At 70.4% G+C, this 54,695-nt stretch carries 54 protein-coding genes and 1 pseudogene (1 of these 55 running past the window's edge); 37 read left to right on the top strand and 18 right to left on the bottom strand.

Annotated elements, in window-relative coordinates; genetic code table 11:
* Positions 1 to 219, top strand: the end of a protein-coding gene (locus tag IE247_RS29740) for an LmeA family phospholipid-binding protein (protein WP_190126420.1). It extends 531 nt beyond the left edge of the window; only the last 219 of its 750 coding nucleotides appear in the window; its start codon lies beyond the left edge, outside the window; the stop codon is at positions 217 to 219.
* Between the two features lie 32 nt (positions 220 to 251).
* Here the strand turns inward: IE247_RS29740 and IE247_RS29735 are convergent, their stop codons facing one another.
* Positions 252 to 866 (bottom strand): TetR/AcrR family transcriptional regulator, encoded by a 615-nt coding sequence (locus IE247_RS29735; protein ID WP_190126419.1) that lies wholly within the window; start codon positions 864 to 866, stop codon positions 252 to 254.
* Positions 867 to 1,124: 258 nt separating this feature from the next.
* Here IE247_RS29735 and IE247_RS35100 point away from each other — a divergent pair, with 258 nt between their 5' ends.
* The 4 genes from IE247_RS35100 to IE247_RS29720 all read left to right on the top strand — a co-directional run bounded on the left by IE247_RS35100 (position 1,125) and on the right by IE247_RS29720 (position 2,989).
* The gene (locus IE247_RS35100; RefSeq protein WP_360651805.1) at positions 1,125 to 1,208 is read left to right on the top strand and encodes a putative leader peptide; all 84 of its coding nucleotides are present in this window, start codon (positions 1,125 to 1,127) and stop codon (positions 1,206 to 1,208) included.
* Positions 1,209 to 1,353: 145 nt separating this feature from the next.
* Positions 1,354 to 2,193 (top strand): sulfurtransferase, encoded by an 840-nt coding sequence (locus IE247_RS29730; RefSeq protein ID WP_190126418.1) that lies wholly within the window; start codon positions 1,354 to 1,356, stop codon positions 2,191 to 2,193.
* Positions 2,194 to 2,226: 33 nt separating this feature from the next.
* Complete coding sequence (locus tag IE247_RS29725; protein ID WP_127832476.1) at positions 2,227 to 2,514, top strand: DUF1416 domain-containing protein; 288 nt, start codon at positions 2,227 to 2,229, stop codon at positions 2,512 to 2,514.
* A gap of 196 nt (positions 2,515 to 2,710) precedes the next feature.
* Positions 2,711 to 2,989, top strand: a complete 279-nt coding sequence (locus IE247_RS29720; protein ID WP_190126417.1) for a DUF3099 domain-containing protein — start codon at positions 2,711 to 2,713, stop codon at positions 2,987 to 2,989.
* 30 nt (positions 2,990 to 3,019) lie between these two features.
* Here the strand turns inward: IE247_RS29720 and IE247_RS29715 are convergent, their stop codons facing one another.
* Complete coding sequence (locus tag IE247_RS29715; RefSeq protein ID WP_190126416.1) at positions 3,020 to 3,382, bottom strand: DsrE family protein; 363 nt, start codon at positions 3,380 to 3,382, stop codon at positions 3,020 to 3,022.
* A gap of 357 nt (positions 3,383 to 3,739) precedes the next feature.
* On the opposite strand from IE247_RS29715, the gene IE247_RS29710 reads away from it, so the two are divergent.
* The 3 genes from IE247_RS29710 (at position 3,740) to ygfZ (ending at position 5,821) form a co-directional block, all read left to right on the top strand.
* Positions 3,740 to 4,312 (top strand): heme-binding beta-barrel domain-containing protein, encoded by a 573-nt coding sequence (locus IE247_RS29710; RefSeq protein ID WP_190126415.1) that lies wholly within the window; start codon positions 3,740 to 3,742, stop codon positions 4,310 to 4,312.
* An 87-nt stretch (positions 4,313 to 4,399) separates the two neighbouring features.
* Positions 4,400 to 4,837, top strand: a complete 438-nt coding sequence (locus tag IE247_RS29705; RefSeq protein WP_190126414.1) for a Fur family transcriptional regulator — start codon at positions 4,400 to 4,402, stop codon at positions 4,835 to 4,837.
* Positions 4,838 to 4,855: 18 nt separating this feature from the next.
* Positions 4,856 to 5,821: a CAF17-like 4Fe-4S cluster assembly/insertion protein YgfZ gene (gene ygfZ / locus IE247_RS29700; protein WP_190126461.1), complete on the top strand. Its 966-nt coding sequence runs from the start codon at positions 4,856 to 4,858 to the stop codon at positions 5,819 to 5,821.
* A 19-nt stretch (positions 5,822 to 5,840) separates the two neighbouring features.
* Here ygfZ and dtd read toward each other — a convergent pair whose 3' ends face one another.
* A complete protein-coding gene (gene dtd, locus IE247_RS29695; RefSeq protein WP_190126413.1) occupies positions 5,841 to 6,278 on the bottom strand; it encodes a D-aminoacyl-tRNA deacylase in 438 nt (145 codons plus the stop codon).
* Between the two features lie 116 nt (positions 6,279 to 6,394).
* Here dtd and IE247_RS29690 point away from each other — a divergent pair, with 116 nt between their 5' ends.
* Both IE247_RS29690 and IE247_RS29685 read left to right on the top strand, forming a co-directional pair.
* Complete coding sequence (locus IE247_RS29690) at positions 6,395 to 7,063, top strand: RsiG family protein (RefSeq protein ID WP_190126412.1); 669 nt, start codon at positions 6,395 to 6,397, stop codon at positions 7,061 to 7,063.
* 46 nt (positions 7,064 to 7,109) lie between these two features.
* Complete coding sequence (locus IE247_RS29685) at positions 7,110 to 8,069, top strand: asparaginase (protein ID WP_190126411.1); 960 nt, start codon at positions 7,110 to 7,112, stop codon at positions 8,067 to 8,069.
* Between the two features lie 132 nt (positions 8,070 to 8,201).
* Here IE247_RS29685 and IE247_RS29680 read toward each other — a convergent pair whose 3' ends face one another.
* Both IE247_RS29680 and IE247_RS29675 read right to left on the bottom strand, forming a co-directional pair.
* Positions 8,202 to 8,981: an ABC transporter permease gene (locus tag IE247_RS29680; RefSeq protein ID WP_190126410.1), complete on the bottom strand. Its 780-nt coding sequence runs from the start codon at positions 8,979 to 8,981 to the stop codon at positions 8,202 to 8,204.
* A complete protein-coding gene (locus IE247_RS29675; RefSeq protein ID WP_190126409.1) occupies positions 8,974 to 10,113 on the bottom strand; it encodes an ATP-binding cassette domain-containing protein in 1,140 nt (379 codons plus the stop codon). The genes IE247_RS29680 and IE247_RS29675 overlap by 8 nt, the downstream gene beginning before the upstream one ends.
* A 101-nt stretch (positions 10,114 to 10,214) precedes the next feature.
* Here IE247_RS29675 and IE247_RS29670 point away from each other — a divergent pair, with 101 nt between their 5' ends.
* From IE247_RS29670 to IE247_RS29660, 3 genes are read left to right on the top strand one after another with little or no spacing between them, the layout of a single operon-like run.
* Positions 10,215 to 11,000, top strand: coding sequence for a TetR/AcrR family transcriptional regulator (locus IE247_RS29670; RefSeq protein ID WP_229869437.1), 786 nt, complete (start codon positions 10,215 to 10,217; stop codon positions 10,998 to 11,000).
* Between the two features lie 57 nt (positions 11,001 to 11,057).
* Entirely contained in the window at positions 11,058 to 11,684 is a 627-nt protein-coding gene (locus tag IE247_RS29665) for a TetR/AcrR family transcriptional regulator (protein ID WP_190126407.1), read from the top strand.
* 42 nt (positions 11,685 to 11,726) lie between these two features.
* Entirely contained in the window at positions 11,727 to 13,868 is a 2,142-nt protein-coding gene (locus tag IE247_RS29660; protein WP_190126406.1) for a HelD family protein, read from the top strand.
* Here IE247_RS29660 and IE247_RS29655 read toward each other — a convergent pair whose 3' ends face one another.
* Positions 13,869 to 14,987 (bottom strand): selina-4(15),7(11)-diene synthase, encoded by a 1,119-nt coding sequence (locus IE247_RS29655; RefSeq protein WP_229869436.1) that lies wholly within the window; start codon positions 14,985 to 14,987, stop codon positions 13,869 to 13,871.
* A gap of 945 nt (positions 14,988 to 15,932) precedes the next feature.
* On the opposite strand from IE247_RS29655, the gene IE247_RS29650 reads away from it, so the two are divergent.
* The gene (locus tag IE247_RS29650) at positions 15,933 to 16,748 is read left to right on the top strand and encodes a calcium-binding protein (RefSeq protein WP_308433269.1); all 816 of its coding nucleotides are present in this window, start codon (positions 15,933 to 15,935) and stop codon (positions 16,746 to 16,748) included.
* A gap of 177 nt (positions 16,749 to 16,925) precedes the next feature.
* Here the strand turns inward: IE247_RS29650 and IE247_RS29645 are convergent, their stop codons facing one another.
* Positions 16,926 to 17,201 carry a hypothetical protein gene (locus IE247_RS29645; RefSeq protein ID WP_190126404.1) on the bottom strand — a complete coding sequence of 92 codons (276 nt, stop codon included), beginning with the start codon at positions 17,199 to 17,201 and terminating at the stop codon, positions 16,926 to 16,928.
* A gap of 452 nt (positions 17,202 to 17,653) precedes the next feature.
* Complete coding sequence (locus tag IE247_RS29640; protein WP_190126403.1) at positions 17,654 to 18,346, bottom strand: DinB family protein; 693 nt, start codon at positions 18,344 to 18,346, stop codon at positions 17,654 to 17,656.
* A gap of 139 nt (positions 18,347 to 18,485) precedes the next feature.
* On the opposite strand from IE247_RS29640, the gene IE247_RS29635 reads away from it, so the two are divergent.
* From IE247_RS29635 to IE247_RS29610, 7 genes are all read left to right on the top strand, one after another.
* Positions 18,486 to 19,013, top strand: a complete 528-nt coding sequence (locus tag IE247_RS29635; protein WP_190126402.1) for an HAD domain-containing protein — start codon at positions 18,486 to 18,488, stop codon at positions 19,011 to 19,013.
* 81 nt (positions 19,014 to 19,094) lie between these two features.
* Entirely contained in the window at positions 19,095 to 19,964 is an 870-nt protein-coding gene (locus IE247_RS29630; protein WP_190126401.1) for a MerR family transcriptional regulator, read from the top strand.
* Positions 19,965 to 20,366: 402 nt separating this feature from the next.
* Positions 20,367 to 21,023 carry a TnsA-like heteromeric transposase endonuclease subunit gene (locus IE247_RS29625; protein ID WP_229869435.1) on the top strand — a complete coding sequence of 219 codons (657 nt, stop codon included), beginning with the start codon at positions 20,367 to 20,369 and terminating at the stop codon, positions 21,021 to 21,023.
* Positions 21,023 to 23,281 carry a transposase gene (locus IE247_RS29620; protein WP_190126400.1) on the top strand — a complete coding sequence of 753 codons (2,259 nt, stop codon included), beginning with the start codon at positions 21,023 to 21,025 and terminating at the stop codon, positions 23,279 to 23,281. Before IE247_RS29625 ends, IE247_RS29620 begins: the two co-directional genes overlap by 1 nt.
* Positions 23,262 to 23,831, top strand: coding sequence for a hypothetical protein (locus IE247_RS34610; RefSeq protein ID WP_229869434.1), 570 nt, complete (start codon positions 23,262 to 23,264; stop codon positions 23,829 to 23,831). Before IE247_RS29620 ends, IE247_RS34610 begins: the two co-directional genes overlap by 20 nt.
* A gap of 31 nt (positions 23,832 to 23,862) precedes the next feature.
* Positions 23,863 to 24,528, top strand: a complete 666-nt coding sequence (locus IE247_RS34605) for a hypothetical protein (RefSeq protein ID WP_229869433.1) — start codon at positions 23,863 to 23,865, stop codon at positions 24,526 to 24,528.
* Between the two features lie 2 nt (positions 24,529 to 24,530).
* Positions 24,531 to 25,757, top strand: coding sequence for a TniQ family protein (locus IE247_RS29610; protein WP_190126399.1), 1,227 nt, complete (start codon positions 24,531 to 24,533; stop codon positions 25,755 to 25,757).
* A gap of 242 nt (positions 25,758 to 25,999) precedes the next feature.
* Here the strand turns inward: IE247_RS29610 and IE247_RS29605 are convergent, their stop codons facing one another.
* Entirely contained in the window at positions 26,000 to 28,753 is a 2,754-nt protein-coding gene (locus IE247_RS29605) for a serine/threonine-protein kinase (protein WP_190126398.1), read from the bottom strand.
* A gap of 564 nt (positions 28,754 to 29,317) precedes the next feature.
* Here IE247_RS29605 and IE247_RS29600 point away from each other — a divergent pair.
* Positions 29,318 to 30,526: a hypothetical protein gene (locus IE247_RS29600; protein WP_229869432.1), complete on the top strand. Its 1,209-nt coding sequence runs from the start codon at positions 29,318 to 29,320 to the stop codon at positions 30,524 to 30,526.
* Between the two features lie 421 nt (positions 30,527 to 30,947).
* Here IE247_RS29600 and IE247_RS29595 read toward each other — a convergent pair whose 3' ends face one another.
* Positions 30,948 to 32,432, bottom strand: coding sequence for an ATP-dependent nuclease (locus IE247_RS29595; protein ID WP_190126397.1), 1,485 nt, complete (start codon positions 32,430 to 32,432; stop codon positions 30,948 to 30,950).
* Positions 32,433 to 33,001: 569 nt separating this feature from the next.
* Between IE247_RS29595 and IE247_RS29590 the strand changes: the two genes are divergently transcribed.
* The 3 genes from IE247_RS29590 to IE247_RS29580 all read left to right on the top strand — a co-directional run bounded on the left by IE247_RS29590 (position 33,002) and on the right by IE247_RS29580 (position 34,600).
* The gene (locus tag IE247_RS29590) at positions 33,002 to 33,487 is read left to right on the top strand and encodes a helix-turn-helix domain-containing protein (RefSeq protein WP_190126396.1); all 486 of its coding nucleotides are present in this window, start codon (positions 33,002 to 33,004) and stop codon (positions 33,485 to 33,487) included.
* A 53-nt stretch (positions 33,488 to 33,540) separates the two neighbouring features.
* Entirely contained in the window at positions 33,541 to 34,149 is a 609-nt protein-coding gene (locus tag IE247_RS29585; protein ID WP_190126395.1) for a hypothetical protein, read from the top strand.
* A 109-nt stretch (positions 34,150 to 34,258) separates the two neighbouring features.
* Positions 34,259 to 34,600: a DUF2516 family protein gene (locus tag IE247_RS29580; protein WP_190126394.1), complete on the top strand. Its 342-nt coding sequence runs from the start codon at positions 34,259 to 34,261 to the stop codon at positions 34,598 to 34,600.
* Between the two features lie 36 nt (positions 34,601 to 34,636).
* Here the strand turns inward: IE247_RS29580 and IE247_RS29575 are convergent, their stop codons facing one another.
* The 3 genes from IE247_RS29575 to IE247_RS29565 form a co-directional block, all read right to left on the bottom strand.
* Positions 34,637 to 35,857, bottom strand: a complete 1,221-nt coding sequence (locus IE247_RS29575; protein ID WP_190126393.1) for a PP2C family protein-serine/threonine phosphatase — start codon at positions 35,855 to 35,857, stop codon at positions 34,637 to 34,639.
* A 266-nt stretch (positions 35,858 to 36,123) separates the two neighbouring features.
* Positions 36,124 to 37,329, bottom strand: coding sequence for a C40 family peptidase (locus tag IE247_RS29570; protein WP_229869431.1), 1,206 nt, complete (start codon positions 37,327 to 37,329; stop codon positions 36,124 to 36,126).
* 174 nt (positions 37,330 to 37,503) lie between these two features.
* A complete protein-coding gene (locus IE247_RS29565) occupies positions 37,504 to 38,289 on the bottom strand; it encodes a class I SAM-dependent methyltransferase (protein ID WP_190126391.1) in 786 nt (261 codons plus the stop codon).
* Positions 38,290 to 38,507: 218 nt separating this feature from the next.
* Here IE247_RS29565 and mshA point away from each other — a divergent pair, with 218 nt between their 5' ends.
* The 4 genes from mshA to IE247_RS29545 all read left to right on the top strand — a co-directional run bounded on the left by mshA (position 38,508) and on the right by IE247_RS29545 (position 43,331).
* Positions 38,508 to 39,848: a D-inositol-3-phosphate glycosyltransferase gene (gene mshA / locus IE247_RS29560; protein ID WP_190126390.1), complete on the top strand. Its 1,341-nt coding sequence runs from the start codon at positions 38,508 to 38,510 to the stop codon at positions 39,846 to 39,848.
* The gene (locus IE247_RS29555; RefSeq protein WP_190126389.1) at positions 39,841 to 40,353 is read left to right on the top strand and encodes a type III secretion system chaperone family protein; all 513 of its coding nucleotides are present in this window, start codon (positions 39,841 to 39,843) and stop codon (positions 40,351 to 40,353) included. Before mshA ends, IE247_RS29555 begins: the two co-directional genes overlap by 8 nt.
* Before the next feature lie 102 nt (positions 40,354 to 40,455).
* On the top strand, positions 40,456 to 42,075 hold the full coding sequence (locus tag IE247_RS29550; RefSeq protein ID WP_190126388.1) for an MFS transporter: 1,620 nt from the start codon (positions 40,456 to 40,458) through the stop codon (positions 42,073 to 42,075).
* Between the two features lie 242 nt (positions 42,076 to 42,317).
* Positions 42,318 to 43,331 carry a trypsin-like serine peptidase gene (locus tag IE247_RS29545; RefSeq protein WP_190126387.1) on the top strand — a complete coding sequence of 338 codons (1,014 nt, stop codon included), beginning with the start codon at positions 42,318 to 42,320 and terminating at the stop codon, positions 43,329 to 43,331.
* Positions 43,332 to 43,362: 31 nt separating this feature from the next.
* On the opposite strand, the gene IE247_RS29540 is transcribed toward IE247_RS29545, so the two are convergent.
* Positions 43,363 to 44,706 carry an MDR family MFS transporter gene (locus IE247_RS29540; protein ID WP_190126386.1) on the bottom strand — a complete coding sequence of 448 codons (1,344 nt, stop codon included), beginning with the start codon at positions 44,704 to 44,706 and terminating at the stop codon, positions 43,363 to 43,365.
* A gap of 208 nt (positions 44,707 to 44,914) precedes the next feature.
* Between IE247_RS29540 and IE247_RS29535 the strand changes: the two genes are divergently transcribed.
* On the top strand, positions 44,915 to 45,673 hold the full coding sequence (locus IE247_RS29535; protein ID WP_190126385.1) for a phosphoglyceromutase: 759 nt from the start codon (positions 44,915 to 44,917) through the stop codon (positions 45,671 to 45,673).
* Positions 45,674 to 45,761: 88 nt separating this feature from the next.
* Here the strand turns inward: IE247_RS29535 and IE247_RS29530 are convergent, their stop codons facing one another.
* The 3 genes from IE247_RS29530 to phoU form a co-directional block, all read right to left on the bottom strand.
* Entirely contained in the window at positions 45,762 to 46,586 is an 825-nt protein-coding gene (locus IE247_RS29530; protein ID WP_190126384.1) for a LamG domain-containing protein, read from the bottom strand.
* Between the two features lie 149 nt (positions 46,587 to 46,735).
* Positions 46,736 to 46,885, bottom strand: coding sequence for a hypothetical protein (locus tag IE247_RS29525; RefSeq protein WP_190126383.1), 150 nt, complete (start codon positions 46,883 to 46,885; stop codon positions 46,736 to 46,738).
* Between the two features lie 221 nt (positions 46,886 to 47,106).
* Positions 47,107 to 47,784, bottom strand: a complete 678-nt coding sequence (gene phoU / locus IE247_RS29520; RefSeq protein WP_190126382.1) for a phosphate signaling complex protein PhoU — start codon at positions 47,782 to 47,784, stop codon at positions 47,107 to 47,109.
* A gap of 203 nt (positions 47,785 to 47,987) precedes the next feature.
* Here phoU and IE247_RS29515 point away from each other — a divergent pair, with 203 nt between their 5' ends.
* Together IE247_RS29515 and phoP are read left to right on the top strand one after the other, a co-directional pair.
* Positions 47,988 to 49,493, top strand: coding sequence for a sensor histidine kinase (locus IE247_RS29515; protein ID WP_190126381.1), 1,506 nt, complete (start codon positions 47,988 to 47,990; stop codon positions 49,491 to 49,493).
* Positions 49,494 to 49,498: 5 nt separating this feature from the next.
* Complete coding sequence (gene phoP, locus IE247_RS29510; RefSeq protein WP_020610279.1) at positions 49,499 to 50,170, top strand: two-component system response regulator PhoP; 672 nt, start codon at positions 49,499 to 49,501, stop codon at positions 50,168 to 50,170.
* A 139-nt stretch (positions 50,171 to 50,309) separates the two neighbouring features.
* On the opposite strand, the gene IE247_RS29505 is transcribed toward phoP, so the two are convergent.
* The gene (locus IE247_RS29505) at positions 50,310 to 51,023 is read right to left on the bottom strand and encodes a DUF461 domain-containing protein (protein ID WP_229869430.1); all 714 of its coding nucleotides are present in this window, start codon (positions 51,021 to 51,023) and stop codon (positions 50,310 to 50,312) included.
* Positions 51,024 to 51,803: 780 nt separating this feature from the next.
* On the opposite strand from IE247_RS29505, the gene IE247_RS29500 reads away from it, so the two are divergent.
* From IE247_RS29500 to IE247_RS29480, 5 genes and pseudogenes are all read left to right on the top strand, one after another.
* The gene (locus IE247_RS29500) at positions 51,804 to 52,286 is read left to right on the top strand and encodes a CarD family transcriptional regulator (protein WP_003953493.1); all 483 of its coding nucleotides are present in this window, start codon (positions 51,804 to 51,806) and stop codon (positions 52,284 to 52,286) included.
* Positions 52,287 to 52,561: 275 nt separating this feature from the next.
* Positions 52,562 to 53,311 (top strand): 2-C-methyl-D-erythritol 4-phosphate cytidylyltransferase, encoded by a 750-nt coding sequence (ispD, locus tag IE247_RS29495; protein WP_190126380.1) that lies wholly within the window; start codon positions 52,562 to 52,564, stop codon positions 53,309 to 53,311.
* Positions 53,298 to 53,822 carry a 2-C-methyl-D-erythritol 2,4-cyclodiphosphate synthase gene (gene ispF, locus IE247_RS29490; RefSeq protein ID WP_190126379.1) on the top strand — a complete coding sequence of 175 codons (525 nt, stop codon included), beginning with the start codon at positions 53,298 to 53,300 and terminating at the stop codon, positions 53,820 to 53,822. Before ispD ends, ispF begins: the two co-directional genes overlap by 14 nt.
* Before the next feature lie 136 nt (positions 53,823 to 53,958).
* A complete protein-coding gene (locus IE247_RS29485; RefSeq protein WP_190126378.1) occupies positions 53,959 to 54,363 on the top strand; it encodes a PPOX class F420-dependent oxidoreductase in 405 nt (134 codons plus the stop codon).
* Between the two features lie 146 nt (positions 54,364 to 54,509).
* Positions 54,510 to 54,695 (top strand): annotated as a pseudogene (locus tag IE247_RS29480) (cysteine--tRNA ligase); the annotation flags it as partial.

The raw sequence follows: 54,695 nt of genomic DNA, 5'->3' as shown, positions 1-54,695 counted from the left end.
AGCACGGTCGAGCTGAGCGAGTCCGGTGCGCTGCGGCTGAAGACCGACACCCTGCCGACGCTCCCGGTGTCGGGCTTCGAGGACCAGCTTCGCGCGGCGGTCGACCACGAGCTGAAGATCGAGGGGATGCCCGCCGGGATCGCCCTCGACCGGCTGGAGGTGACCGAGAGCGGTCTGAAGATCATGGGCACCGGCAAGGACGTCGCCCTCGCGGGCTAGCGGCACCCCGGAGACCTCGGAGCCCCCGGGGGCTACCGCTCGTGGAGTGCGATCAGCTCCGCGAGATGGCGGCCCGCCAGCAGCAGAGGGCGCTCGTCCTGGCAGACCTGGGCGGCCAGCTCCGCGCCCTCCAGGGTGCTGATCACGGTGACGGCCAGCTCCCGCGCGGTCTCCTCGGCCGTGCCCGAGGCGATCAGGCGTTCGGAGACGAGCCCCTGCCAGCGGGTGAACGCCTCGGCGGCGGCCCGCTGGATGTCGGGGAAGCGGGCGGCCGTCCCCAGGGAGGTCGCCGTGACCGGGCAGCCGTCGGTCCAGCCGGACTCCCGGAGCCCGTCGGCGAGGCTCCGGGTGAGCGCGCCGAGGACCTCGGCGAGAGTGCCCTCGCCGGCCAGGGTCTCCCCCAGGATGTCGGTGAACTCCTCGTCGCCCCGGTGCACGGCGGCGACGGCCAGCTCCTGCTTGCCGCCGGGGAAGAAGTGGTAGACGGAGCCCAGGGTCGCCCCGGCCTCCTGGGCGATCTGCTTGATCCCGGTGCCGTCGTACCCCTGCCGCTGCATCAGCGTCGAGGCCGCCCGGACGATCCGCTCCCGGGTGCCGGGCCGGTCGTCGGATGCCGGATCCGTCTGCTGCCGTGTCCTGGTCTGCATTCTCCTGAATTTACTGGATTGAACGACCATTACAGAACCCCGCGTGCCCTGCCGGGCCCCGGTTTCCGCGCCCTCCGGGCCGCATGGCCGCATGGTGAGACAACGCTGTCCGAGGGGCAGAAGGTAGGGCGCGTGAGCTGGCGATGCGCCCCCTTCGCGCCGTGCGCGCCCCTCATTCGTATCAAATACCGGACGATCGCGTCTCAATATTCGACACACCGGTGACATTGCCCCCGATCCGTCCCTACGATCGGCCCTATGAAGCAGCGACAGGCGGATCTCACGAAGCGGCGGGCAGTCGACCTGTGCCGCGTCGCCGCCATGCTCTGTCGCCTCGTCTGAAAGAGAGCGCCCGCGCTCTCTTCCCTCCGGCCCTTCGACCTCTCTGATCAGGGCCGCCCCTCGTGCGGTACGCCCGCTCCCGACGTGTACCCGCGCAGCGTTTTTTCGTACCACCCGCCGCACACTGCCCCGGAGGAGAAACAGCATGAGCCGCAGCGACGTCCTGGTCGACGCCGACTGGGTCGAGGCCCACCTCAATGACCCGCAGGTCGCCATTGTCGAGGTCGACGAGGACACCTCGGCCTACGAGAAGAACCACATCACGAACGCGATCCGGATCGACTGGACCAAGGACCTCCAGGACCCGGTCCGCCGTGACTTCATCGACCAGGAGGGCTTCGAGAAGCTCCTCTCGGCCAAGGGCATCGCGAACGACACCACCGTGATCCTCTACGGCGGCAACAACAACTGGTTCGCCTCCTACGCGTACTGGTACTTCAAGCTCTACGGCCACGACAGCGTCAAGCTGCTCGACGGCGGCCGCAAGAAGTGGGAGCTGGACTCCCGCGACCTGGTCGAGGCCGTCCCGACCCGCCCGGCCACCGAGTACAAGGCCAAGCCGCAGAACTCGGCGATCCGCGCCTTCCGCGACGACGTCGTCGCCGCGATCGGCACCCAGAACCTGGTCGACGTGCGCTCCCCCGACGAGTTCAGCGGCAAGCTGCTCGCCCCGGCGCACCTCCCGCAGGAGCAGTCGCAGCGCCCCGGCCACGTGCCCAGCGCCCGCAACATCCCGTGGTCCAAGAACGCCAACGACGACGGCACCTTCAAGTCGGACGACGCCCTGAAGGCGCTCTACGTCGACGAGCAGGTCGACCTGGCGAAGGACACCATCGCCTACTGCCGTATCGGCGAGCGCTCGGCCCTGACCTGGTTCGTCCTGCACGAGCTGCTCGGTGTCGAGAACGTCAAGAACTACGACGGCTCGTGGACCGAGTACGGCTCCCTGGTCGGCGTGCCGATCGAGCTCGGCGCCGGCAAGTAACCCCGACCCGCGGACATTTGGAGAGCTGAGAGTATGTGTGGAGCGAAGGCCGGCGGCCCCGACGCCTCGACGATCAAGCCCGGTGAGACGACGATCCAGGGACAGGTGACCCGCGACGGCGAGCCCGTCACCGGCTACGTCCGCCTGCTGGACTCGACCGGCGAGTTCACCGCCGAGGTCCCGACCTCGGCCACCGGACAGTTCCGTTTCTACGCGGCCGAGGGCACCTGGACGCTGCGCGCCCTGGTGCCGGGCGGCACGGCGGACCGTACGGTCGTCGCGCAGACCGGTGGTCTGGCAGAGGTCGCTATCGCGGTCTGAGCGCCGGCACCGCGATCGCGGGTGACCCCGGGACACAACCCGGCGGTCACACCGAACGGCCGAAGGGCCGCACCCCAGGGGGTTGGACGCCACTGGATCGGGGTGCGGCCCTTCGGTCGTGCCGCCGGAGCCCCGCATGCCCGCGGGGTGCGTCGCCGGAGGGTGCGGGACAGGCCCCGCGCCGTACCCTGGAGGCATGTACGCGCGGCGTCGGCGTGTCTATTTCCTGCTGATGGGCGGATGTCTTTTCCTCTTCGTCTCCGCCTGGGCCGTCGTACGCCTCTGGTCGGTGCCGGCGGCCGTCGCCATGTGTGTCGTCGCCATGGTCATCCCGCCGGTCGCGGCGATGATCGCCAACCGGCGAGGGCCGGAGGACCGCTGGTGGGACGATCCCTCCGGCGATCCCCAGTCCGACGAGTGGTGGGACGAGCTGGACGGCAAGCGCCGCCGCCCGGGCTCGGACGAGCGTCAGTAGGCCAGGCCTGGCCTGGCCGTGGGCGGACCGTCAGTAGACGAGCGCCTGTACGCCGTCCGGCATGATCTCGCTGACGAAGACCTGGGCCCCCGCGATCCGTACGCCCTCCAGCACATCCGCCTCAGTGATCTCCCGGCGCGCCGCGCACTGGGTGCACAGGGTGATCTGTCCGGCCGCCAGGATCGAGTCGAGCAGATCCGGCAGCGGGGCGGCGTGCGGCAGCTCGAACTCGGCAGCGCGGCCCGGCAGCGCGAACCACGAGGACTCACCGGTCAGCCAGAGGGACACCTCCACCCCGCTGGCCACGGCGACCGCCGCCACCGTGAAGGCCTGCGAGCAGCGCTCGGGCGCGTCCGCGCCTGCGGTCACCTTGATCACGAGCTTTTTCGCCATGCCCGAACTCTAGTGCGCGCCCCGCCCATGCCCCGGCCGTGCCCCGGCCGCGTCCCGAGGCCGCCCCGGCCGCCGGGCGGGGCGACCTCACCGGGATCCCCGGGCCCCCACCCATTAGGCTGGTGCCGGACCCCGACCCACTGTCGAGCCGTCCTGCCCACCGCTCATCCGAGGAGCACCCGTGCTTGAGGCATTCTTCGAAGCCCTGCTGGTCCTGGTCTGCATCGGCGTCACCGCCTTCGCCTTCCTGGCCGTGAAGAAGCTGTACCAGGGCCAGCGCTAGCGGCACGCGCGGATCCCCCTGCCACCGCCCGACGGCGTACCCCGCCGACGTACTACAGATCGCCAGAGCTGCTCATGATCGAGATTCCGTCCGACCTGAACCCGGACCTCGTCCCTCTCTTCTTCCTCCTCGGCACCTGGGAGGGCGCGGGCGTCTCCGACTTCCCCGGCTCCGAGAAGTGCAACTTCGGCCAGTCCGTGACCTTCAGCCACGACGGCCGGGACTTCCTGGAGTACGTCTCGCACAGCTGGGTCCTCGACGCCGAGGGCAACAAGGTCCGGCCGCTGGAGAGCGAGCACGGCTACTGGCGCGTCGACAAGGACCGCAAGGTCGAGGTCGTCATGGTCCGTGACCAGGGCATCGTGGAGATCTGGTACGGCGAGCTGGCCGACCAGAAGCCGCAGATCGACCTGGTCACCGACGCCGTCGCCCGCACCGCGGCCTCCGGCCCGTACAGCGGCGGCAAGCGGCTCTACGGCTATGTGAAGAGCGATCTGATGTGGGTGGGCGAGAAGGCCACCCCCGAGGTTCCGCTCCGGCCGTACATGTCGGCGCATCTGAAGAAGGTCGTCACCCCCGAGCAGGTCGCGGACTGGGCCAAGGACCTCGGCGACCTCCCGGACGACGGAATCGCCTTCTTCAAGTAGGAACACCCCGGGCCCTTCCGGCCCGGCCCCCGGGGGGAGCGGCTCGCGGCATCGGCCCGCAGGCCCTCTCCCGCCTACACTGGGGGCGTGGTGAGCACCGACTGGAAGAGTGATCTGCGGCAGCGCGGCTACCGGCTGACCCCCCAGCGCCAGCTTGTCCTGGAGGCGGTCGACGCCCTGGAGCACGCCACCCCGGACGACATTCTCCGCGAAGTGCGCAAGACCGCCTCCGGCATCAATATCTCCACCGTCTACCGGACCCTGGAGCTGCTGGAGGAGCTGGGCCTGGTCTCCCACGCCCATCTCGGCCATGGAGCCCCCACCTACCACCTCGCCGACCGCCATCACCACATCCACCTCGTCTGCCGTGACTGCACCGGTGTGATCGAGGCCGATGTCGAGGTCGCCGCCGACTTCACCGCGAAGCTCCGTGAGACCTTCGGGTTCGACACCGACATGAAGCACTTCGCGATCTTCGGCCGTTGTGGCGACTGCACGGCCGAGGCTTCGACCACCGAGTCGTAGGCTTTCCCCATGGCCACCGTGAAGAGCCCTCTGCTGTCCCTGCCCGGCGCCGTGCCCGCCGAGGGCACCGACGAAGGCGTCGCCGCGCACTACGGCGACCTCTTCCGCGAACAGCGCGCCCTCGCGGCGGGCAAGGGGCTGGTCGACCTCTCCCACCGGGGCGTCGTCACCGTCACCGGCGACGACCGGCTGAGCTGGCTGCATCTGCTGCTCACCCAGTACATGACCGACCTCCCGGCCGGACAGGCCACCGAGGCGCTGATCCTCTCCGCCAACGGGCACATCGAGCACGCGCTCTATCTCGTCGACGACGGCACCACGGTCTGGGCGCATGTCGAGCCCGGCGGCGCACCGGCGCTGATCGCCTACCTGGAGTCGATGAAGTTCTTCTACCGGGTGGAGGTCGCCGACCGCACCGACGACATCGCCGTCGTCCATCTCCCCGCCGGTTCGATCGCCACGACTCCGGAGGGCGCCGCCGTACGGGAGACCGCGTACGGCCGTGATCTCTTCCTGCCCCGGGCCGAGCTGGAGGAGTACGCCGCCGTCCACGGCCCGCCGGCCGGGATCCTGGCGTACGAGGCGCTGCGCGTGGAGGGCCACCGGCCCCGCGTCGGCTTCGAGACCGACCACCGCACCATCCCGCACGAGCTGGGGTGGATCGGCACCGCCGTCCACCTTCAGAAGGGGTGCTACCGAGGCCAGGAGACCGTCGCCCGGGTGCAGAACCTGGGCAAGCCGCCGCGCCGGCTGGTCTTTCTCCATCTGGACGGCAGCGAGGTCCATCTGCCGGGCCCCGGCACCCCGGTACGGCTCGCCTCCGACGGCCAGGACGGCCGTCAGCTCGGCTTTGTCACCAGCTCCGCGCGCCATCACGAGCTGGGGCCGATCGCGCTCGCGCTGGTGAAGCGGAATGTGCCGCTCGATGCGGAGCTGATGGCCGGGGAGACGGCGGCGGCCCAGGAGACCGTCGTCGAGCCCTGATCCCCAAGGCTGCAAGGGCTCAGAGGTCCAATATCACTGTGAACGGGCCCTGGTTCGTCAGCGAGACCCGCATGCTCGCGCCGAACCTGCCCGTCTCCACCCGTGCGCCCAGCTCCCGCAGCCGCGCCACCACCTCGTCCACCAGCGGCTCGGCCACCGGGCCCGGGGCCGCCGCGTTCCAGGTGGGGCGACGGCCCTTCCGGGCGTCCCCGTAGAGAGTGAACTGCGAAATCACCAGCAAGGGCGCATTCACGTCCGAGCAGGACTTCTCACCCTCCAGGATCCGCAGCGACCAGAGCTTGCGGGCCAGCCGCTCCGCCTGCTCGGGGGTGTCCTCGTGAGCGACCCCCACCAGCACACACAGTCCTTCGCCGACGATCTCGCCGACCGTCTCGGACCCGGACTCGTCCGTCACGACGACGCTCGCGCCGTCCACTCTCTGCACCACCGCACGCATACAGACCAACCTATCTGGGGCTGAACGGGTGCAGAGCGCCTGCGTCGGAAGGCGGCGGAGTGGCACGATGCACAAAGGCGGGGTGCCGCACCGGTCAAGGGGACGGAATTACGCATATGAGCACATCTGGAACCGGGCAGCCGGCCGGTCCCTTCACGGCTGAGTCCCTCCCGCCGCCGGTGGCCCCGGCCGCCCTCGCGACGGTGACCGCCCCCCTCCCCCCGGTGCCCCGCCCGCCCCAGCAGCGCACCACGGCGGGCGCGCTCCCGGACCCGCCGCAGTACGATCTGCGCGCCCTGCGCCTGCCGGAGCTGCGCGCCCTGCGCCGGGACTCCCAGCGCGACGAGGCCGACCTCAGCTACGTACGGCGGCTGCTGCACGGGCGGATCGACATCCTCCGCGCCGAGCTGGCCCGGCGCGCCCGGCCGCCGGCCCCGCCGGTGGACCGGCTCGTGGTCGACCGGCTCGTCGTCGACCGGCTCTCCGAGATCCTCGCCGACACCCCCTCGCGGCACCGCACCTCGGCCCGCCATGTGACGCTCTCGCCCCCGCACGGCGAGGAGTACCGGCGGCTCGCCTCCGACATGCTCGCCGATGTGGAGCTGTCCGATCTGAGTGCCCGTACGGACGAGGAGCTGCTTGCCGGGACGGGCCGGCTGATCCGCTACGAGCAGCAGGTCTCCGGCCGCCGTCAGCTTCTCCAGCGCACCGCCGACGATTGCAGCGCGGAGATCGCCCGCAGGTACCGTGAGGGAGAAGCCCAAGTCGACGACCTGCTGACCTGAAGCGATCCTTCCGGGAGCGGGTTCTCACCCCGCCTGGAGATCGACCATGACCACCGCCGCCCACGCCATACCCCCGGTCCTCGCCGAGGTCGTACGCTCAGGCTTCGTCGAGGGCCACCATCGCGGCTCCCTGGTCGTCCTGGCCGCCGACGGCCGGGTGGAGTTCGCGCTGGGCGACCCGGCCGCCCCGGTCTTCCCGCGCTCCTGCAACAAGCCCTTCCAGGCCGCCGCCGTGCTCCGGGCCGGTCTCGACCTGTCCGGCGAGCGCCTCGCGCTGGCCGCCGCCAGCCACTCCGGCGAGGACTTCCACCTCGCTCTCGTCCGCACCATGCTCGACGAGCACGGGCTGAGCGCCGACGAGCTGCGGACGCCGCCCGATCTGCCGCTGGACCCGGTCGAGGCCGAGAGCTATCTCGCCTCGGGACGGGTGCGCGACAGGATCGTCATGAACTGCTCGGGCAAGCACACCGCGATGCTCGCGGCCTGCGCCCTCAACGGCTGGGACCGCGCGAGCTATCTCGACCCCGCCCACCCCCTCCAGCGGCTCGTCCACACCGTGGTCGAGGAGGCCGCCGGGGAGCCGGTCGCAGCCGTCGGCACCGACGGCTGCGGTGCGCCGCTGTCGGCGATCAGCCTCACCGGGCTCGCCCGGGGGTTCCGCTCCCTGGTGCTGGCGGAGCCGGGCTCGGCCGAGCGCCGGGTCGCGGACGCGATGCGGGCCCACCCGGAGTATGTGGCGGGCACCCGCCGCCCGGACACCTGGCTGATGCGCGAGGTGCCGGGGACGCTCGCCAAGATGGGCGCGGAGGCCGTGCAGGCGCTGGCGCTCGCCGACGGCCGGGCCCTCGCCTTCAAGATCGACGACGGTTCGGGCCGGGCGCTGGGCCCGGTGCTCGGCCGGGCGCTGGAGCTGCTGGGGGTCGACTCCCCGGTGGTCTCCCGGATCGGCCGTTCGCCGCTGCTCGGCGGCGGCGCGGAGGTCGGCGCGGTCCGCGCGGCCTTCTGAACTCTTCCGGATCTTTCTGGACCTTCCGGACCTTCTGGACCTTCTGGACCTTCTGAAGGGGCTCCGGGCGGTCCGTGACGCCCGGGTCCCAGGACGGCCGCCGCTCTGGGCCCCGGGCCCGGGTCGCGGGCCTCATCGGCTCCGTACCCGGAACAGGGCCGCCGACGCGGCCACCGACACCGTGAGGATCCCCGCGCACCACGCCAGCGCGACCCAGGGCTCGTTCCCCACCGGCTCGGCGAGCAGCAGCCCCCGCAGGGACTCGATCATCGGGGTCACCGGCTGGTGCTCCGCGAAGCCGTGCAGCCAGCCGGGCATGGTGTCGATCGGGACGAACGCGCTGCTCGGATAGGGCAGGAAGACCATGAAGAAGCTGAAGCCGCTCGCCGCCTCGGGGGTGCGGGCCAGCAGTCCGACCGCCGTGGAGAGCCAGGAGATCGTCACCACGAAGGCGGTCAGCAGCCCCGCCGCCGCCAGCCAGCCGGCCGGGGACGCGTCGGGGCGGAAGCCGATCAGCAGGGCCGCGCCCAGCACCAGCGCCGTGGAGAGGAGATTGCGCAGGGTGCTGGCGACGACATGGCCGGCCAGGATCGACGTACCGCCCACCCCGAGCGAGCGGAAGCGGTCGATGATGCCGCCCTTCATGTCCTCGGTCACCCCGATGGCGGTGGTGGACCCGCCGAAGGCGGCGCAGAGCACGAGGACGCCGGGGACGACATAGGTGACATAGGCGGTGCCGGTGTCGATCGCGCCGCCGAAGAGATAGATGAAGACCGCCATCAGCATCAGCGGCAGCAGCAGCGAGGTGATGACGGCGTCGATGTCGCGGGCGCTGATCCGGATCCGGCGGCCGGTCATCGTCACCGTCCGGCCGATCGGGCCGAGGGCGTCAGAGCCGAGGGCGTCAGACATGGGCGGTCTCCTGGTGGGGTGCGGCCTCCCGGCCGGTCAGGGCGAGGAAGACATCGTCGAGAGTGGCCCGCTCCACCGAGAAGCGGACCACATCGCACCGCTCGGGGTCGGCCCGGTCCAGCAGCGCCCGGACCTCGTCCGCGCCGCCGTCCGTGGGGAGGGCGAGGGTCAGGCTGTCGGGGGAGTGCCGGAGCTGCCGGGGCTGCCAGGGCTCGTGCGCCGGTACGGGTCCGGCCTGGGCCGCTCCCTCGGGCCGCCGCCACGGCCGCCACGGCCGCCCGGCCTCCGGGCCGACGCGCGAGACGATCCGCAGATACGCCTCCGGGCCGGCGGCGACGAGGTCGAGACGGTGGCCCGAGACCCTCGCCTTCAGCTCGTCGGCCGAGCCCTGCGCGATCAGCCGGCCGCCGTCGACCAGCGCGATCCGGTCGGCCAGCCGGTCGGCCTCCTCCAGATACTGGGTGGTCAGAAACACCGTCGAGCCCGCCGCCGACAGCTCCCGCACCACCTCCCACAGCCCCGCCCTGCTGCGCGGGTCGAGCCCGGTCGTCGGCTCGTCGAGGAAGATCACCTCCGGTTCGCCGACCAGTCCGGCGGCGAGGTCGAGCCGTCGCCGCATGCCGCCCGAGTACGTCTGTGCCCGGCGGCGGGCGGCGGCGGTCAGATCGAAGCGCTCCAGCAGCTCGGCGGCCCGGCGGCGCGCGGCCGGCCGGGAGAGACCGCTCAGCCGGGCCATCATCCGGAGGTTCTCCTCGGCCGTCTGCTTCTCGTCCACCGCCGCGAACTGCCCGGTCAGGCTGATCACGCGGCGGACCGCCGCGCGCTCGGCGACGACATCGCGCCCGGCGACGCGCGCCAGGCCGCCGTCCGGGGCGGTGAGCGTGGCGAGGATGCGGACGGTGGTGGTCTTGCCCGCGCCGTTGGGCCCGAGGAGGGAGAAGACCTCGCCCCTCTCCACCTGGAGATCGACTCCGGTCAGCACCCGGACGGGTCCGAAGGACTTCCGGAGGCCGATGGCCTCGATGGCCGGTGCGTCGGGCCGGTGGGGTTCTGGTGAGGAGGGGGTGCGTCGGGAGGTGCGGGAGGAGGTGCGGGCGGTGGGTTCGGTGTGCGAGGTGCGCCGTCGATGCATGGCCAACCCTTCTGCGTATGCCATACGCGTTATTGCGTAAGGGTTACGCATTACTAGGATGGGCGTCAAGCCGACGGCCGAGGGTGAGGGCGAGGGGTGTGATGAGAGACAGCGGCGACGCGGACACCGGTCTGCCCGCCAGCATCGAAGCCGCGTGGGGCCTGCGCGAGCGCCCCGCCAAGGGGCCCCGGCCCGGGCTGAGCCTGGACCGGATCGTGGCCGCCTCGGTCGCCCTGGCGGCGGCGGAGGGGCTCGACGCGGTCTCGATGGGCCGGGTCGCCAAGGAGCTGGGCGTCTCGACCATGTCCCTCTACCGCTATGTCGCGGCCAAGGGCGAGCTGTACATCCTGATGCTGGAGGCGGCCGTGGGCCCGCCGCCCCCGCCCCCGCCCCCCGGCACCGGCTGGCGCGAGGCGATCGCGGCCTGGGCCGCGGCGCACCGCGCCGCCCTGCGCCGCAACCTCTGGGCCCTGCGCATCCCGGTCTCCGGGCCGCCCGCCACCCCCAACTCGGTGGCCTGGTGGGAGCAGGGGCTCGCGGCCCTGGAGGAGACCGGCCTCGACGAGGGCCGGAAGCTGTACGTGATCATGCTGGTCACCGGGTTCGTCCGGGACGAGGCGCTGGTGACGGCGGACCTCGCCGCGGCGATCGACTCCACCGGACTCACCGCCGACCAGGTCATGCGCCGCTACGGCCGCACCCTCGAACGCCTCGCGGACCCGGCCCGCTACCCCTCCGTCGCCCGGGCCCTCGCCTCCGGCGTCCTCTTCGAACCGGGCGACCCGGACCGGGAGTTCTCCCTCGGTCTGAGCATCCTCCTGGACGGTGTGTCCGCCCTGATCGCCCGGCGGGGCGACACCGAGACCCCCACCGGGGCCCCGGCCTGAGGCCCGCGGCCCACCTGCGGTCCACCCGCGGCCGGGCCGCCCCGTACGCTCGGCCCCATGAGCGGTGACGAGGCGGGCGGCGGCCTGCGGGAACGCAAGAAGCGCCAGACGTACCAGGCGATCTCCGACGCGGCGATCGCCCTCTTCCTGGCGAAGGGCTTCGGCCCGGTCTCCGTCGCCGAGATCGCCGCCGCAGCCGGGATCTCCAAGCCGACCCTCTTCCGGTACTTCCCCGCCAAGGAGGACCTGGTGCTGCACCGGCTGGCCGACCACGAGGGCGAGGCCGCCCGGGTGGTGGCGGGCCGGCCGCCGGGCCTCTCGCCGCTGGACGCCCTGCACCGCCACTTCCTGGCGGGCCTGGACCGGTACGAGCCGGTGACCGGGGTCAATGACGAGCCCGAGGTGCTCGCCCTGCACCGGCTGCTGTACGGGACGCCGAGCCTGGTCGCGCGGCTGCACACCTTCCAGGGCCGCTCGGAGCTGGCGCTCGCCGAGGCGCTCGGCGGCGGCCTCCGGGGGCGGCTGGCCGCCGGGCAGATCATCGCCGTACAGCGGATCCTCGCCGAGGACAGCTGGCGGCGGATCGCGGCGGGGGAGAGCGCGGCCCACGTCCGCCCCGGCGCGGCGGAGGCCGCCGGGATCGCCTTCGGCCAGCTCAAGGACGGCCTGGAGCCGAATTCCTGAACTCGGTTAAAAATGTAACTCGGTTACGCTAGCCTCGCTGCAATGACCGACCTCAGCCATGCCCCCAGCCATGCCCCCAGCCATGTCCCGGACCAGGCCCCGGACCAGGCCCTGCGCCAGGAGCGCGCCCACCACGAGGCCTGCCGCGCCGCCCTGTCCGCGATGGCCGACGACGCCGTGCGCTCCGTCCGTACGGGAGAGAACGCCTTCGCGTCCGGCGCCGACGCCGAAGTGCTCGGCCGCCATCTCCGCGGTCTGGCAAAGGAACTACGCGCGGAACCCGAGGGTCCGCTGTTCTTCGGCCGACTGGACTTCGCCACCGACGCCGCCTCCGGGGCCGGGGACCACAGCGGGCAGAGTTACCACATCGGCCGCCGCCGGATCACCGAAGACCCCCTGAAACCACCCCTGGTCATCGACTGGCGGGCCCCCGTCTCCCGCGCCTTCTACCAGGCGAGCCCCCGCGACCCCCAGGGCGTCGCGGTCCGCCGCCGCTTCGGCTGGGCCCCCTTCGCCACCGGCGAACCGGCGGACCTCACCGGCATCGAGGACGAACCGCTGAGCCTGCCCGGCACGGGCACCAGCGTGGGCGCGGGCACCGGCACCGGCGTGGGTCCCGTGCCCGGCGCCGTCGTGGTCCGGGAGATCGAGCGCCCCCGCCTCGGCCCGATGCGCGACATCGCCGCCACCATCCAGCCCGAACAGGACGACCTCGTACGCTCGGAGCCCACCCGCTCCCTCTGTGTGCAGGGCGCGCCGGGCACCGGCAAGACCGCCGTCGGCCTGCACCGCGCCGCCTACCTCCTCTACGCCCACCCCCAGCGCGTCCGGCGCGGCGGGCTGCTCGTCCTCGGCCCCGGCCGCGCCTTCCTCGCGTACATCGCCGAAGTCCTGCCCGCCCTCGGCGAGAGCGGCGTCCGCCAGTCGACCATCGACGAGGAGATCGCCGCCCATGAGACCCGGGCCCAGGACGGCCCCGCCGCCGAGGCCGTCAAACACGACGCGCGCATGGCCGGGGTGCTGCACCGGGCGCTGTACGCCAGAGTCGCCCCGCCCGCCGAGGAACTCACCGTCCCCGACGGCTCCTACCGCTGGCGGGTCCCGCGGGACGAACTGGCCGGCATCGTCGCCGAGGTGCGCGCCGAGGCCCCGCCGTACGCCGTCGGCCGCGAACGCGTCCGGGGCCGTGCCGTCCGGGCACTGCGCCGCCGGGCGGAGCGCCGGGCCGGGCCCCGGGGCGAGACCTGGGCCCGGCGGATCGGGCGGGCCCGCCCGGTCGCCGCCTTCGTCGACGCGGTCTGGCCCGGGGCCCGGCCCGAGGAGGTCCTCGCCGGGCTGCTCACCGACCCCGCCGACACCGCGCTCACCCCGGCCGAGCGGGAGGCGATCCGCTGGGCCCGGCCGCCGCGCTCCCCCCGGTCCGCGCGGTGGAGCGCCGCCGATCTGCTGCTCCTGGACGAGCTGGCCGGACTGATCGAACGGCCGGAGGGCTTCGCCCATGTCGTCGTGGACGAGGCCCAGGACCTCTCGCCGATGCAGTGCCGCGCGATCGCCAGACGCGTCGGCGGCTCCGGCTCGCTGACCGTCCTCGGCGACCTCGCCCAGGGCACCACCCCCTGGGCGGCCCGGACCTGGCCCGGGCAGCTCGCCCATCTGGGCCGCCCGGACGCCGCCGTCATCCCGCTGACCACCGGCTTCCGGGTCCCGGCCACGATCGTGGACTTCGCGGGCCGGCTGCTCCCCGCGCTCGGCGTCGAGGTGCCCCCGGCCCGCTCCCTGCGCGCGGGCGGCGAGCTGACGGTCCGCCGGGTGGACGACCTCGCCGCCGCGACCGTCGCCGCGGTGCGCGCCGCGCTCTCCCGCGAGGGCTCGATCGGGGTCGTCGCCGACGGCCCCGGCACCGGCGCCCTGCGTACGGCGCTGACGGGTGCGGGCGTCGAGACGGCCGTCGCCGGGACGCCGGAGGCCGCCGGGGCGGCCGCCGCCCGGGTGACGGTGGTGCCCGCCGCGCTCGCCAAGGGACTGGAGTACGAGCACGTCGTCGTCGTCGAACCCGCCGCGATCGTGGGCGCGGAGCCACGCGGTACGCATCGGCTGTACGTGGCCCTCACCCGCGCCGTCTCCCGCCTGGACGTTCTGCACCGCCTGCCGCTGCCGGCCGAACTGGCGGGGCCCGCGCTCTGATCAGACGGGCGCGGTCTGGCGTACCCGCTCGGCGGTCCCCGTCCCTGTGCAGGTTCCTGACGCGCCGGTGAGCGTCGGCAGATCCCACCACCAGGCCACGACGGGTATGCCCAGCGGCAGATCACGGTCGTCGGTGGGCCGGTCGCTGAAGGAGGTGGGCAACCGGGCGGGGTCGTGCGGGGTGGTGTAGCGGACGGAGCTGATGCCCCAGTCCTGCGCCCCCCGGACGAAGTGGGTCAGACTGGTGAGATAGCGGCGCAACTGCGGTCCTGCGGTCGCCATGAGGTCGTCCTTCAGCCGCAGATACCGGCACATCACCCGGTCGCGCTGGGCGACGGCGGTCGCCAGCGCCTCGTCGGGGGCCATGCCGTGGTGGTGCTCCAGCACGCGGATCACATTGAGCCAGTAGCCCTTGCTCCGGCTCTCCTTGTGGTGGGACAGGATGTCGTTGTCCCAGGTGATGATGAAGGACGCCATCTCGGCGGCGGCCCGGGTGCTGGGGCTGTCGCGCTCGTGGGGCTGGAGTTCATAGCCGTGGCCCATCTCCAGCAGGGGGAGTACGACGGTGGTGGCCCCGTCGTAGAGCCGCATGAGCGTGTAGTCGTCCAGGCCGGGGACGGTACCGGCGCGGCGGTGCTCGGCCTCCCAGGCGACGGAGAAGAAGTACTCGCGCAGCGCGTCGATCCAGCGGGCGGCCTGGCTGTGGGTGCCGTACCGGGAGACCCTGGCGCGCAGATCGCGGAGTCCGACCGCGAGCGGGTCCCGTTCGAGGAGCGGTGTCTCGGGGTTCTGGGCGATGCGCAGCAGCCGGTGCAGCAGCGCGATCAGATCTCCGGGGCGGTGTCCGAGCTCGCTCTCCTCGCAGCAGCCGTCGTCCACGCCGAAGAGCCAGAGGATGAAGTCGGAGAGGAGGGAGACGACTTCGTCGCGGCCGTCAGGAAGGATCATGGCCGAGAAGGTGCCGATGTCATGGCTGACGAGCCGGGCCCGGAGTTCTTCGGTGCCGATGCCGATGGTTTTGGCCCAGGCGGAGGTCTGGGCGTCTATGGCGGCGTGCCGGGGGTGGATGGCGGGAGGAATGGGGGAGAAGATCGGCGGAATGGTCAGCTCGGGCCCCACTTTCGGCCACCTCTCTGCTCTGTCGAATCTGCCTGCCGGGTCCGAGGCTGGTCGGATGTCGGATACGGGAGGCGCGCTCGGCACGCCCGGTGGGGCGACGGGTACGGGTACGGGTGTGGGTACGGGTTGCGAGTTACGGGTTACGGGTACGGATGCGAATCGACGCTTTGCGAACCGCTGCTTCACGGGAGGGCGTTGAGCGCCCCCCGCGGCGAGTCACTCCATGCGACTGATCGAATACGGCGCATCGTACTCACCGGTCACACCCCTTCCAACGGGCCCTTCACGCCACTTCCCGCCCGCTCCGGGCCTCCCGTACCGGCGTTGTCGCCCCCTCCGGCGGCCGTTCGAGGGCGGCCGGCAGGCGGGCGTGCGCCCCGGAGCGCTTTCGGGAGCAGCCGTCCGGAGGGGAGAGTCCCTGATGGCGGGGGATCGGCCGGGCCGAAGCGGACGTGGCGCGCCCGGCGGTCGTCCGGGGGTCGGCGGGAGGCTGCGGCGTCGATGCCGGGCGGGGGCCGGGGGATCCGGGGGCGGCGGGGCGTACTGGCATGAATGGCCTCAGAAGGCTCAGAAGCCTCAGGAGGGGAGTGCGGCATGACTGCGTGGAGTGACTCAGTGATCACACTTTGCGGCGTGTCGGGCCCTCCGTGCCCCTTCGCCGCGTTGCGAGCTGGCCGAGAATGGCCGGTCGGGGGAGCGCGGCCGTGGCGCGGGGCGGTTCGGCGCTGAATCCCCCGGTGATAAGGGGCGAGTTCAGGGCCGTGGCGACTGGCTTCGGCGGCTCAACTGCCGTTATCACTCATAGAATCTTCATACATCGATGCAACCATTCACAGAGCCCCCTTGTCTGGACTTGATGAGTCAGCAGACTCATAGACCTCCGGGCACCCAGAGGGCGCGTGCGTCGCGTCTTGGAGCCCCCTCTGAACTGGGAAAAATATGCGCATGCGTGCATCTGCCGCCGTGGTAACGGGCGCCCTGGCGCTCACGTCCCTGGTCGCTCCGGTCGCACAGGCCGATGACAAGCCCGTCTCGGACGCCCCCCGTTCGGCGTTCGCGGCCAAGGGTGCGGACGATGTCCAGCTCGGCGACACCAAGATCTCGAAGGTCGTCGTCAACGGTGGCAAGCCCGTCGTTGCCGGCACCGCCAACGTGAAGTTCAAGGTGAGCTTCACGGCCAGCGACAACTCCGGTATCGCGTCGGCCGACGCCTACCTCTGGCACGGCGCGGTCGGCAAGGAGGACGGCTTCGTCTTCGCCGAGGAGGACACCGCCAAGTGCGGCACCGGCACGACGGTCACCTGCACGGTCACCTTCGTCGTTGAGCCGTGGTGGGACCTGAACAAGAACTCCCTGGGCACGAACTGGAAGGTCGCGGCCACCGCGGACGCCAAGGACTACGACTTCACCATGAAGGACAACGTGAAGTCCTTCAACATCCAGCGCGCGGCCAAGCTCAGCGTCAACGCCTCGCCGGAGCCGGTGAAGAAGGGCAAGACCCTCACCGTCACCGGTGCGCTGACCCGTATCAACTGGGAGACCGAGAAGTACGCGGGCTACACCGACCAGTCGGTGCAGCTCCAGTTCCGCAAGAAGGGCACCAAGGCCTACTCCACCCTCAAGACCGTGAAGACGGACAAGAAGGGCAACCTGAAGACCACGGTCAAGGCGACCGTCGACGGTGACTACCGCTACAGCTTCGCCGGCACCACCACCACCCAGGCCGTGAACTCGGGCGGCGACGGCATCGACGTCCGCTAGTCCCCGTCCAGTCCACGTTTCCTCACCGGCCCAGATGCTGACAGTGCCCCCGAGCCCTTCCGGGCCGGGGGCACTCGAGCCGGGCCCGCCCGACGCCGGGGGCCGCACGGGAGTGCGACCGGCCGGACGGGCCCGCTGCCGGGTGCGTAGTCCTTCGCGGACCGCTGCCCGATGACGCTACTTGAAGAGCTTGCCGTCGAACTTGGCCCAGTCGTACATCTGGTGCACGGCCTGGCCCAGGATCGGGATGCTGATGTGCTCGAAGACATCCTCGATCAGGTCGATGTCACCGGTGTTGTAGATCAGCGGTCCGTTGATGTTGATCAGACCGCCGGACAGAATGCCGGAGCGCGGCTGCTGCTCCTGAGCGTGCGCGGTGCCGCTCGACATCGTCAGGGCGATGCCCGTCGCCACCAAAACCGCAAACCCCGCACTGCGTACGCGACGCTTCATTCTCTCTCCGCTTCTGGGAACTCAGATGTCCGGATTCGGCCCAGCGCCAATCGCCCGTCGAGACGGGTGAGATGAACTGAGGGTGTTGCCACTGGGGCCGAAGTGACCGTCAGCTTGCCATCGGGTCAAAGGCAAGTAAAGCGCCTGGTCAGGAAGATGTTGATCTTGGCTGATTCTCGATGAACCCGCCCCGGGTGACTCATTCTCATCGGCAAACCCCACCCCGGGAGACCCTGCTCGGCCGGTCGGCCACATGGGCGCGCCGGCCGCACTCTTTCCTGCTCCAGGCCTCCAGGGGTGGGCCGCAGGGGCGCCGGACGACCCGCCGTCGGGCCCGGTTCAGCAATTTCCGACCCGTATCGACGCCGAACGCGCCCTCGATGAGCGATGGCTGACGGTGGCTCAATCTCTACTGTAGATTCCGGGCATTTCGCCTAACTCCTGATCGGGTGTCAGTTCCCCTGCTCCGGTTCCCGGGTGAGAAGACCCCGGACCTCGGGGTCGGTCATGGACGGAACGCCAGGCCGGTTCGCCGCCCCCGCCGCCGCGCCGCCGCTGCCCCCGCCGGCCTCCCGAGCGGCCTTCTCCACTCGGTCGCGATGCCTCTCCCACCAGGCCGGGTCCCCCGGGGCCATGCCCGTGTTGTTCTTATTCATCCCCACCGCCCCATCGAGCAGTTCACGGAGGATGTCGGCGTGCCCGGCGTGCCGGTGCGTATCGGCGATCATGCGGATCACGGCATGATTCAGCGTCACCTCGTCCCGGCCGTCCGGCCACCACGGCACCCTGCCGACGGTCTCCAGCTCCAGCGCCTCGATCGTCGCGTCCGTGTGCGCCCACGCCCGGCGGTAGAGCCCCACCACGTCCTCCCGCGACTCGTCGGCGGTGACCCACATGTCGCCATTGGACTCGGCCGCCTCCGCCATCCACGGCAGCGGCTCGCCCGACGGCCGCCCGAAGGTGTCGCCGAGATAGCCCAACTCCATACTGGCCACATGCTTGACCAGGCCCAGAATGTTGGTCCCGGTCGGCGTCAGCGGTCGGCGCGCGTCGTACTCCGAGAGCCCTTCGAGCTTCCACAGCAGGGCGTCCCTGGCGGACTGGAGGTAGTAGCGAAGGACATCCTTGGGTTCCGATTCGACCATGGCCCCAGTCTGTTCTCCTTACGTGGTGCGTCCACCGCTTTTCCGCCCGGCCCACCCGGCGACGCGGTGACCGCGGTCCTGTAAGCCGTCTTCGTCGGCGGCCGGCGCTGACCGCCCGCCGGACCGCTATCGTGCGGTCGTGACCGGTCCGGAGCAGCTTCCCCTTCTCTTTCTCGACATCGACGGCCCCCTCATCCCCTTCGGCGCGACACCTCAGCAGTATCCGGACGGCTACCCGACGTACCACCCGGGCCCCGGGCGGTCGACAGCCACTGGGAATCCACTGCTGGCCAGGATCAATCCCGCGCACGGCCCCCGGCTGACGGCGCTGGGATGCGAGCTGGTGTGGGCGACGACCTGGATGGCCGACGCGAACGAATGCGTCGCACCTCTGCTCGGTCTGCCCTCCCTCCCCGTAGTGATCTGGCCCGATCCCTCTCCCGGCGAGCACGAGCCCGGCGGACTCCACTGGAAGACCCGCCCCCTCCTCGCCCACGCCGTCGGCCGCTCCTTCATCTGGGTCGACGACGAGATCACCGACACCGACCGGACCTGGGTGGCGAACCACCACCCGGCCCGATCCCTCCTCCACCGTGTCGACCCCCGCCACGGCCTCACGGACGCGGACTTCGCGGCGCTCACGGAGTGGCTGCGCACAGGGCTGTGACGTGGGTACGGGTTGCACCTTCCGTAGCGGCATGTGGTCCGGTGGGCTCGCGTCCCGAGCCCCTGAGGAGAGGTCCCGCTCATGCGTCCGTCTTTCATGCCACCCCGCCAGGTCAGGATCGGCGACGCGGCGGCCTTCGTCGGCAGCACGCCACGGGCGATTCGCCACTACCACCAGATCGGCCTGCTGCCCGAGCCCGAGCGGGGCGGTGATGGCCGCCGTCGCTACGAGTACGAGGACATGATCCGCCTGCTGTGGATTCGCAGGATGGCCGACGCCGGGATCGCCCTGGACGGCATCCGTGACGCCTTCACCACCGGCACCGCTTCCGCCGGTGCGGACAGCGGGGAAGGCATCGCGGGCATCCTGGAGCGGCTGGAGGAAACCCTCGCCGAGCAGGAGGCGAGACTGCGGCGGCAGCGGACCGCCGTGCGGCGGATGCGCACCGAGGGCAGCCGGATGGGCCTGCTCTCCGACTTCGTCACCGAACGCCTCAAGAGCCTGCCCGAGGGCTCCCTGCGTCAGGCGGACCTGGACACTCTGCTGGTCACCGAGCGGATCTTCGGCCCGCTCGGCGCGGCCGCCCAGGCCACCCGTTTCATCGCCCTGGCCACGCATCCCGCTCTGCGGGAGGACTCCGACCGCGTCGACGAGGCCGAGGAAGCACTCGACGACAGCGTCGCCGTCGACGATCCACGGGTGGTTCGAACGGCCGCCGAGCGGCACGCCTTCGAAACCGCCCTCCAGGCCGTCATCGAGGAGTCCGGTTTGGACGAGGCCGACGACGCCCTCTTTGACGCCTGGGACGCTCTGCACCCAGAGGGCGGCGAGGCCGGTTCCATGAGCGCGTTCGAGGCCATCGGCAAGATGCCCTACGACTTCTCCCCGGCCCGGCTGCGCTGTATGGAACTGGCCGAAGAGCTGTCCGCCCAGGACTCGCCCGTTGCCTGAGGCGCGGCCTGGATCGGTGTGACTCGCAGCGATTGTTGTCACCGATGACGCCCGCTGACCTGGGCGGTTTTCCGAGGATCTCAGCGCTTTCTGTCACCGGATGCGCGCAGTAGTTGTCACTTCTGGGCTGTTCTCAATCATGTTGTCACCAGCTCCGGAGAATCTCCTCGTGCTCGTCAACGGTGCGGGTTCGCTGGAGCTGTGGACGGAGCACGTTCTCGCGTACATCTTCCGCCCGGGGGCGAGACCCAGAGCAGAGGGTTGTGGTCGCACAGGTGCAGGTGGGACGAGCTGCTCGTTCCTGTGTCCGTCGCGGCGGGCCGGGGCGGACTGGACCTGCGGCCGGGGTGGACCCGTCGTTGGACGGCGACGTGGCGTACGGCGGGCGATGAAGTGTCGTGCATGGTGCGGGATCTGGCCGAGGCGCCAGTGGCCGGAGGCAACCCCCTGCGCTGGTTCTCGTGGCGCCGAGCCCAACGCCACCGCCCTGGCCTCCAGTTTCTTGTCAGTACAGGGCGTCATCACGGTGCCGAAAGCTTGGAGGAGGCCCGTCTGCTGCTGGCTTTGGACTTTGCGGCCGGCCTCGTCGACGTGGTGTCGCAGCCCATGCGTCTGCGGTTCGACACGGTGACTGCGCGGCGGGGGCACATCCCGGACTTCCTCGCGGTGACCCGGACCGGTGTCTGGCTGATCGATGTACGGCCGCGAGCGCTCATCGAGCCGGAGGACTTGGAGGCGTTCGCCGCAGCCGCCGAGGTCGCACTGGCCTGCGGCTGGCATTACACAGTTGCGGCGGAGTGGGTGGAACACGTCTCGGCAGCGGTCGACGTGTTCTCTTCCCAGCGGCGGCACCTGTCCGATCCACTTGCGCTGCGACCGACCCTGCTGGCGGCGGCTCGGGAGCGACCAGCGTTCGTCGAACTCGCGGACGCGGCGCCGTTTCCTCCGCTGGCCCGGGCCCAGCTTCTGCACCTCCTCTGGCACCGGCAGCTCGGCGTCGATCTGGGGGAGCCGTTCGGGGACCGCTCCGTCGTCGTGCACCCGGCGGGTGGTGAGTGATGAGGGCCGCGCATGTCCTGGACCTGTCTCCAGGGGCGGCGCTGGTGCTGGACGGCACGGAGTGGACGGTCGAGCGCCGCGAGCCGGAGCTGGGCCGGGTGCAGCTGGTCCGGGACGACGGCTCTCGGCAGCGCGTGAGCTTCCGTTTCCTCGCCAACAACCCCGGTTGTCGCCCGGCGTCAACGACCTCGGCACCAGGAGCCAGTCGCGGGCGTCAGCCGAAGAACGCACAGGATCTGGAGCCGGGACGGCGGGAGCTGGCCGCCTGTCGGCTGGCCCACCTGCTGGAGGTCGAGACAGGTTTTCGCAGTGGGGATCCGCTGCGCGCGGGGCCGGGTGAACCGAGAGCGCAGTACGACCCGGCCACGACGACGTTGACGGACCGCCGACTAGCCAAGGTCGCCGAGCTGAAGGCGATGGACCGGCAGCAGGCCAAGCTGTTGGGCCTGGACCGGGTCGGCTACCGCACCCTGATCCGGTGGGACCAGCGCCGGCGGGAGGCCGGACTGGTCGGCTGCGCCGACGAGCGATGGCTGAGGAAGAGCGGTGGCCACCCCAGCATTACCGAAGAGATCCGCGAGGCGATCTTCGCCGTCCGGGCGGAGACGCTCCACCGCTCGAAGGTGACGATGCGGACCCGCGAGCGCATGATCCACCAGTACGTACGGGAAACCTTCCCCAGCCGGGACATCACCGTTCCCTGTTACAACACCCTGCGGGCCGTCTGGCGGGAGTGGTTCGGGCCGGGCGGAACCCGTCAGCGCTATGCCCGGTCCGCCGAACTACCGATTAAGAACGGGCACGTGCTGGTCCACCGTCCGGGCCAGGTAGTAGCGCTCGATACCACGGTTCTGCCGGTGGTGGTCCGTGATGGCGTGTTCGGTGACCCGGTGAGAACCCACCTCACACTCGCCATGGGCGTCCATACACACGCTCTTTGCGCCTTCCGCCTCACCGTGGTCTCCGACAAGTCCGTGGATGTCGCGATGCTGCTGCGGGACGTGATGCTGCCGCTGCCCATGCGGTCCGACTGGGGCGAGGAACTGGAGTGGCCCTATCCCGGCCTGCCCGCCGCGGTGGTCGCCGAGTTCGCCGGGCACAAGGTCGCCGGCCTGCCGTTCTTCACCCCGGAGACCGTGACCACCGACCACGGCTCGGTCTACCGCAACCATCACCTGGTCGACGTCCAACGGGTGCTTGGCTGCAACATCCTTCCCGCACGCGTCCTACGGCCGACCGACAAGGCAGCGGTCGAACGGGCCTTCGGAGCGATCAGGACGCTGCTGTTCGAGCAGCTGCCCGGTTACACCGGCATCGACCCCGCCGACCGCGGCGCTGACCCGGAGGGCGACGCGGTGCTGACCATCGACGAGATGGAACACCTGATTGCCACCTGGATCGTCTCAGTCTGGCAGCGGCGCAAGCTGGGCGAGTACGCACCCAGCTGGGACCTCGGAGGCGATCACAGCCCCAACTCGCTGTTCGCGGCCTCGTTCGCACAGGCTGGCTTCGCCATGGAGATCCCGTCACCGGACCTGTTCTACGAACTGCTGCCCGTTCACTATGTTCAGAAGATCGATCCCCGGCGCGGGGTGAAGGTTCTCGGACTTTGGTACGACAGCCGCTCCCTGGACCCCTATCGGGGCCAGCGCTCCACCCGCGGCGGCAAGCACAAGGGCCAGTGGATCATCCGTCGCGACCCCAGAGACCGCCGCACGGTGTTCTTCCAGGACCCGCTCACGCACGACTGGCACCCGCTGCCCTGGACCGGGCTGCCGCCCAGCGGGCAGGCCCCCGCCTTTGGCGACGCACGGGTACGCGAACTGCTCAAGAAGGCCGAAGCCCATGGACTGCGGCCTCGAACGGACGACGAGCTACTTCCCGTCCTCCTGGAGCTGATCGGCTCCCGTATTCCGGTGAGCCAGTGGAAGACCCGGATGCCTAAGGCCGTGCGGACCGAGCACACACGCGAGGTCACCCAGGCTGACGCCGCCCAGTGCGACCGCCCGCCGAAAGTTGGCCCTGGCACCGCGCGCCAGGCGCCACCCAGCACAGTGGTGACCCCACTGCGTTGGCCCGAGCGAGCCCGGGAAGCGGACGCCAGCATCGACGACGCACGGCGGCACCGTCGCGAACAGGCCGTCAAAGCTCGGCCCGCACCGCCTCCTGCCCTCGGCACGTCCCTGCGCAACCGCGACCTGTTCCTACTACCCGAGGGCGACGAGGAGGACCAGCCCGATGGCGGACCGAACAAATGAGAGCGGCATCGTTCCGTTCCTGCGAGCCGGATCAGCACCGGACCGCACCCGCCGCGAGGGCTGGCAGCAGTGGCGCAGGCAACGGGACCTGTTCACCCCGGCCCCGAAGCTCTCGCTGGAGGAATACACGGCACTCAGCCCCCGGGGCAGAGGTCTGCATGACATCCACCGCACAGCCACCCACATGAACATCGGGCTGCTGGAGACCCCGATGAGCGCCAGAATCACCAAGCTCATGCGGTCCAGGCTGCGGAACAACGCGCTGAACTTCGAGCCGGGCACCCGCGACGGCCTGATGATCAGCGGCGGCGGATACCTCGGCAAGACCGAAACGGCCTGCGCCGCCGCGGCTGGCTTCGAAGACGTCTGGCGGGACCTGCACCACCAGCTTCTGCCTCCCCCGGTCGAAGGCACCCGCGACCTCTTCGTCCCGGTCGCCTACTGCCGCACCCCGGTACGGGCCACACCGAAAGCGCTCTGCGCGACCATCCTCGATTTCTACGGCGCCCCGCACCCCAAGACCCTCAACGGACTGATCCGCGCGGTCTAAAGACTCTTTGCGGGACCATCGCACTACCGCGTTGCTGCTGGACGACATCACCAGACTCCGCCTCCACCGCGAAGACGACCAAGACACCCTCGACCTCATCCGCGAGCTGATGGACCTGAACGTCACCCTGGTCCTCATCGGCGTCGACATTCCCCGCTCGGGCTTGGTCAGGGGCGGCTTCGCCGACCCGAACACCGGCCAGTGGATCGTCCCGCCGGTCCACTCCGGCAAGAGCCACAATCCAGCAGCCGCCACCCAGACCGAGCGGCGCTTCGACCTGGTCGACCTCGACCCATTCGACTATGACACCACCGAGGGCATGACCGCCTTCATCGAGCACCTGGCCGGGATCGAAGACCGACTCAGGCTGTTCCGGGCCTGGCCCGGAATGCTCACCGAGGGAGAGATGCCGGAGTACCTCTACCGCCGCACCCGTGGGATCGTCGGCCTGCTTAAGCGCCTCATCGAGGCCGGCAGCAGCGAAGCGATCGAATCCGGCACCGAGATGCTCACACCGGAACAGCTGGCCACGATCCCCATCCGGCTGGGCAATCTCGCCGACCGGGACCCTTCCGAAATTCCCGAGATCCCTGAAGCTGAGCCTCACCCTGCACACCAGGCCAGGCCCAACCCACGGCGCCGAGGCCGCGACACGGTCTTCGACGACCGCGGTGACCGCGCCGCCGGAGGAGCGTGACCATGGTCACGGAACCTCGCCAGCTGCCCCGCGGCCTGGCCCCTCTGGCCGACGAGAGCCTGCCCGGCTACGTCCTGCGCCTCGCCCACCGTCTGGGCACCGCCCCGGGCGACATCGCCACCCGCACCGGCTTGTCCCAGCGGCCCGCCGGGCTCCTCCCTCTGGGATTCCTGCACGCGGTGGGCGCCGACACGGCACAGGTATTCGCGCAGGTCACTCGGCTCACGCCAGACGAAGTCAGCGGGCTTGGACTGGCTTCCCTCAGCCCGCGATACGGCCCACTCGACCTCACCCACACCTCGGCCAAGGTCACCCGATCAGTGATCAACAACAACCCGTGGGCCTACTTCCGGTCCACCCGATACTGCCCGCACTGCCTCGCAGGCGACGGCAGCGAGATCCAGCAACGGCATGGTGGGCCCTGGCAGCGGCTTTGGCGTCTCCCCGTGGTCTTCGCCTGCCTCAAGCACCGTTGCTTCCTCCGGCACCGATGCCCGGCCTGCGACCAACTCGTGCAATTCACCGCCCGCACGCGAAGCCTGATCCCCCGACCCGGAGACGGCAGCCTGCACCCCGCCCAGTGCCGAAGCAACGCGGGATCAGCCCGATCCGCTCAACCCCCTGCCTGCGGCTACTCACTCGACGGTCCGCTCCCCGACCGCAGTGGCCCGCTGGATGACCAGTCGCGCGATGAACTCCTTCGCGTCCAGCGCCGACTCGTCACGCTCCTGACGGCACCAGACCGCGACACCACGCACAGCATCGGAACGCCGGTCTCCATCAGTCACTACTTCATGGACCTGCGCACCCTCATGGTCTTGATCTTCGCGTCCTGGCCCACGGGGCGCACCTACGCGGCCACCCTGAGCCTTGCATCTGCCCTCGACACAGAAGCAGAACGCCGGCACAAGGCATACCGCGATCTCCAGGCGAAGCCAGGCAAGCGCCACCACTCGCGGGCCTACTCCGCTCCACCCGACGATGCGGTTGTCACCGGCGCAGTCCTCGGCATCGCCGAGACCCTTCTTGGCATCCAGAACCACGACGCAGCCACCAAGCGCCTCTTTCCCCTCGTCTTTCAGTCGATCAATCGAGACCCGGCCGCGAGCTACTACCTACGCGCCATGCGCCGCGGCACGTCGTCAGCCTTGCAGGCGGCGCTGCACGTGGATCGGCGCAAGGGCAGTCTCCGAGCCCACGCCCGAGCTGGTGGGAGCAGGACAACATAAGTCTCCAACCGCTGAGCCGGAGGAGAACCGGAGCCGAGCGGCGGCACTGGAGCCGCAGAAACATGAGTGCGGGTGCCCGACGGCGCCGCCGGGCGTGTCCGCTGGAGTGGTGCATCGACGGCTGGGGCCGCGGGCGAGGTGAACCCAGTCAGCGTGTCATGGGCATTCGCCCAGCCGGTCTTGAGTCCTCACCGCGTTCCTACCTGTGGATAGCACAGACCATGCAGGGACACCGCCGCTGCTCAGGTGCGCTGAGCAGCGTGGATGGCGCTGCGGATGGCTGTGTCAGCGCGGCGGTCGTCTATCACTTCGTGGTAGTGGCGGGCACCGTGCGGCTGGGCGCGGAGTGCGGAGGCCACGGTGGCGGCGGCCTGACCGGTCAGGGTGCGCAGCCAGTCTCGGATGGTGTTGCGCGGGTCCCACCGGTCCCAGCGGCCGTCCCAGTCGCACATCCCTTGGACCGCGTCGTCGAGCATGGGCCACTGGTGTTTTTGTGCGGAGAGGCAGGCGACGCGGAGGAGCCACCACACGGCTCGATCGGCCTCCTCCCAGGTGGGCCAGTCGCCTCGGTCTCCGGCTGCGTGTCCAGTCAGGGCCTGCAGGACGGCGGTGGTCTGCTGGGGGTTGGCGAGCAGCGCGGCCGTGGCGTCAGGGATGTTCAGCTTGGTGACCACGTCGAGGTAGAGCTCGTAGGAGTTGGGCTGGTCGGCGGCGAGGGTGAGGAGTTGGGCAGCTGCGGCGGTGTCGCCGCGTTCGTTCGCGTCTTCGAGGAGGCGGGTTGCGCGGGTGATGGGGAGTTCGTCCTGGAAGCCCGTCTCGCGTTCGACGAGGTTGAGGAAGGTGTTGATGTCCTGGGGTCGTTGGGCGGAGTCGAGCTGGGTGGCCTGGCGTACGACGCCGTACCACGGTCCGGGCGGAGGCAGTAGGGGCACGTTCGCCTGGGGCCAGGTGCCGGTGGAGATCCAGCCGATGAGCTGTCCGAGGCTGTAGATGTCGCTGGCGGGGGTGATGTCGTGGCCGTCGACGGACAGCTCGGGTGCGGCGAAACCTTCGGTGCCGATGCCAGCGCGGGTCAGGAGGCCGGCGGTGCTGGTCTCGCCGCGGGCGCGGCGCACGATGCCCCAGTCCGCAACCGTCCATCGGCCCTCCAGGAGCAGGATGTTGGACGGCTTGATGTCCCGGTGGATCCAGCCGTGCCGGTGTGCGTCGGCCAGGCCGGCGGCAACGGCACCCACGAGGATGTGCAGCTGGGCGGGGTCTTGCAGTTCGGTTCGCTTGTCCTCGACGGTGGCCTCGGCGAGCGGCATGACGAACCAGTCGTGTGCGGGGCCGAAGTCGAGGACTGGCATGACGTGCGGATTGCCGCCGAACTTCAGGGCGGCCTCCACCTCGCGGCGCATGCGCCGTTCGTCCCTCGCGCCTTTGCCGATGCGCTTCTTGAAGGCCACGATGGTGCCGGTGTCTTTGTGTTCGGCGCGGAACACCTCGGCTTGGCCCTCGCGGGCCAGGGGCAGTCTGTCGAGCCGGTAGTCCCGGCGCTCGCCCCGGGCTGACTGGCTCACCGCCTCGTAGCCGATGGTTGGGGCGACAGGAGGCGGGGGCATCGTGGGGGCGGATGTGTGGTGGCCGGTGAGGCGCATCAGGACTGGCCGGACGTGGGTGGGGTCGTTGTCAGGCAGTGAGGCGAGCAGGTAGGCCGGGCCGTCGTCGGGTTCCTGGACGAGTCCGAAGATCTCGCCGAGCTGGGTGTGCAGCAGAGGCTCGCTGGTGCGGCTGGTGATTTCGGTGCGGTGCAGGCCCACGCCGATGCCGGTGCCGTCAGGCGATGCGCTAACCACGCTGTCCGTGCCTGCGGGCAGGACGTGCCCCGGGTAGGAGACGGGGGTGCGGATCCAGTCGTTGAGCTGTCCGGCGTCCGTGGTGCGGGCGAGGTCGATGACGGCACTGTGCCCGGAGGCGGCGAGGAAGAAGCGGCGCCTGTCCAGCCAGACCGCTGATCGGACCGAGGCTTCGAAGGTGATCGGGTAGCTCACCTGGTCCCCGACCTGGTCGCCGGCGCGGGTGAGCGCGAGGGTCCCCTGGCCGGTGTTGAAAGTGACGCCGGAACCGGACAGTACCCACGGCTCCCCGTCCGGGCCGGGAAGAAGGACCGCGCCGTCTTCGAACCCTCCCGCGATGGCGTTCAGCCGACCGTCATGCCAGCGCACCAGGGTCGAGCCGCAGAGGACCAGGACGGCGCCGTTCTCCCGTACGACCGGTGCGCCGTGGCAGCCGGGCAGGGCGAGGTACCAGTGGGCGTTCCCCCGGACGGTATCGACTTCGAGCAGACCGTTGGGGGTGGTCACCAGGGCTTTTTGGTCGGGCAGCAGCGCCATCCCGGTCGGCCGGTCTTGCTGCTTCTGTCCGACGAGCAGGAGTTCCGCGCTCGTGCCCGCCCATGTCTGGGTCTTCACGCTGGGCGGCGACACCAGCCGTGCGGTCGGCGTCATCGACCATTCGTCTGGGGCGCGGCCGCCAGCGGTGAGCAGGGACAGCAGGGGCAGATTCGTCTGCCGTCGGCGGAAGTGGTCCCTGATCAGTTCAGCCAAGGGGCGCATCCCAGCAGCCGCCGCCTCCAGATGGCTCCGGTCCAGTACCGTCCCGCCGAACTCTCGGGTCCTGGCGACGAGATCTTCGCCGATCGTATCTGCGGTCCACACCAGGGACGCCCACCGCCCGCCGTGTGCTCCGCCCGAGGTGGGGATCAGCTTCTTGCGCCCAAGGAACAGCTCGTCGTCGTTTTCGTCGAGCCTGAGGATGTAGTCCCATCCCTCGAACTCGTACATGAGCCCGGGGCCGTCCTCGTGGTCGTATCGCTGGACGGAGTCACCGGGTACGGACTGCCCCAGGAGCAACGTCACGATGTCAGCGAGCTGCTCGGCCCGATCGTCGTACGAGGCGGTCTCGTCTCGGCGCCACTGGCCGTACTGAGCCAGCAAGTCCTGTACGTCTTCCATTGGCTGATCCCCCGTTCGTCCTGGTCACCGTAGTGGCCACGGTGCCTCGCTCGCAGGGGAAAGGTTCGTGATCAGCCCTGTGCAGATGGTTGCTCGGCACCCCGTGGCCGCCGCAAGCGATGCCCGCCAGGGCGACGCCGTCCTGAGGTAACGGGAATGAACACCGCAGCCGTCGGGGCGGTTCTCTGCCCGAAGGGTGTTCTGAACGGCACCACCGTGGCGTGTGGGCCCGTCTAGTGCACTTCCGGTGCCTGGCTCACGGTGAAGGGGTTACCTGCTTTTCCCAGGTCAGGTGCCTGGTCTTGGTGTTAGCCTGCGGCGATGAGCAGTTCTGTCTCCGGCTTGGTGCCGGTGCACATTGGACAGCCGGAGCCCGGATCCGAGCGGGATCGGACGTTGAGGCAGTGGCAGGAGCATGGGCGGGACCGTCCTGCACCGATGCGCGTCCCGGCAGACGTGGACTGGCCGAGCCACGGCCTTCAGCCGCGGTGGCTGGGGGCGGAGAGCAGCGACTGCCCCGCAGCTCTGTCGCCGGGCTACTCCCACAACCGGGGTGCCGCGGAGATGAAGCGGCTCCTTGCCGGCGCTCGCCAGCGCGGCGAGATCGCCCTCGTGCTCGCGGTGATCGGGCAGGTCAACGAGGACCGTACACACAATTCGCTGTGGTCTGGCGACGCGTCCGTGAACGTCGGGGATCTCTTCACGAGCGTCGGCGGGCAGCGCCTCCCCGCCGGGACGCGACCCCAGATCGCGCCGGACTTGAGCGGAGCTGACCGGGACCTGGCGATTCGGTTGCTGACCCGTCCGGAAGGCTCCCCCTGGTGGAGCCTGCACCTGCGCGGCGTGCACCTGGAGCGCGGCGATGGCTCCGGCTCTGAGGACCACCCTGCCGAAGGCGCTTTGGACCCCATCCTGGTCGACGCCCTGGGGGACCCGGTAGTCGCCGCATGGACGTCACCTGCGGGCAGCCAGCGCTGGTATGTGATCCCGGACGGCACCAGCTGGGACAACGTGCTGGGCTGGCTGGTCCATCGGGCGCTGCCGGAGTACGTGCCCGGTGCACTGCGTAGGGCGCGGTCGCCGTACTTCGTCGACCCCGATCTGCAGAGCGTCGGTGAACAGACCGCTCGGCAGACCCTGGACAACCTGGAGGCGCAGTACGCCGACGAAAAGCGCCAGTTGGAGCGAACGCTGCGGGAGGCCAAGGAGAAGGCGGAGCCGGTGCGGTACGGGCTGCTGTACGGGAGCGGCTCCGAGCTGGTCAACGCGGTGGCGCAGGTCCTGGCCGACGCCGGGATGCATACCGTCGATCTAGACGAGCAGCTCGGCGGTACGAAGTCAGCCGACCTGCTCGTCAGCGCCGAAGGTGTGTCGGCGCGTCTGGTGGAGGTCAAGGGCGTTTCCGGGCCCGCGCAGGAGCACCTCGTCGGGCATCTCCAACGGCATCTGGAGACCTGGCCGCAGCTGCAGCCGGACGAGCCGGTCTCCGACGGTGTGCTGATCGTCAACCATCAGCACAAGCTGCACCCGTCGGAGAGAACGGCGGAGGTGTACTCGCGGCCGGAGTTCGTCGCCTCGCTGGAGTCGCTGCCGGTGAAGGTGATCAGCACGGTGGAGTTGTTCAACTGGTGGCGTGCCGAGGACTGGACGGCGATCCGTACGGCCGTGCTGGGCGACGCGGCCACCTCTTGGCGGCCGGCGGCGCCGACGAGCCCAGAGCAGTCGCCGTCCGCCCCGCGGCGCCGGTGGTGGACCGGAGGACGTCGCGGGTAGCTGCGAGGGACAAGGCCATACGGTCCCCGTGCCTGCCTCGGACAGGACGGCAGACGTTCGCGGTCCCGCGTTCCCTTCGAACGCGACGCCGGACTGCCCGCCTGCCTTGAGCCAGGGGTTCGTTCGGGGCGGCGGACTGCGGCTGGGTGGGGATCCGTCGCCACAGTCGCCGTATGGCGCTCAATGAGCAGGGCGGCAATGAGCTCTCGATCCTTCGGCGGCGAGTCCTACGAGCGACGCTGGAGAACGCGAGCAGCCGCGCCGACACAAGTTCGAGCCCGTCATACCGGCGCGAGCACAGTTCTGTCGGCGCACGAAGCCACGCACACGGAACCAGAATAGCGAATTCCGTCACTCCGCTTGCCTATAGGCAACTCCGTGGGGCGTGTCGCGCATGTGGGGCGACTGTTGTTGGCTGACTTCACCTTTTGGGGATGAGGGTATCGAAATTTCCTACAAGGGTGCTGACTTCGTCTGGACGCTCCTGTGCCCAGATGGCTAGGAACGCGTTGGCGACGACCATTCCGGCTGTGAAATCCAAGTCCTCGCCGATCTGTTCGAAAACGACATGGCGGTCGCGGTTAGTCAAGGCTCGATCGCGAACCACTTGCTTGACCCGCTCCTGCGCGCTGGTCGGAAGCTGCATGGAGACCGTAAGCCTCGCAGCGACGTGCTCCAGGCGCCCTAGTACGACGTCGAAGATGTGGGCCTCGGGATCTCCCTCGCCGGGCAGCGTCCAGATTCGACGCTTGGGATCCGCCTTGTGCGCCTGGTCCCCATCGACGAGGCAGACAGATGGGAAACTCGAAGTGGGGTCAAGGTTGTGCTGCTCGTTGACTTTGATCGCGGGGTCGACTCCCCCCATTCCGTGGATTTTGACCGCATCGAGCTCGATCCCTCCGTGGTAACGAAGCGCAGTTGTCACCAAGAGTTCGGCAAAAGCATCTTCGACGAAGATCGCAAGTTTGGCGTCGATCTGGCCGGTGATGGTTCGAAGTGCTTTGATGTCCAGCTTCCCTTGGAGGACCTCGCCGTTGTAGGCGGCCCAGATAGCTTTAGACGGCAGTGGGTCCAAGGCGTCGTTACTGTGCGTTGAGAAGATGACCTGGCACGACTTGCGCAGGGCCACTTCGATCAGGTATTCCACGATACGGCGAGTGGCGATGGGATGCAGTCCGTTCTCGATCTCCTCGATCAGGATCATTGCCCCATCGGGCGCCTCTTCGATGTCCGAGACGATGCGGATGACGCTGGCTTCGCCAGCCCCGAAGTGAAATTCGGAATACTCGCTGCCGTTGGAGTTTCGGGCTGCGAACATCGTAGCCCTTCCATGCGCGTCGATCGAAAGGCGGTTGCAGCCCTGCATCTCCTTGGCGAGGATCTTCTCCACTGCGGCGACTACCGGAGCTGAAAGAGCCACCTCTTTTTCGGCGACGAACTTGTTTCCTACGGCCTTGACGAGTTCCCTGCGTTCGGTAGCGGGAACTGTGCGCGACACTCCGAAGAGAAGTACGGGACGTACGACCGCCTTGCGATTCCACTTCAGCTGAGGGAAACTCGCTGTCCGCTGTAGGGGAAGGCGTGGGTTGAGCTTCTTGTCGATGATCTCGTACTCGATGACCCAATCCTTCATGCTGGCGTCGTACTTGCCGCTCTTGGCAAAGAAGTCGCCCGGAGCGATGTCCTTATAGGCGATGCCAGCAGCTCCGAGGATGGTCGTCTTGCCGCCGCCGTTGGGCCCCACTACTGCGGTGACGGGAAAGTCGAAGCTGACAACTCGATCTTTGAACCCGCGTACTCGCTTCAGCGTGATCCGACGCAGGTAAGCCCCGTAGTTGGTTGAGGCGACCTTCTCTTCGAGGCGCCGGATGTCGCCTTCGCGGATCTCGCTCCGGAAGCTGGCCATGGAGTCCGTCCCTACGCTTGTGGATGGCCTACCGCACTATGTGCGCGCGAGAGGGGGGTCGCCTCGCGCGATCCGAGCGTTACTTTACTCCTCTTGGGCGCGCAAGGGTGTGTGGTTCGAGCGCTTAAGGCTGCCTCGACGAGGCTCGCCGTGGGCTATGTGGCGATGTCTCAGGCGGGGTCCATTCGGCTCATGCGGCAGGCCTTCCGGGACCCTGTCAGCTTCGCTGGGAACGGACCGGGGTGGTCGCCCGGAGCGCGCGCCGCGCGGCGTGGAGGAGGTGTGTCCGGTCTTCGAGTGCATGCGCTTTCCCAGTGGAGCTCGTCCGGGTGATCGTCCTCTGGCTCGTCGAGTGACGCGGCGTGCCGGCTCCTCGCGCTACGGGTTATGGCGAGGGGGCTGCGGAGGTGCTGTCGCACCCCTGGGCCCCGCGCATCGGGCCAGCTGGTGACAGCGGCGCTGCGAAGTGACATCTATCGCTGCGAGGCACAATCGGATCCGCTGTGGCGCGACACACTATTGCAAGCATCTGCTTGCAATAGTTAGCAAGGGTGGTGCACCATCGGGGCATGGCATCACTCAACGTCGGCAATCTCGGTGAGTACCTCCGCGAGCAGCGGCGCAACGCTCAGCTCTCGCTTCGGCAGCTCGCCGATGCCGCGGGGGTGTCCAATCCGTATCTCAGCCAGATCGAGCGCGGGCTGCGCAAGCCGAGCGCGGAGGTGTTGCAGCAGGTCGCGAAGGCGCTGCGGATCTCCGCCGAGACGTTGTACGTGCGGGCCGGGATTCTTGACGAGCGGGATCGGGACGAGTTGGAGACGCGGGCCGTGATCATCGCGGACCCGTCCATAAATGAGCGGCAGAAGGCCGTTCTGCTCCAGATCTACGAGTCCTTCCGCAAGGAGAACGGATTCGAGACCGCGCCGGGGGCGGACGACCCGGACGCGAGCAAGCAGCCGGAGCCGGATACGGAGCCGGAGACGGAAATGAAGACCGGCGGGGAGTCCGTCGTGCGGAAGGACTCCGGCACGGATGATCCGGGCGCCGCGGGCTGAGACCCGGGCCGGTCGACCCTCACACTGAACTGCGTTCCAGGAGGACCACAGCAATGGCCATCACCGATGACCTCCGCAAGACGTTCACCGACCCCACCCCCCTCTACTTCGCCGCCGGCACGGCCGACCTCGCCGTTCAGCAGGCCCGGAAGGTCCCGGCGCTGCTGGAGCAGCTCGCCGCCGAGGCGCCCGGCCGGATCGAGGCCGTGCGGAACGCGGATCCCAAGGCCGTGCAGGAGAAGGTGAGCAGCCAGGCCAAGGAGGCCCAGGCCACCGTGCAGGCCAAGGTCAACGAGGTCTTCGGCGGGTTCGACGCCGATTTCAAGAAGCTCGGCGAGACGGCTCAGGATCTCGCGCTGCGCGGGGTCGGGGTGGCCGCCGAGTACGCGGTGAAGGCCCGGGAGACCTATGAGAAGGTCGCCGAGCACGGTGAGCAGACGGTGCGGAACTGGCGTGGCGAGGCGGCCGAGGAGATCACGGAGATCGCTGTCGCGGTCGAGCCCGAGCCGGTGCGGCCCGAGCCCGTGAAGACGGAGCGGGTGCGCACCGAGCCCGCGGGGCCCGCGGCGGCCAATGGCCGCCCGGCCAAGCCGGCGGCCCGCAAGCCGGCCGCCGAGCGCAAGGCCGCGGCCCCGAAGAAGAGCACGCCGCCCGCCGAGTAGGCGCGGGGGAGAGCCGGGGCCGGACACCTTTGTGGGTGTCCGGCCCGTTCTCCGGGTACGTTGGCGGCGAGGCGCTTGTCTCACTCTCTAGGCCTAGGCGGTGCCCAGCATGTTGCGCACGAATTTCGAGTTCACCCTCTGGCTCGTCGTGGACTTGATCTGTCTGACGACGGCCGTGATCGCGCTGGTCATGGCGGCCCTCGCGCGTGAGGACGCCTATCGCGCCGCGGACAAGCAGACCAAGAGCTTCTGGCTGGTCATCCTCGGCGTCACCGTCGCGGTGAATCTGTTCGTCTCGATGCTGTTCCTGTCCCTCGCGGGACTGATCGCCACCATCGTCTTCTTCGTCGATGTGCGGCCCGCGCTGGCGCAGGTCTCCGGCGGCAGAGGACGGCGCGGCGGCGGCTCCAGCAGCGACGGACCCTACGGCCCGTACAACGGCGGACGGTAGAAGCCCCGGGGGCTCCCCAGGGGAGAGCCCCTTCGCTCAGCCCCTGCTCAGCAGCAGGACCGCGACATCGTCGGTCAGCTCGCCGCCGTTGAGTTCGCGTGCCTCCGACACCGCGGACTCGATCAGAGCCTCGCCCTCCAGGCCCGCCGACAGCCTGCGGTTGATCATCTTCAGCATTCCCTCGTCGCCGAGGCGCTGCTTCTCGCCGGGGCCCGAGCGGCCCTCGATCAGCCCGTCCGTGTAGAGCATCAGACTCCAGGCCCCGCCCAGCTCCACCTGGCGGCGGGGCCAGCGGGCGCGCGGCAGCAGGCCGAGCGCCGGGCCGCCGCTCTCCTGCGGCAGCAGCTGTGCGGCCAGGCCGCCCCGGGTGATCAGCGGTGAGGGGTGGCCGGCCAGACAGATGCCCGCCCGCCGTCCGTCGGGCGCTATGTCGATCGTGCACAGCGTCGCGAAGATCTCCTCGCTCTCCCGCTCGTGTTCCAGCACCCGCTGGAGCGTCGAGAGCAGCTCGTCCCCGCACAGCCCCGCGAAGGTCAGCGCGCGCCACGCTATGCGCAGCTCCACACCGAGGGCCGCTTCGTCCGGGCCGTGGCCGCAGACGTCGCCGATCATCGCGTGGACCGTGCCGTCGGGGGTGCGGACCGTGTCGTAGAAGTCTCCGCCGAGCAGCGCGCGGGAGCGCCCGGGCCGGTAGCGGGCGGCGAAGCGCAGATCGGAGCCTTCGAGCAGGGGGGTGGGCAGCAGCCCGCGCTCCAGCCGGGCGTTCTCCTGGGCGCGCAGCCGTGACTCGGCGAGCTTTCGCTGGACGGTGTCGGCGCGCTTGCGCTCCACCGCGTATCTGACGGTGCGGTGCAGCAGCCGGCCGTCCAGCTCGTCGCGGAAGAGATGGTCCTGGGCCCCGAGCCGGACGGCCTCGGCGGCGCGTTCCGCGTCGGCCGATGTGGTCAGTGCCAGGACGGCGTGCCGGTCGGCGAGGCGCAGCACCTCGCGGAGCGCGCCCAGCTCGGTGTCGGCCGGGCCGCCGGGCAGCGCCAGGTCGACCAGGACGCAGTGGACGTCGTCGGTGAGCAGCCGCTCGGCCTCGGTGAGGTTGCGGGCGCTGCGGATACGGATCCGGGAGCCGGCCGTGTCGGCGGGCTCGGGTACGGAGAAGGTGCCGGTCGGGTCGTCCTCGATCACCAGCAGGACGAGGTCGCCGACGGTGGCGGCGGTCTCCGCCGCGGGGGCGGTGCGCTGCTGCGGTACGGGTGCGGGCATGTGTCCGGGTTCCTTCCCTCCCCCCGAGGGCGCGGCGGGACGACGAGCGACGTTCCGCCAGACGGGGACACTAGCGGTAGCCTCCGGCGCGGCGGAATGAGGAGAGTGGGCACTGACGCCATATGCCGGGAATCGGCGGGCGGTTGGCGGCTCTGTCATGACGAACATCACCCCCTTGGGCACAGCGGGTGTCCGCTCCGCCACGGCGCGCGTCCACCCCGGTACCACGGGCCCGGCCGTGACCAGCCTGGGCCAGCCCGGCCCGGTCACTTGTCGGGGCGCACCACTCCGAGGATCTTCATGGAGCCCGCGCCCGCGACGCTGACGTTCCGGCCCGGCCGGGGGGCGTGCACGATCGATCCGTCGCCTATGTACATACCGACATGGCTCGCGTCCGCGTGGTAGATGATCAGGTCGCCGGGCCGCATGTCCTCGACGGCCACCTTGGGCAGCTGTCGCCACTGCTCCTGCGAGGTGCGCGGTATGGTCCGCCCGGCCGAGGCCCAGGCCTGCGAGGTCAGCCCGGAGCAGTCGTAGGATCCGGGGCCCTCGTCCCCCCAGCCGTAGGGCTTGCCCAGCTGGGCGGACGCGAACTTCACGGCCTTGGCGCCCTGGCCGCTCGCGCCGTCTTCCCGGCCGTCGGCGATCTCCCCAGTGGTGTCACCCGTAGTGTCCCCGGTGGTGTCGCCGCCTGCGGTGAGGCCGTCCGCCGCCCGCTCGCGCTCGCGGGACTCCAGCCACCGCGCCTGAGCCTTCTGGGCCGCCTCCCGCTCCAGCTCCAGCAGCCGGGCGCGCTCCTTCTTCTCCAGGCGGCGCTCCAGCCCCTCCGCTTCGGCGATCTTCTCGGTGATCTCCTTCTTGGCCTTGTCCCGCTTGAGGCGGGTGGCCTCCAGCGCTCTCCACTGGGCCCCGGCGTCCTGGGCGTAGGTCTTCAGCTCGGACTGGGCCCTCTCCAGATCGCGGAGAAGGTCCTTGGTGGCCTTCATGCCCTGCTTGACGCGGTCGACGCCGTCCAGGAAGAGACGGGGGTCGTCGGTGAGGACCAATTGCGCCTCGGCAGGCAGGCCGCCGCCCCGGTACTGCGCGCGGGCGGTGGCCCCCGCGCGGTCCTTCAGCTCCTGGATGCGCTTCTGGCCGTCGGCCGTCCGCCGCGCGAGTGCGGTGATCTCGGCGGACTGCCGCTCCGCCTCCTCCTCGGCGAGGTTGTACGCGTCGGTCGCGGACACCGCCTGGTGGTAGAGGCCCTCTATCTCCACCCGAACCCTGTCCAGGGAGTCCTCGGTGCTCTCCCCGGCGCGGTCCGGCGGCTCCGGGGCCCGGGGGAGGAGAGCCGCCCCCGCCGCGAGGGAAGAGAGGGAAGAGGAGGGAGGGAGGGGAGAGGCGGACGCGACGCCCGATGACGCCGGCACGGCGAGTGCGCAGAGCGCGGTGAGCACGGTGAGCGCGGCGATGGCACAGCGGCGTCGGTTCACGACTCCCCCTCCGATGACCAACTGAATTACCGTCAGTAACTTACGGGCGCTGCCGTGATGGTGCCACGGCGGCCCCCGGAGCGACAGAGGGCCACCGGTGGACGGCCCCCGCGTCGACTCCCACGCACCGGTGACGAACAGCGAGCCCCGGGCGTTCCCCATTCGTACATACGTTCACTCGTTCGAGGGAGCCAGCGCCGCCCACTCCACGGTGACCTCGCCCTGCCGCCACCGCTTCGGGCCGTCCCTCAGCGGCCAGTCCCTCCCCAGCTCGCGCACCGCCCGCATCCAGCGCTGCCGCGCCCCCAGTGAGGCGTACGGCGCGGCCGCCGCCCACGCCCGGTCGAAGTCCCGCAGAAAGGCATGGACCGGCTCGCCCGGCACATTGCGGTGGATCAGCGCCTTCGGGAGCCGTTCCGCCAGGTCGGAGGGGCGGTCCAGGGAGCCCAGCCGGGTCGCGAAGGTCACCGTGCGCGGCCCCTCGGGCCCCAGCGCCACCCATACGTGCCGCCGGCCGATCTCGTCGCAGGTGCCCTCGACCAGCAGTCCGCCCGGCGCGAGCCGTCCGCACAGCCGCGCCCAGACGGCCGCGACCTCGCCCTCCTCGTACTGCCTCAGCACATTCGCCGCGCGGATCAGCAGCGGCGGCTCCGGTACGGGGAGCTCGAAGCCGCCGTGGCGGAAGCTCAGCCCCTCGACGGCGTACGGCTTCGCCGCGGCGACCCGCGCGGGGTCGATCTCGATCCCGACGACCTCGCAGCGCGGGTCCGCGGTGCGCAGCCGTCGCAGCAGCTCCAGGGTGGTCCAGGGGGCCGAGCCGTAGCCGAGGTCGACGGCGAGCGGCCGGGCGGCGCGGCGCAGCGCGGGGCCGTGGGCGGCGGCGATCCAGCGGTCCATCCGGCGCAGCCGGTTGGGGTTGGTCGTCCCGCGGGTGGGGGTGCCGACGGGGCGGGTGCTCATGGAAATGAGCCTAAACGGCCGGACCGGACGGGCTTGTGCCCCCTCCGTCCGGCCCGGGAAGGCATGCCCCGAAGAAGCCCGCCCCGGGAACCAACCACGCCCCCCGTTCGTAATGATTTGGCAAAGTGCCGGAGCCCGGGAAATGGAAGGGAAGGCTCCGCTGTTGAGGGCCGTGGAAACCCGGCTCTGCCCATGCCGGAACGAGGAGGAACGACGACGTGAGCCAGTACGTCTCCCGCCTCGGCAGCGGCTTCCTGCCCCCCCGGATCAGATTTCCCGGCGGGCACCGCAGACCGCGCCGCATCGCGATGCTCAGCGTCCACACCTCCCCGCTCCATCAGCCGGGCACCGGCGACGCGGGCGGTATGAACGTCTACATAGTCGAGCTGGCCAGACGGCTCGCCGCCATCAACATCGAGGTGGAGATCTTCACCCGGGCCACCGCGGGCGGCCTGCCCCCCTCCGTGGAACTCGCGCCCGGCGTCCTCGTACGCCATGTCGACGCCGGCCCCTACGAGGGCCTCGCCAAGGAAGACCTGCCCGGCCAGCTCTGCGCCTTCACCCACGGCGTGATGCGCGCCTGGGCCCACCACCGCCCCGGCCACTACGACCTCGTCCACTCCCACTACTGGCTCTCCGGCCATGTCGGCTGGCTCGCCGCCGAGCGCTGGGGAGTCCCCCTCGTCCACGCCATGCACACCATGGCCAAGGTCAAGAACGCCTCCCTGGCCGACGGCGACACCCCCGAACCGGCCTCCCGGGTCATCGGCGAGACCCAGATCGTCAACGCCGCCGACCGGCTGATCGCGAACACCGCCGAGGAGGCCGACGAACTGGTCCGCTTCTACGCGGCGGACCCGGCCAAGGTCGCCGTCGTCCACCCCGGGGTGAATCTCGACCGCTTCCGCCCCGCCGACGGCCGGGCCGCCGCCCGCGCCCGCCTCGGAGTCCCGCAGGACGCCTTCGTACCCCTCTTCGCCGGGCGGATACAGCCGCTGAAGGCCCCCGACATCCTGCTCCGCGCGGTCGCCCGGCTGCTGGAGCGGGATCCCTCGCTGCGCCCCCTGCTCCATGTCCCCGTCGTCGGCGGCCCCAGCGGCAGCGGTCTCGCCAAGCCCGAGGGCCTCCAGAAACTGGCGGCGGGCCTCGGCATCGCCGATGTCGTCCACTTCCATCCGCCGGTCCGCCAGGAGGCGCTCGCGGACTGGTTCCGCGCCGCGTCCGCGCTGGTGATGCCCTCGTACAGCGAATCCTTCGGCCTGGTGGCGATCGAGGCCCAGGCCGCGGGCACCCCGGTGGTGGCCGCGCGCGTCGGCGGGCTCCCGGTCGCCGTGCGCGACGGGGAGACCGGAATCCTCGTCGACGGCCACGACCCCGCCGACTACGCGACGGCGCTGCACCGGCTGCTCGCCCACCCCCCGCGCACCGCCCGGATGGGCGCCGAGGCGGCCCGGCACGCCGAATCCTTCGGCTGGGACACCGCCGCCGCGGCCACGGCGGACGTCTACACGGCGGCGACCCACGAACACCGCCGCCGGGTACGCTCCCACCATGTCTGACGCCCGGCGGCCCACGGAAATCATCGAGCGCGCCCTGACGGACGCCGACCTCGGCTGGGAGAGCCCGGAGCCGGGCACCTTCGTGGTCACCCTCCCCGGCACCCGCAAGCTCGCCACCACCTGCTCCCTGCGCGTCGGCAAGCACTCCCTCTCGGTCAACGCCTTCGTCATCCGCCACCCCGACGAGAACGACCCGGCGGTCCACCGCTGGCTGCTGGAGCGGAATCTGCGGCTGTACGGGGTGAGTTACGGGATCGATCACCTCGGCGACATCTATCTGACCGGCCGGCTCCCGCTCTCGGTGATCACGCCGGACGAGGTGGACCGGCTGCTGGGGTCGGTGCTGGAGGCCTCGGACGGGGCGTTCAACACTCTGCTGGAGCTGGGGTTCGCCGGGGCCATCCGCCGGGAGTACGACTGGCGGGTCTCGCGCGGGGAGTCCACCAGGAACCTGGACGCGTTCACCCATCTGACCGGCGCGGCCCGCGACTCCGAGCCCGGCTGACCCTCCCCGCCCCCCAGGGCCCGCCCGGCTGACCCTCTCCGTCTCGCCGGGCCCGCCCGGCTCTGGGTGCGGGAGACCCCACCCCGGGGCAGAATCCTGCCCATGCGCGACAAAAAGGGTGAAATCGGCGATCGGTCGGGCTCCGGCCCCGCCACGCCTCCCGCCGAGGGGGCGCCCCCCGGGCCCTCGGGCTCCGCCAACCAGTCCCTCGCGCTCGCGGCGATGATGTTCGCCGTCGCGATGACCTTCATCGATCAGACCATCGTCGCCATCGCCGCCCCGGACATCACCGACGAACTGGGACTCACCGCCTCCGGCATGCGCTGGGTGGTCAACTCCTATCTGCTCGCCCTCGCGGTCTGCTTCGCGCTCGGCGGCCGGCTGGCCGACATCTACGGCCACCGCCGGATGGTGCTGATCGGCACCCTGATCTTCGTCGTCGCCTCCGTGCTCTGCGGCTGTGTCCCGGCCACCGGCTTCGCCCAGAGCTGGATGATCATCTTCCGCGCCGTCCAGGGTGTGGGGGCCGCCCTGCTGTTCCCCGCCGCGCTCGCCGTGGTCACCGCGGTCTTCCCGGTGGAGCGCCGGGGCCGCGCGATCGCGCTCTTCTTCGGCGTCTCCGGCGGCCTCACCGCGATCGGCCCGCTGCTCGGCGGCTGGCTCACCGCCTGGACCTGGCGCGCCATCTTCTGGGTGAACGTGCCGGTGGCCGTGGTCGCCATCGTCCTCACGGTGCTGGCCCGGATCCCCGACACCCCGCGCGAGGAACGCCTCGACCTGCGGGGAGCGGCCCTGATCGCGGCCGGCATGGGCCTGAGCGTGCTGGGCCTCCAGCAGGCCGCCGGCTGGGGCTGGGGCTCCGCCGCCACCTGGGGCTGCATCCTCGGCGGACTGCTGCTGCTCGCCGTCTTCTGCGTCTACGAGCTGCGGGTCCCGGAGCATCCGCTGATCAAGCTGAGGGTCTTCCGCGACCGGGCCTTCAGCGTCGACACGGCGGTGCTGTTCTTCGGGATGCTCGCCTTCGTCCCGCTGTTCTTCTTCGCCTCGGTGTACGCGCAGGTCTCGCTCCGCAAGTCGCCGAACGAGGCCGCTCTCTATCTCCTCTACTTCTTCCTCGGCTTCGTCATCGCCTCCCAGCTCGGCGGCCGGATGCTCGACAAACGGGGAGCCCGGCCGCCGATGCTGCTGGGCACGGCGATCGGCACGGCCGGATTCGCCCTGTGGGCGGCCAAGCTGACGGACCTCTCGTACGCCGCGCAGTGGCCCTATGTGGTCCTGTCGGGCGCGGGCATCGGCCTGCTGCTCGCGCCCGCCTCGACGGACTCGGTCAACCGGGCGATCGACGCCTCGTACGGAGAGGTCACCGGCATCACCCAGACGGCGCGCAACTACGCGGCGGCGGTGGGGCTCGCGGTGTACGGGACGGTGCTCAGCCATGTCACCGTCGACAAGGTGGCCGCCACCCTCCACGCGGACGGCATGTCCCGGGAGGAGGCCCGCCGGGCCGCCCACGGCATCGCCCAGTCGGTGGCGGGCCACGGGGACGGACGGGGGACCGGCGACGGTTCGGTGACCGCCGCGCTGGGACAGACGGGACACGCGGTACGGATGGACTTCGCCGAGGCCAACCAGTGGGTGTTCTACGGGATGGCGATCGCCCTGGCGGTCGCGTTCCTCTGCGCGCTGGCGCACCCCGGGACCCGGGTGACCGCCGACTCCTGAATTCCGAAGCCCTCCCTTTTAAGGGTGAACTGCGCCACATCGATTCCCCGGGCGGTCCGTCCGCTTATGGCGTTCCGCGTGCCCGCTTCACAGGCCGGCACCGCTGGACAAAGGCCGGCCCGGGATTCCCCGCTCCCCGCGCGCTCTCATCCGCGCCCCGCTCGCGCTGTCTGTCCCGGCCCGCTTCGGTGGACGATGTGGCATCTCGGCAACACCCCGGAAAAGGATGCCCCTTGCGCCATATGAGACGTGCTCTTCTCTCCTCGTTCGCCGTCACGACCCTGGTTCTCGGACCGGGCCAACTCGCCGTCGCCGAACCCGTCGGCGGCATATCGCCCGTGATGGCGGGCGACGGCTCGTCCACGGTCGGCGCGACTCCCGAACTGTCGAACGGCGAAGACGTCGACTCCCGCGCCGAAGCCCTCGAAGCCGGGAAGTACTGGACCGCCGAGCGCATGGCGCGGGCCATTCCGGCGGACAACCACCTTCCCGCGCCGCCCACCGGACCTGCCCGCGCGGCGGTTCCCACGGGCAGGCCCGGGAGCACCCCGGCCGCCTCGCCGACCGCGATACGGCCCGGCGGGCGGGCCGCCCGTGTCGCGGACACGGCGTCGGTCGGGAAGGTGTTCTTCAAGAACCCGGTCAACGGCAAGAATTACGTCTGCTCGGCGGCGGCCGTCAACAGCCCGTCGAAGCAGATGGTGGTCACCGCCGGGCACTGCGTCAACACCGGCGGTTCCAAGGGCACCGCGGGCCGGTGGATGCGGAATTGGACGTACGTCCCCCGCTATCGCGACGGGTCCCGGCCGTTCGGAACCTTCGCGGCCAAGCATTTCCGCTCCTTCAGCGGCTGGACCGACCACAGTGATCTGGCACGGGACGTGGCCATGGTGACCACCTGGCCGCTCAACAACAAGAAGCTCGTGAATGTCACCGGCGGTCACGGACTCAGCTGGAACTTCAGCCAGAAACAGGAGACGACCGTCTTCGGATATCCGGGGAACCACGGCAAGGGCAAGTCCCAGCGCGTCTGCCGGGGCAAGACCCGGGCCGCCGGAGCGTCCTACAGCGAATTGCGGTGCGACTTCGGCAGCGGGGCCAGCGGCGGCCCCTGGCTCCGGGAGTACGACGAGGCCAAGGGACTCGGCCGGCAGAACGGCGTGATGAGCACCCGCAACCGCGGCGGCTGGAACCGGACTCCGTACTTCGACACCGCCGTCAAGCGGCTGTTCGACGCCCAGGGCCGGGCGACCTGACACCCCGGCGCCCCCAGCCCCCGCGCCCCGCTCAGGCCTTCCGCGCCGCCTCCGCGACGGGCGCGGACTCCACCGGCTTTACCACCGAAGCGGGCTCCACCACCGAAGCCGGCTCCTCCGCCGAAGCGGACACCTCCGCCACGACGGGCTCCTCCGCCACGTCCTGGGGAAGATTGCGCATCAGCGCCCAGTACCCGAGCCCCGCGACCGACCCCAGCACCGCGCACATCCCCCACAGCCAGTCGGCCCCGAACCGGTCGATCACCACACCCGCCACCAGCGGGGCGACCAGCATCGCCACCGACCAGGTCATCGTGTACATCCCCTGGTAGCGCCCCCGGCCGTGCACCGGCGAGAGACGGACCACCAGACCGGTCTGCGTCGGCGCGTTGACGATCTCGGCCAGCGTCCACACGACCACCGTCAGCGCGTACAGCCCGATCGACCCGGCGAACGCGGTCAGCCCGAAGCCGTACCCCGCCAGCACCGAGGAGAGAATCAGCAGCCGACGCGGATCGCGGTGCTCGATGAACCGGGTCACCGGGATCTGGAGCGCCACGATCAGCACCCCGTTGAGCGCCATCACCGTGCCGTAGTCGGAGGCCGAGAGCCCGTCCTGGCCCATCGCCAGCGGCACCCCGATATGACCCTGCATGAAGATCAGCGCGATCAGGAACGACAGCCCGACGACGCCCATGAACCGCCCGTCGCGCACCACGGTCATCAGCCCGACCGCCGGCTCCGCCGCCCCGCCGGCCGCCGGGCGCTCCGGCCGCGACTCCGGCAGCTTCACAAAGATCAGAACCGCGCAGGCCAGCGTCATCGCGGCCTCGCCGAGGAAACCCGCCAGATAGCTGTACTCGGCGATGAAGCCCGCCGCCACCGCGGAGATCGCGAAGCCCAGATTGATCGCCCAGTAGTTCAGCGAGAACGCCCGCACCCGGTCCTTCGGCGGCACGATGTCCGCCATCATCGCCTGCACGGCAGGCCGGGAGGCATTGCTCGCCGCGCCCACCAGACACGCCACGGCCGCGATCGCGACCGGATGGTGGACGAAGCCCAGCGCCGCCACGGACAGGCCGGTGGCCACCTGGGAGATCAGCAGCGTCGGCCGCCGTCCCAGCCGGTCGGCCATCACCCCGCCGCCGAGCGAGGCGACCACCCCGCCCAGCCCGTACAGCGAGACGACCAGTCCGGCGTACGCGGCCGAGTGCCCCCGGTCGGAGGTGAGGTACAGCACCAGAAAGGTGGCGACGAACCCCCCGAGCCGATTGACCAGGGTGCTCGTCCACAGCCACCAGAACTCCCGGGGAAGCCCCGACACGCTCTCCGAAACGGCGCGGCGCGCACCGGCGAGCAGACCGGCTGTGGACATGGATCCCCCCAGGACCTTCGGCGGATGGCGATGTAAGTGGCGCTCCAGCAAGTCGAACGTTACTTACCCGGTCGTCCCGGCGGCCAGTCAATTGACGCGGACCGTCAAACGTCGCCGCCCGCCAGGCCGAACGCCATGGACCGCCCGAGCCGTCCGACGCGCGGACCGCGGAGGGAGAGCCGCACACCCGTCCATTAGGCTCGGACACATGGCCGACGCACCGTACAAGCTGATCCTCCTCCGCCACGGCGAGAGCGAGTGGAACGCCAAGAACCTGTTCACCGGCTGGGTGGACGTCAACCTCACGGAGAAGGGCGAGAAGGAGGCGGTCCGCGGCGGTGAGCTGCTGAAGGACGCCGGTCTGCTCCCCGACGTACTGCACACCTCGCTCCAGAAGCGCGCGATCCGCACCGCCCAGCTCTCGCTGGAGGCCGCGGACCGCCACTGGGTCCCCGTGCACCGCTCCTGGCGGCTCAACGAGCGCCACTACGGCGCGCTCCAGGGCAAGGACAAGGCCCAGACGCTCGCCGAGTTCGGCGAGGAGCAGTTCATGCTCTGGCGCCGCTCCTACGACACCCCGCCGCCCGCCCTTGAGGACGGCACGGAGTTCTCGCAGAGCGACGACGCCCGCTACGCCACCATCCCGCCGGAGCTGCGCCCGCGCACCGAGTGCCTGAAGGACGTCGTCGTCCGGATGCTGCCCTACTGGTACGACGGCATCGTCCCGGACCTGCTGGCGGGCCGCACGGTCCTGGTCGCCGCCCACGGCAACTCGCTGCGCGCGCTGGTCAAGCACCTCGACGGCGTCTCCGACGAGGACATCGCCGGTCTGAACATCCCGACCGGCATCCCGCTGGTGTACGAGCTGGACGCCGACTTCAAGCCGCTCAAGCCGGGCGGCACCTACCTCGACCCGGCCGCCGCCGCCGCGGCGATCGAGGCCGTGAAGAACCAGGGCAAGAAGTAACCCCGGACGCGATCATGCCCCCCGGCGGAGTTCTCCTCCGCCGGGGGGCATTTCGCTGCCCGGCCCCAAGGGCCCGGGCCTCGGGCTCTTACAGCTCGGGGAGCGCGGTCAGCGCCGAGAGCTGCTGGATCGTGGTGGAGCCGACGGCTCCGGAGTACGCGCGGACCTCGTCGACCGCACCGGCGAAGTGCTCCCCGCCGGTCGCCGAGCGGCCCACCTGGAGGCCGCCCGTCGCCTGCCACGAGGTCGTGTCGGCGGCGGTACCGATCGCGGCCCGCTGCCCGTTCACATAGAGGCGCAGCTCGCCCGCGGACGCGTCGAAGACCACGGCGAGGTGGTCGCCGGAGCCGCTGGGGTCGGTGCTGGGCAGCCGCTGGTCGTCGCTGACGACCACACGGGGGGCGTCAGCCCGGTCCTCGGTGGCCACGACGGCCTCCCACCGGCCGTTGGCGGGCTGGTACCGGACGGCGATCCGGTCGGCGCCCGCGCCCGGGAGGGAGAGCACCGTCTGCGTCCGCCCGTCGGCGGCGTTCAGCCGGGCACGGGCGGCGATCGTGAAGCTGCCGTCCCCGCTCACGGGAGCCGTGGCCGTCTGGGCCCAGTCCCCGTCGCCGTCGAGCCGCAGCTCTCCGCCGCCGACCAGGGCGGGAGTGTCCCAGAGGCCGTCGGACCAGTAGATCCAGGGATTGCCGTGCAGTGCCAGGGGCTGAGCACCGGCCTGCGCATTGGGTGAGAGACCGCCGGACGCGGATTCCAGCGGCCAGTAACCCTTACGGCTCGGCGGAGCCTCGACGGTCGTGGTGCCGGTGGTGGCGGTGCCCGCCTCGGCGGCGTTCGCCGGGAGCGCTCCCAGCGTGAGCGTGAGCGCGGTCGCGGACAGTGTCGCGGCGACGGCGCGATGAGTGAAGTTCATGATCCCCCCTGGATCCTGTGCCGGATTTCGAATGATCTTCGACTCAAGCGGGGGGAACCGCAAGGTGTTTCCGGCCCGAAGGACCGGACACCCCGGCCGTACCGAGACGATCCGGTACGGCCAGGGCCTCTCCGGGTGTGCCGCCGCGATCAGCCGCAGCCGCCGCCGCACTGGCACGACCCGCCGGACTGGCAGCCGCAGCCGCAGCCCGAGCCGCAGCCGCAGGCGGCGAGGACGGAGAGCCGTCCCACCTCGGTGGGGTTCTCCTGCCGGGGATCTGATGTGGGGAAGTCGGCCATGGGCCCTCCTCATGAGCGTACGAGCCGTACAGGACGTACGAAACATGTCCGCACAGAGCCGTACGGTCGGCCTCGAAGGCGAGCACGAGAGCCGCCCGCACGGTGTACGGGGCATGGCTGTGCCGGGCGGGCGCGAACGGCCGCCCCCGCCATTGGACGCCCGCCGGCGCGGGGGCGTCAACAGCGCGCGGAGGCACAGCCCCGGTCCCCGAGTGCGGGGACTACGCGCCCTCCGCCGGGAGCGTCGCCTGGAGCTCGTCCGCGTGCTCGCCGGTGACCAGATAGACCACCCGCTTCGCCACCGACACCGCGTGGTCGGCGAACCGCTCGTAGTAGCGGCCGAGCAGCGTCACATCGACCGCCGTCTCGATGCCGTGCTTCCAGCGGTCGTCCATCAGATGCTGGAAGAGCGCGCGGTGCAGCAGATCCATCTCGTCGTCGTCGGTCTCCAGCTGGAGCGCCAGATCGACATCCTTGGTGATGATCACCTCGGCGGCCTTCGCCATCAGCCGCTGTGCCAGCTGGCCCATCTCCAGGATCGTCGCCTGGAGATCCCTGGGCACCGCCGAGTCCGGGAAGCGCAGCCGGGCGAGCTTCGCCACATGCTGGGCCAGATCACCCGAACGCTCCAGGTCGGCGCTCATCCGCAGCGAGGTCACCACGATCCGCAGATCCGTGGCCACCGGCTGCTGCCGGGCCAGCAGGGCGATCGCCCGTGCCTCCAGATCGTGCTGGAGGTCGTCGACCTTCTGGTCGGCGGCGATCACGGTTTCGGCCAGCTTGAGATCGGCGTCGAGCATGGCCGTGGTGGCGCGCCCGATGGCCGACCCCACCAGCCTGGCCATCTCGACCAGGCCTTCCCCGATCGAGTCCAGTTCCTCGTGGTACGCGTCCCGCATCGAGTTCCCTTTCAGCTGCTTGTGAACAGAGGTCCGGATGGGGCTCTCGGACCCCCACGGTCCCACGGTCGGTCCGAAACGCGTCGGGGGACTCCCGGTCATATGAACCGGCCCCGTCCCCCCGGTGAACTCTGGGCGACGAGTCCCCGGGGCGCTACCCGATTGGCTGTGAGCATGTCGGCGGGCCCGCCTAACCTGGAAGCATGGACGTGAACGCGGCGGTCGCCGCAGTGGCTGCGATCGCCGGTCTGCTGACCGGCGTGATCGCCATGCTGGCGTTTCGCTGGAGCGAGCGTGACCAGCGCAGACCCACCCGCACCTCACTGCACACCGATGCGGTGCTGCCGCCGGGTGTGGACACCGTGCTGTCCGTTCTGCGCTCCTCCGCGGTCGTCCTCGACGAGAGCGACTCCGTCGTCAAGGCCAGCTCGGCGGCGTATGCGCTGGGTCTGGTCCGTGGCGGAAAACTGACGGTCGAGGCCATGCTCCAGATGGCCCGCGACACCCGGCGGGACGGCGAGATACGACAGGTCGAGCTGGATCTTCCCCGTCGCGGCACCGGCCGCGGCGAGGCGCTCGCCGTGTCCGCCCGGGTCGCCCCCCTCGGCTCCCGTCTCGTTCTCCTTCTCGTCGAGGATCTCACCGAGGCCCGGCGGATCGAAGCGGTACGGCGGGATTTCGTCGCGAATGTCAGCCATGAGCTGAAGACCCCGGTCGGCGCGCTCTCACTGCTCTCGGAAGCGGTCATGGACGCGTCCGACGACCCCGAGGCGGTCTCCCGCTTCGCCGGGCGGATGCAGATCGAGGCGACCCGGCTCACCAATCTCGTCCAGGAGCTGATCGACCTCTCCCGGGTGCAGAACGACGACCCGCTGGAGGACGCCGAGCCGGTACGGGTGGACGAGCTGGTCGCCGAGGCCATCGACCGCTCCCGGCACCCCGCCTCCACCAAACAGATCACCATGGCCAGCGGAGGCACCTCCGGGCTGCACATCTGGGGCAACCGCGGCAAGCTCGCCGCCGCCCTGGGCAATCTGGTGGAGAACGCGGTCAACTACTCGCCGGCCCGCACCCGTGTCGGCATCTCGGCCCGCAGACTCCCCTCCCCGGGGGGCGAGGCCGGCCAGAGCGGGGGCTTCGGCGGGCTGATCGAGATCGCCGTCACCGACCAGGGCATCGGGATACCCGAGAAGGACCGCGAGCGCATCTTCGAGCGGTTCTACCGGGTCGACCCCGCCCGCTCCCGCGCCACCGGAGGAACCGGCCTCGGTCTGGCGATCGTCAAACATGTGGCAGCCTCGCACGGCGGGGAAGTCACGGTCTGGAGCACCGAAGGCCAGGGCTCCACCTTCACGCTCAGGCTTCCCGAAGCGGGCTCCACCCGCGACCGTACGGCCTCCGCCCCCGAAGGCGGCCCGGACGGCCCGACGGCCGCCGAATTCGGATCCGAATCCGAATCCGAACCCGGAAGCGGATCCGGAACGGAGACCGGCGGCGAAACCGGAGCCGAAACCGGAACCGGAGCCGCCTTCGGCTTCGGGTCCGGAACCGATCCTCACCCTCACGCAGTGCCCGACCCTCACCCCGGAACCGGCTCACCCACCGGAACCGACACCCGCCGCCCGGATCGCCTCGACCAGCAGTACGACGACCGGCCCTACGACACCGATCCACACACCGACATCCCTGCCCCGGAGGTCCTTCCGTGACCCGAGTGCTCGTCGTCGAGGATGAGGAATCATTCAGCGACGCCCTGTCCTACATGCTCCGCAAGGAAGGCTTCGAGGTCGCCGTCGCGACCACGGGCCCCGAGGGGCTCGATGAATTCGAACGCAACGGCGCCGACCTCGTCCTTCTCGACCTGATGCTGCCCGGCCTGCCGGGCACCGAGGTCTGTCGCCAGCTACGCGGCCGCTCCAATGTCCCGGTGATCATGGTGACCGCCAAGGACAGCGAGATCGACAAGGTCGTCGGACTGGAGATAGGGGCCGACGACTACGTCACCAAGCCCTTCTCCTCGCGGGAGCTGGTCGCCCGCATCCGCGCCGTGCTGCGCCGCCGGGGCGAGCCGGAGGAGGTCACCCCGGCGGCCCTGGAGGCCGGCCCCGTCCGGATGGACGTGGACCGCCATGTGGTCACCGTCTCCGGCGGCAAGGTCGATCTGCCGCTCAAGGAGTTCGACCTGCTGGAGATGCTGCTGCGCAACGCGGGCCGCGTCCTCACCCGGATGCAGCTCATCGACCGGGTCTGGGGCGCCGACTACGTCGGCGACACCAAGACGCTGGACGTGCACGTCAAGCGGCTGCGCGCCAAGATCGAGCCCGACCCGGGCGCGCCGCGCTATCTGGTGACGGTCCGCGGCCTCGGGTACAAGTTCGAGCCGTAGCCGAGCCCGGGGCCCGTCCGTCCGCACGTCCGCATGTCCACAGGTGCGGGCGGACGGGCCCCACAGCGGAAACGGGTGGGCCCCGCCGGAGAAGATCCGGCGGGGCCCACCCGTACGCGTTGCGCCGCGAGTGCGGCCGTCAGCTCGCGGGCTGCGAGGCGGAGTCCGAAGCGGAGTCCGCAGGCGCGTCCGAAGCGGAGTCGGAGGCGGCGTCGGACGCCTGGTCCGTGGCCTCGCTGCCCGGCGCGCCGCTCGCGGACTCCGAGGGGGAGCCGGACGCCTTGGGAGCCGGGGCGGCCGGGGTCGGCAGGCTGCTCGGGCCGAACTCCTCGAAGTACTCCGTCGAGGGGACCACGAAGGCCTTGAGCTTCACATCGCCCGTGTCGCTGAGGCGGAAGACCGTCTCCTGGATGCCGCCGATGTTCCCGGTCAGCGCGGTGCCGTCCTCGATCACCGCGGTGGCGTTGCCCTTGCCGCCGATCACGACCGAGCCCAGCGCGGGCACGGTGATCGGGCCGGAGCCCTTCGCCGGGGTGAGCTTCACGGTCCCGGCCCCGCCCGCCAGGGTGACCGACTCGATGGTCTGGTCCTTCTGGCCGCTGTTGAAGACCGTCGCGGAGACGACCGCGGGACCCGCGGCACCGGCCTCCGGCTGGGTGATCACGTTGGCGTTCTGGATGATGATCTTGTCGACCGTCGCCTCGGCGGTGTCCGGCTTGATGCCGAGGGACTGCGCGTTGTTGCCCGCGCCACAGGCGGTCAGCGCGGTGAACGACAGCGCGACAGCGGTCACGGCGAGGGCGCCGCGGCGAAGGCGGAGGACGCCCCCGGGCGGAGTTTGGGGGAGGCTCACGGCGGCGGCATCTCCTTGGACGTGCGGGCTGACGGTTGACGGGTCGGTCGAACCGGCGCAATGGCGGCCGGGCCCGCGTGAGTTCGCGATACCGTCCGAGATCACCTCAGTTCGCCGCCAGATTACAGAGCCGCCGCGCCGAGGTCGCACCCGACCCGCCCCTTCGCGCCACAGCGGCCTCCGGGGTCCCTCGCGTATGCCTTCCGCCCACCCGTCACGGCTCTTCCGGGCCGCCCTTCCGGCGGTGTTTCGCCCGCCGTTTCGCCCGCCGTTTCGACCGTCCGTTCGGCGCCCGTTCAAGGCCGTGTTACGGGTGGTGTTCCGGAGGTGTTCCGTAGGTGTCACGCGGAAGTCCCGGGCCGAAGTCCGGGGCCGGCCGTTTACGGGCCCGCTCACATATCGCCGATGATCAATTCCGTCCCCCGGAGAGCATTCCCGGGAATACCTTCGGCGTGACTTCGTTGATCAATTCCGGATTCCCGGCCGAAGCGTCCGTACGGGTGACCGACGGCCGAACGGAGTAGGGGAAGTTCACCGTCGAGAACCCGGCAAATCGGGACGTTCACCCTCTCCTGAGCGTCTCAGGCCCGGCGTGGCGCACCCGTTTCCCTTCCCTTGTGCAGCCGCTCCCACCTGCGAATACCCCCTTCCGGAACCCGTCCGCAGCACGATCCTGTCGTTGTTGTCAAGCCCCGAGATATGCCCTGACCTGCGAAAACGCCATTCAGAAGAAGCTGTATCCGTGTTACCCTGGATAGCCACGGAAGGGGTACCTGTCACATGACGTTCAAGGTTGGCGACACCGTGGTCTATCCCCATCACGGGGCCGCGCTGATCGAGGCCATCGAAACTCGCCAGATCAAAGGCGTGGACAAGACCTACTTGGTGCTCAAGGTCGCCCAGGGCGACCTGACGGTTCGTGTGCCGGCGGACAATGCGGAGTTCGTCGGTGTGCGCGATGTGGTCGGCCAGGACGGGCTCGACCGGGTCTTCGAGGTGCTGCGCGCGCCGTACGCCGAAGAGCCGACGAACTGGTCCCGCCGCTACAAGGCAAATCTTGAGAAGCTCGCGTCCGGCGATGTCATCAAGGTCGCCGAAGTCGTGCGCGACCTGTGGCGCCGTGAGCGTGAGCGCGGTCTTTCCGCAGGTGAGAAGCGAATGCTCGCCAAGGCTCGCCAGATCCTGGTGAGCGAGCTCGCCCTCGCGGAGAACACCAACGAAGACAAGGCCGAGGCTCTGCTCGACGAGGTCCTCGCGTCCTGACGCACGACGCACCAATGCCGCGGTGCCCGCTGACGTGCCATGATCATCTTTGATCACGGTGCTGTCGCCGGGCGCTGCGGCATGTTCGTGTCCACCCCGCGGATCTCCCACGAGGTGCCCCACGCACAGCAGCACCACCTGACTCCTGTGGTGTGCCGGGCCCGGACGGCTGGCGCAGACCAGTGGTCACGGAAGGGTCCGTCAAAGCGTCGCGCCCGGCACGCTGTGGCCATACCCATGTCGGCCAAGGAAACAAACCTGCCGGAGTACAACCGATGACAGACGCATCGCAGCCGTCCCGCACCGCAGCCGTGATCCCGGCCGCCGGCCGGGGCGTACGCATGGGCCCCGGCGCCCCCAAGGCGCTCCGCACGCTCAACGGCACGCCCATCCTCGTCCACGCCGTCCGCGCCATGGCGGCCTCCAACGCCGTCACCCTCGTCGTGGTCGTCGCACCGCCCGAGGACACCGCTTCCGTACGGAACCTCCTCGCCGATCTCGTCCTCCCCGACCGCACCGACGTCCTCGTCGTGCCCGGCGGCGAGAACCGCCAGGAGTCGGTACGGCTCGGACTCGACGCCCTCCCCGAATCCGTCACCACCGTCCTCGTCCACGACGCCGCGCGCCCCCTGGTGCCGGTCGACACCGTCGACGCGGTCGTCGAGGCCGTCCGGGACGGGGCGCGGGCCGTCGTCCCCGCCCTGCCCCTCGCCGACACCGTCAAAGAGGTCGAGCCGGGCCCGGGGAACGCGCCCGAGCCCGTCGTCGCCACCCCCGAGCGGTCCAGGCTCCGCGCCGTACAGACCCCGCAGGGCTTCGACCGCGCCACCCTGGTCCGTGCGCACGGCGCGTCGCGGAGCCCGTCCGGCGAGGGCGCGACCGACTGCGCCGGGCTGGTCGAGCGGCTCGGTGAGCCCGTCGTGGTCGTGCCCGGACACGAGGAGGCGTTCAAGGTGACCCGTCCGCTCGATCTCGTACTGGCCGAGGCCGTACTCGCCCGCAGGAGGGCCAATGACGGCTTCTGACACCCTGCCGCCCCCGCTGCCGCTCATCGGCGTCGGGACCGACGTACACGCGTTTGAAGCGGGCCGCGAGCTGTGGTGCGCCGGACTCCTCTGGGAGGGCGAGGACGGCCTCGCCGGCCACTCCGACGGCGATGTGGCCGCCCACGCGGCCTGCGACGCCCTCTTCTCCGCCGCCGGCGTCGGCGACCTCGGCGCGCACTTCGGCACCGACCGCCCCGAGTGGTCCGGCGCCTCCGGGGTCACCCTGCTGACCGAGGCCGCCCGGATCGTCCGCGCCGAGGGCTTCGAGATCGGCAATGTCGCCATCCAGGTCATCGGGGTGCGCCCGAAGATCGGCAAGCGCCGGGCGGAGGCCCAGCGGGCCCTGTCCGAGGCCGTCGGAGCCCCGGTGTCCGTCTCGGGCACCACGACGGACGGCCTGGGCCTCACCGGCCGCGCCGAGGGCCTCGCGGCCATCGCCACCGCGCTGGTCCACCGCACCGCCGCGCGGCCCGCCGGAGCGGCCGGCTGAGCCGTACGGAGGGATCGGCCGCGCCATGTGGCCGGGGTGAAATATTCGCCGGGTGTGGCGTGGTTCACCCGGCGGGTACTGGTTACCCGGACGACGATCAACGATCGTTCCCGCCCACCACCAGAAAGGCCGCACCATGACCGCCGCACTCACGGACGAGCTGAAGACGCTGCTCGACGGCCCCGTCTTCGTGCACATCGCGACCATTCAGCCCGACGGCAGTCCTCAGGTGTCCCCGGTATGGGTGAAGCGGGACGGCGACGATCTCCTGATCTCCACCACCGTCGGCCGGCAGAAGGAGAAGAACCTGCGCCGCGATCCCCGGGTGACCGTGGTCGTGCAGCCCTTCGACGCCCCGTACACCTATGCCGAGATCCGCGGCACGGCCACCCTCACCCCCGAGGGCGGCCCGGAGCTGATCGACGAGCTGTCCCGGAAGTACACGGGCAAGGGGTACGCGGAATTCAACCCGGCCTCCGCCGAGGACGCCCAGCGGGTGATCGTCCGGATCACCCCGCGCAAGATCGTCGGACGCGTCTGAGGACGGATCCGAGGGCGATCCGAGACGCCCTGACGGCGACCCGGGGACGTATTCGATCACACAGCCGACTTGTACGGGTGCACAAAGTTCGCCCCGCGATCCACAGGGGTCGCGGGGCACTGCTATACGGCCACTACCCTTGTTCCGTGACCATTCGCCTGTACGACACCAGCGCCCGGCAGATCCGTGACTTCACCCCGCTCATTCCGGGCTGCGTCTCGATCTACCTCTGTGGTGCGACCGTCCAGGCCGCCCCGCACATCGGGCACATCCGTTCCGGGCTGAACTTCGACATCATGCGCCGCTGGTTCGAGTACCGCGGCTACGAGGTG

Origin of the sequence: Streptomyces inusitatus (assembly GCF_014651115.1) — a bacterium.
GTDB lineage: Bacteria > Actinomycetota > Actinomycetes > Streptomycetales > Streptomycetaceae > Streptomyces > Streptomyces amakusaensis.
Note: the sequence above shows the minus strand (reverse complement) of the source record. Positions and strands in the feature narration are given on the sequence as shown.

Excerpts from the sequence above, each read along its gene's own strand:
- IE247_RS29710 (WP_190126415.1), top strand. The coding sequence starts at position 3,740 with ATGATCGAGATTCCGTCCGACCTGAACCCGGACCTCGTCCCTCTCTTC.
- IE247_RS29535 (WP_190126385.1), top strand. The coding sequence starts at position 44,915 with ATGGCCGACGCACCGTACAAGCTGATCCTCCTCCGCCACGGCGAGAGC.
- IE247_RS29580 (WP_190126394.1), top strand. The coding sequence starts at position 34,259 with ATGTTGCGCACGAATTTCGAGTTCACCCTCTGGCTCGTCGTGGACTTG.
- IE247_RS29645 (WP_190126404.1), bottom strand. The coding sequence starts at position 17,201 with ATGAAGCGTCGCGTACGCAGTGCGGGGTTTGCGGTTTTGGTGGCGACG.
- IE247_RS29625 (WP_229869435.1), top strand. The coding sequence starts at position 20,367 with ATGGTGCGGGATCTGGCCGAGGCGCCAGTGGCCGGAGGCAACCCCCTG.
- IE247_RS29620 (WP_190126400.1), top strand. The coding sequence starts at position 21,023 with ATGAGGGCCGCGCATGTCCTGGACCTGTCTCCAGGGGCGGCGCTGGTG.
- IE247_RS29675 (WP_190126409.1), bottom strand. The coding sequence starts at position 10,113 with ATGCATCGACGGCGCACCTCGCACACCGAACCCACCGCCCGCACCTCC.
- IE247_RS29725 (WP_127832476.1), top strand. The coding sequence starts at position 2,227 with ATGTGTGGAGCGAAGGCCGGCGGCCCCGACGCCTCGACGATCAAGCCC.
- IE247_RS29610 (WP_190126399.1), top strand. The coding sequence starts at position 24,531 with ATGGTCACGGAACCTCGCCAGCTGCCCCGCGGCCTGGCCCCTCTGGCC.
- IE247_RS29630 (WP_190126401.1), top strand. The coding sequence starts at position 19,095 with ATGCGTCCGTCTTTCATGCCACCCCGCCAGGTCAGGATCGGCGACGCG.
- IE247_RS29555 (WP_190126389.1), top strand. The coding sequence starts at position 39,841 with ATGTCTGACGCCCGGCGGCCCACGGAAATCATCGAGCGCGCCCTGACG.
- IE247_RS29585 (WP_190126395.1), top strand. The coding sequence starts at position 33,541 with ATGGCCATCACCGATGACCTCCGCAAGACGTTCACCGACCCCACCCCC.
- IE247_RS29550 (WP_190126388.1), top strand. The coding sequence starts at position 40,456 with ATGCGCGACAAAAAGGGTGAAATCGGCGATCGGTCGGGCTCCGGCCCC.
- phoU (WP_190126382.1), bottom strand. The coding sequence starts at position 47,784 with ATGCGGGACGCGTACCACGAGGAACTGGACTCGATCGGGGAAGGCCTG.
- IE247_RS29525 (WP_190126383.1), bottom strand. The coding sequence starts at position 46,885 with ATGGCCGACTTCCCCACATCAGATCCCCGGCAGGAGAACCCCACCGAG.
- IE247_RS29540 (WP_190126386.1), bottom strand. The coding sequence starts at position 44,706 with ATGTCCACAGCCGGTCTGCTCGCCGGTGCGCGCCGCGCCGTTTCGGAG.
- IE247_RS29650 (WP_308433269.1), top strand. The coding sequence starts at position 15,933 with ATGCGTGCATCTGCCGCCGTGGTAACGGGCGCCCTGGCGCTCACGTCC.
- IE247_RS29660 (WP_190126406.1), top strand. The coding sequence starts at position 11,727 with ATGACCGACCTCAGCCATGCCCCCAGCCATGCCCCCAGCCATGTCCCG.
- IE247_RS29730 (WP_190126418.1), top strand. The coding sequence starts at position 1,354 with ATGAGCCGCAGCGACGTCCTGGTCGACGCCGACTGGGTCGAGGCCCAC.
- IE247_RS29720 (WP_190126417.1), top strand. The coding sequence starts at position 2,711 with ATGTACGCGCGGCGTCGGCGTGTCTATTTCCTGCTGATGGGCGGATGT.
- IE247_RS29595 (WP_190126397.1), bottom strand. The coding sequence starts at position 32,432 with ATGGCCAGCTTCCGGAGCGAGATCCGCGAAGGCGACATCCGGCGCCTC.
- IE247_RS29715 (WP_190126416.1), bottom strand. The coding sequence starts at position 3,382 with ATGGCGAAAAAGCTCGTGATCAAGGTGACCGCAGGCGCGGACGCGCCC.
- IE247_RS29665 (WP_190126407.1), top strand. The coding sequence starts at position 11,058 with ATGAGCGGTGACGAGGCGGGCGGCGGCCTGCGGGAACGCAAGAAGCGC.
- IE247_RS29640 (WP_190126403.1), bottom strand. The coding sequence starts at position 18,346 with ATGGTCGAATCGGAACCCAAGGATGTCCTTCGCTACTACCTCCAGTCC.
- IE247_RS29685 (WP_190126411.1), top strand. The coding sequence starts at position 7,110 with ATGACCACCGCCGCCCACGCCATACCCCCGGTCCTCGCCGAGGTCGTA.
- dtd (WP_190126413.1), bottom strand. The coding sequence starts at position 6,278 with ATGCGTGCGGTGGTGCAGAGAGTGGACGGCGCGAGCGTCGTCGTGACG.
- IE247_RS29590 (WP_190126396.1), top strand. The coding sequence starts at position 33,002 with ATGGCATCACTCAACGTCGGCAATCTCGGTGAGTACCTCCGCGAGCAG.
- IE247_RS29690 (WP_190126412.1), top strand. The coding sequence starts at position 6,395 with ATGAGCACATCTGGAACCGGGCAGCCGGCCGGTCCCTTCACGGCTGAG.
- IE247_RS29600 (WP_229869432.1), top strand. The coding sequence starts at position 29,318 with ATGAAGCGGCTCCTTGCCGGCGCTCGCCAGCGCGGCGAGATCGCCCTC.
- IE247_RS29575 (WP_190126393.1), bottom strand. The coding sequence starts at position 35,857 with ATGCCCGCACCCGTACCGCAGCAGCGCACCGCCCCCGCGGCGGAGACC.
- IE247_RS29530 (WP_190126384.1), bottom strand. The coding sequence starts at position 46,586 with ATGAACTTCACTCATCGCGCCGTCGCCGCGACACTGTCCGCGACCGCG.
- IE247_RS29680 (WP_190126410.1), bottom strand. The coding sequence starts at position 8,981 with ATGTCTGACGCCCTCGGCTCTGACGCCCTCGGCCCGATCGGCCGGACG.
- IE247_RS29605 (WP_190126398.1), bottom strand. The coding sequence starts at position 28,753 with ATGGAAGACGTACAGGACTTGCTGGCTCAGTACGGCCAGTGGCGCCGA.
- ispD (WP_190126380.1), top strand. The coding sequence starts at position 52,562 with ATGACAGACGCATCGCAGCCGTCCCGCACCGCAGCCGTGATCCCGGCC.
- IE247_RS29545 (WP_190126387.1), top strand. The coding sequence starts at position 42,318 with ATGAGACGTGCTCTTCTCTCCTCGTTCGCCGTCACGACCCTGGTTCTC.
- IE247_RS29565 (WP_190126391.1), bottom strand. The coding sequence starts at position 38,289 with ATGAGCACCCGCCCCGTCGGCACCCCCACCCGCGGGACGACCAACCCC.
- IE247_RS29515 (WP_190126381.1), top strand. The coding sequence starts at position 47,988 with ATGGACGTGAACGCGGCGGTCGCCGCAGTGGCTGCGATCGCCGGTCTG.
- IE247_RS29500 (WP_003953493.1), top strand. The coding sequence starts at position 51,804 with ATGACGTTCAAGGTTGGCGACACCGTGGTCTATCCCCATCACGGGGCC.
- IE247_RS29670 (WP_229869437.1), top strand. The coding sequence starts at position 10,215 with ATGAGAGACAGCGGCGACGCGGACACCGGTCTGCCCGCCAGCATCGAA.
- ispF (WP_190126379.1), top strand. The coding sequence starts at position 53,298 with ATGACGGCTTCTGACACCCTGCCGCCCCCGCTGCCGCTCATCGGCGTC.
- IE247_RS34610 (WP_229869434.1), top strand. The coding sequence starts at position 23,262 with ATGGCGGACCGAACAAATGAGAGCGGCATCGTTCCGTTCCTGCGAGCC.
- IE247_RS35100 (WP_360651805.1), top strand. The coding sequence starts at position 1,125 with ATGAAGCAGCGACAGGCGGATCTCACGAAGCGGCGGGCAGTCGACCTG.
- IE247_RS29735 (WP_190126419.1), bottom strand. The coding sequence starts at position 866 with ATGCAGACCAGGACACGGCAGCAGACGGATCCGGCATCCGACGACCGG.
- IE247_RS29485 (WP_190126378.1), top strand. The coding sequence starts at position 53,959 with ATGACCGCCGCACTCACGGACGAGCTGAAGACGCTGCTCGACGGCCCC.